The organism is Zobellia uliginosa (genome assembly GCF_900156625.1).
In the GTDB taxonomy this organism is placed as follows: domain Bacteria; phylum Bacteroidota; class Bacteroidia; order Flavobacteriales; family Flavobacteriaceae; genus Zobellia; species Zobellia uliginosa.
Window position 1 is genome coordinate 57,672 of the sequence record NZ_FTOB01000008.1, and the last position, 57,671, is coordinate 115,342.

A 57,671-nucleotide genomic window follows, 5' to 3' on the forward strand; every position below is an offset into this window, starting at 1 on the left:
GGGAATGTTGTGCTGGGTAGAGTTCGGTATCAAGGCCTTTTCGTGCTTGCTCGGTACAATTTCGGTAAAGGTGATGAATTGCTCCGTCTCAAATATTTTTTCCGAGGGGTCGTCGGTCAACTGCTCTTGAAAAGCCTTGTAGATGGTCTCGGTCTCTATTTTTGAAATCATCTTGTCAATATTGCTACGAACCGAGCTCTTGAACGATTGCTGCGTAGCCGGATCAAAGTAAAGTTTTACTTCCCTGGGCTTGACTATCGATTTAGGCTCGGGAATGCTTTCTTCGTTATCACTGAATTTTGAAAGAATGCCGTCTACGTTCTCGTTGATTTTGATCTCGAGTTCCGATGATAGGTTTTTGGGTATGACAATGGCCAGTTGATAGTCGCCTTTAAGCACTTGCGCTTTGGCTTCCTCGTCGGTAGCTGCCATATCTACTTGAAATAATTTGGAGTCGGCTAAACTTTTTAAGATGTCTTCCGATACTTTCCCCTTGTCAAGATCGACCAATAGGATAGGCAGTTTGGTCTCTTTTACAGATTTGAATGAATTGTCTTGAATGGTGGTAATAACGATTACCAACAGCAAGGGCATCAGAAATAGTACGGCCAAGCCCCCGATGTCGCGTGTTACGAGTAAAAACTCCTTGTATGTAGAGGCCCAAAGTTTATGCATGGTCACGTAGAGCTTTACCGGTTTTCGCCAAGAATACATCCTCTAGGTGTTCGGCATTTTCTTCTTGGGCGATAAGTTCCTTGGGCTTGCCCAAACCAACCAATGTACCGTGATCGATAATGCCAACGCGGGTACAAAATTGCTCTGCCTCGTTCAAATGGTGGGAGGTGTAAATAATCGTCGTGCCCAAGGTATTCAGTTCTTTTAGATAGGCCATGATTACGTTCTTTGACTGTACATCTACGCCTACGGTAGGTTCGTCTAAAAACAGTACTTTGGGTTTGTGCAGAATGCTCGATATAAGGTTGATACGGCGTTTCATACCCCCCGAAAAGGCCTTTATTTTCTTATGGGCGAATTTTGATAGCCCCATGGTTTCAAGGTGTGAATTGATATCGTTCTTTAACGATTGGCCCTTAAGTCCGTACATACTTCCGAAATATACGAGGTTTTCGTAGGCGGTCAGGGAAGGGTAGAGGGCATATTCCTGAGGAACGATTCCTATCAACTGCTTCAGCTGGTTCTTGTGCTCTTTGTAGTTCAATCCGTCAATCGTAAAACTTCCGGAAGTGGGTTTCAATAAAGAGCTCAACATGGAAATAAGAGTGGTCTTTCCGGCTCCGTTGGGACCTAAAAGTCCGAAAATCTCCCCTTCCGCTATGGTCAAATCCAAATTCCGGACTGAAAAATCGTCGGCACCCTTATACTTTTTTGAAAGATCGTTGATTTGGATCATGATGTCAAAACTAATCGAAAATTCTAAGATAAAGTCTTGTTTTTCCTTTTTAGTGAATCGGACTTGGATCGATGCTAGATCGCTTTTTTCAATTTCTTAAAAAAGGCCGCTTCGCTATCGGCAATGGCGTCTAGTTCATCTGCCACTTTGTTATAGGCATCGTTTTGGGCGCTGCGGTTTTTGTAGATACGGGATGCATTTACGGCAAAATCGCGCCAGTCGTCACCGATTTTGGTCATTTCCTTCGAAAGTTCCTTGAGTTTTTCGTTGCCGAGTACTTGGCTGGCCTCTTGTAGAAATGCGGCGTAGATATAACGAAACCCGCCACCTCCGGTTCCTATCTCTTCTTGCATGCGAACGATTTGGCCCAAGTAGTGGTTGGCCGTCTTGGCCCCTTTTTTCTTCGGCCATTTGCGGATCAGTTTCGAGATCGTCTTAATGCCTTTGTAGCCCACTATGGGTACGGGTGCTGTCATTTCACGGCAGGTCTGTTTGATGCCTTTGATAATGGCACTCTTCAATTCCAACGTTTTAGGAAAGGAGGTCGGATAGTAAATATGCCCTTTAGGGGCGAAAGCGCCTTTGGCAAAACGCACTTTTTCCAATTGCTTTTCGGTCAGGGTGGTGACCTGTTCCATAACGGGGTCACTGATCAGGTAGTTTTCATTTTCCTTACCGTAGACCACCAAATTGTGGGCGTTAAAGTGAAAGCGGTATTCGTCGGGAAAGTACAAGAGGTTGTAGACCCCTACCTGAAGTCCGACGGGATTGTTTTTTTGTAAATTTTCATCGAGCCGTGCCTTTGCCGTTTCGGGACTGTTGAATTTTTCGCGCTTTATTTTTATGCCTACCCTCTTGGCAAATCGATTGAAGATAAGGCCTGGCATGGCCCGGTAGGTTACAACCGGCGCATGGTTAACCTTTAAAAAGGGGATGTAGCAGAACAATAGTCCTGATCCAATGCCGAAAACCATGGGTTCACTCACCTCAAAACCATTGTGGCGCATTAAGTTACTTACCACACCATTTTCGCAGTGCGCAGATTGTTTATGGGTAAATTCTATTTGCATGGGGATGTTTAAGAAATATGTTTCAGTTCTTCAATGCTGATTTCGAAGACATCGGCATACCTTTGAAGGGTTTTTTGGCTCAGTTTTTTAAAAATGTTAGGCTTAAAATGTCGCTTTACACGCCATTGCCAAAGTCCCACATAGCTCGATAAGATAGGGAGGTCCATTTTGTGCAGCTCCATATAGTATTCAATGGGGCTGGTCTCATTGTTCTGAACGCGTTCTTTGGCCTTGGCCACACGCTCCTCGATCTCTTTTATGGCGTTGTTGAGTGCAATGGTCTTGGGGTCCCAGCCAGAACTAAGGGCTGTGGTGTATTCGCCATTCTCGTCTACGGCATAGGTAAGTTCTTTGGTATGGGCAGAATCTAACAGGCCTTTATCTTGTGGTACTTCTTCTTTTTTCACTGTTCGTTAATTTGGGGGGTTATTGATTTTTCCCTCTTAAACCTCATGGATCAAAAAGTTCAAAGTACAAGCTACGATTAATTCTCCATTTCTGAAAGTTTCAGAAGCAATGGTGCAGCTGCTAAAGGCTTCGTTGTCATACCTTGAAATCAGTTCCCCTTTGGTCGTTATGGTGTCACCTACTTTCGGTAGTGCAAAAACCTCGACTTTTTTCACGGCACTGATATAACCGACCACTTTGTTTTTATTCCCGTCTTTGTCTTTGTCGTCAAAAAAGCTTTGTCCTACTATGGTAGCACAGGTTTGGGCGGCATTTTCAATGAGTCCGGTTTCCGAAAGGTGTCCGTTTTTTACAAAAATACACGAGGCCTCTACCTTAAAACGGGTCTCTACGGAGGTTTCGTCAAGATACGGGGTTACGTTGGCCATGAGCATAGGCTCACGGTGCGGTAAAAAATTCTTGATATCTATGTTGGTCCGTGCTTCCAAATTAGTTTGCCAGTGCGGTTTTCATTTCACTTGATGCCAGTACTATACCTTCGCAGGTAACCGTGGCCGATACCATGGTAATACCCATCATGTCGTGCAAGATCTCTACGGTGGTTTCCAATTCTTGGCCTACAAAGGGGAGGGCGTTTACGGTGGCCTTTTTTATGGCCCCGATATATCCGGTAGGTGCAGGTTGTTGGGCCAGATAAAATTTATAGCCCGTATGCAGGGCTACGGTCTGTGCCATGTTCTCTATAAGGCCGGGGGCCATAAAGCGTTTTTCAAAAACAAATAGATTGTCTACGGGAACGACAAAACCCGATATAATTTTTTTCTCTGAATAGTGAAGTAATTTGCCCACCATGATAAAGGGTGGTTTCTGTGGGATTAAATTCTGTAGAAACTCACTATCGATAAGGGGCGTTTTCAATAAGTTCATTAGCACACTGTTAAATAGGCATAGGTGTATGAAAAACGTGCGCTTTCGGGCACATGTAATAAAATTCTATCGCCCTTCTTCAATTTGCCCGATGCAACAAGTTCTTCAAGCATTAGGTATATGGAAGCAGCGCCTACGTTGCCCACATGTTCAAGGTTTAAGAACCATTTTTCCCAAGGCATTTCCACGCCTCGGTCTTTCATTTCGTCATAGAGTCCTTGTTTGAAGAAATACGAGGAAATATGGGGAAGGTAGTAGTCGACGTCATCAGGTCCGATACCGTGTTTTTCGTATACTTCTTTTAGGCAGTCGACCCCTTTTTTCAAGATGTTCTCCCCAAGTAGCTTTACGTCTTGCTTAATGGCGAAAACCGATTGCTTTGCCCAATCTTCAGGGGCAAATTCACTCCAAGGTTTTAGTTCGCCGTTTTCAAGTTTTTCACCGCCGGCATACATGCAGGTTTCCATTTCAAAGGCATATGAAAAGCCTTCCATCCATTCAATTTTTAATGGAGTGTCTCCCTTGGGCTCGTTTTCTACCAACATGGCCCCAGATCCGTCGGAAAGCATCCATCGTAAAAAATCTTTGTCGAAGGCAATCATAGGGTTTTCTTCCAAGGCCTTGAGATGCTCGATTTCTTCCTGATAGAAATCGGCCTTGGTCCAAGTCGAAACTTTTTCCGAACCCGTACAGACCGCATTGTTTACTTGGCCGACTTTTATGGCCATATAACCATATTTTAGGGCATTCATTCCTGAGCAGCAAACTCCTGATGCGGAATTGATTTCCATGTTCCCGTTTTTCAATTCACCATGTACCATGGCGGCATGGGACGGCAAAAGTTGATCGGGTGTAGAGGTGCCGCACGATAAAAGCTCTATTTGGTCTTTGCTGAAATTCGCATCGCAAAGTCCTTTTATCGCCGCTGCAGTGAGCTGGGCATTATTATGGGTTACATTGCCGTTTTCATCAATGGCGTAGTACCTCTTTTTAATTTTGTTATTGCGTAGGATGATGCTTTTGGCCCTGGATTTTTGTCCGTCTATAAACCCTAATTTATCTTCAATTTGGTCATTTTCGACAGGGGAATTGGGCAGAAACTTGGATATTTTGGTAATGTAGGCGTTTTTCATGTGTCGGTCTTACTCCTTATAATCAACAGAGGCGTAATATTTGTTTTCCCTTTGGATTTTTCTGTACATAGGGATATAAGTGAGCAAAAATACAATAAAAACTATAGGTGCGATTATCCAAATTGCAAATATCAGGTAATAGTTGAACAAACGTAGCCATTTTTTTCGGGCAGGATCGCCTTGATTTCCCTTCTTTCTGATGAGATTGGCCCATTTTGAAAACAATAGGTTGCCGCGTTTGTCCATCTGAACCAGTAGGTTACTGATTTTTGATGCGTTTAAATCGTTCAGTTTTTCTTGTAGGTAAGAAAAATCGGAGGCCATGAGGGCTTCTTTTATCGGATGTCCAAATTTATCCGCCGAGGCTATGGTGTTTTCCGATACGCCGGGTTTGGGAAAAATTCCCCACATACGGTCTTTTTTGCCTTGGAGCATCCAGTATACGATGGTGATTACACTAACGTGGTTGGGACTTTTGTCGACCAAGGCTATGTTTCCGACGAGTTTGGCGTTAAGGCCTATAAGAATCTTTTTTACTTTTTCTTGCGACATGGCCCACATGTTACGTACGCCTATGACCGTAATTACCGAGGTATCGTTCAATAGTGTTTTTGCGGCTTCCGAGGTTAAAAATGAATTTAAGGGAATGGAAGGCGAAAGGTACCATACTTGATGTCCTAAGATGACCAAATCGTATTTGCGCGACAAGACCGATGTATCAGGGGTGTTGATTTCTGTGGGAATTTGAAGGAAGGCTTCCGGGAAGACATCGAAAAACCTTTCCTTTTTCCATGGAAACCCATAAGGGGTTTTAGGAAGGATCTGATGGTAGGTAATATTGATCGATTCTTGTTGTAAGGGGGATATTACGGAGTCTATAATGGACCGTAGTTGGCCGGTCTGGGAGTAATATACAACGAGTACTTCTTTCATTTGCTTTCGGTTATAGGATGGTCACTGAACAATAAATGATCCACGGGTACTTTAGGGATAGTTCAAATATCTTATTTATTTGTCTTATCTCCCCAAAAATCAAAATAATTAAACCATTGTAATGGATATTTGGCAATGATCCATTCGAGGTTGTCGGTGTATTTTTCAAGTAAGCCTTGGGCGTCGCCGCGTTTTACTTCGGCGGTTCTAGCATATAGGTGATAGTGTTTTCGCGATTCTTTCATTACGTAAACGAACAAGACGGGGACCTTTAACCGTGAAGCCAGTAGGTAGGGGCCTAGTGGAAATTTGGCGGTGGCCCCTAAGAGCTGTTGCTCTAAGAATTTGGATCCTTCAATATATCGGTCGCCCGTAAAACAAACGAGTTCCCCATTGGTCAGGGCGGTGTGTATTTCAAAGATATGCGACATATCTTCTTTTATCAAGATAAGCTTGATGTTCGATTTAGAAGTAACACTTTCCATGTAAGCCTTGATCTCTTCGTGCTCTTGGTCCCAAGTAACCAGGTTGATCGAAGAAAAAGCATTTACATCTTGTAGAAAAAATTCGGCGACTTCGAAATTTCCGATATGGGCGCTTAGTAGAATGCCTCCTTTTTTTTCGGAAAGCAGTTGCTCGATCTTTTCTATTCCGTCAAACTCGTACGTGAACCGATCTCGAAGACCTGCCGATATAGCGGCCTTGTCAATAATGGTCTGGCCAAAAATATAGTAGCTTCTATAGATGTTGAAAAGACTTTTTAGGGTCGAGTGCCCCAGTCTTTTATGGAAGTAATAAAAAATAGACCTGGTGCTGTCAACGGAAAAGATGTAGTAGTACAAGACCACAAAATGCAGAAGCAGGTACGAAGCTCCCAGCCCCAGTTTTTTGATAAAGAAAATATAGATTCTATACCCTAAAACGGTGCCTTTGGACTTTCCTTTCCATTCTGTTGCCATTTTAGGATTTTCTCAGGGGAATATCAGTGAAGTTTGCGCTCTATCAGGTCGTAAAAGTTTTGTAGGGTGGTGACATTTACGAAGTCTTCACCTACTAATTTTACGCCAAAATTACTCTCAACGGCTACTACAAGGTCAACAAAGTCTAAACTGTCTAGACCTAGGGTATCTTTAAGGTTGGCATCGGCAGCGATTTCATCTTCCTCGACTTCAAACTCGTCGATTAGGAAATCATCTATTTTTTGTATTATAAGTTCTTTGGTCATCACCATCTTTCGCTAGCATTTTTTTAATATCAAAGCGGAGTTTGTACCACCAAACCCGAATGAATTTGACAAAAATACGTCAATTTTTTTATTTAACGTTTCTTTAACTATGTTTAATTTCGCCGCATCTTCATCAATGTTGTCAAGATTGATGTTGGGGGCGACAAAAGAATTTTGCATCATGATCATTCCGTAAATGACCTCGCTTGCACCTGCCATCCAACATTCATGCCCGGTCATTGATTTTGTTGAGCTTATGGGCGGATTGTGTTCGCCGAAGACTTCATATATGGCTTTGGCCTCGTTTGCGTCACCTACCGGTGTTGATGTGGCATGGGCGTTTACGTAATCTATGGCAGAGGCGTCAAGGCCTGCATCTTGCAAAGCATTGCGCATGGCCCGCGAGGGTCCGTCAACGTTTGGTGTCGATATATGCCCTCCGTTCGATGAAAAACCGTAGCCAATGATTTCGCCTAAAATGGGTGCTCCCCTTTTAACGGCCGACTCGTAACTTTCCAAGATTAGGGTCGCTCCACCACCACTGGGTACCAATCCGTTCCTGGCCTGGTCGAAAGGTCTTGAGGCTTTTGTTGGGTCGCCTTCGCGTGTGGCAAAAACTCCGAGTCCGTCAAAACTGCCCATGGCCAATTTGTTTATTTCTTGGGCCCCGCCCGTAATGATACAGTCTTGTAAACCACTTTTGATAAGGTGGTAGCCCATGCCGATGGCATGAGATCCACTGGCACAGGCGGCGCTAATGGTAAAGTTGACGCCCCTTAGCCTGAATATGGTAGACAGGTTCATGGTTATGGTAGAGTTCATGGCCTTGAAAATGGCCCCAGAACCTACCAAGGTGGTATCTTTCTTTTCGCGTAAAATATCGGTAGATTCTACTACCGATCTTGCAGTGCTATCATTACCGTAAATGACACCAACTTCATTTTCGTCAAAAAAATGATCTTCTATTTGGGCATTTTTTAGGGCTTCAATGGTCGCCATGTATGCGTATTGGCCTTCTTCCCCGAGACTAAGGCGCTGTCTTCTAGACAGTAGTTTCCTCAGGTTGGGTTCTTCTACCTTGCCGGTAAGAGGGGAACGGTATCCGAAGCTAAGGCGCTCTTCATCTATAGAGATGCCCGACTTTCCCTCGAACAGGGAGGTCTTTACCTCGTCAAGATTCTTGCCGATACAAGAATAAATACCCATACCCGTTATTACGACTCTTTTCATTGCCCCTTACTGTAATTTTATGAATATATGCCGCCGTTGATGTTGATGACCTCACCTGTAATATAGCCCGATTTTTTTGAAGCGAGAAAAGAGACTACATGAGCTACTTCTTCGGCTTCTCCGAACCTGTTCGCGGGTATCATCCGTTTTAATTCCTTTTCGTCAAGGTCGTTCGTCATGTCGGTCTTTATGAAACCTGGCGCAACGGCATTTACAGTAACGTTTCTTTTTGCGATTTCTTGTGCCAATGCCTTGGTGGCCCCTATGACCGCGCCTTTGGCCGCGGAATAGTTGGTCTGTCCGGGGGTGCCCTTGAGGCCGGATACGGAAACCATGTTGATGATACGGCCGTATTTGTTGACCAAAAGCTTTTGAATGAGGTGGTTGGTTACATTAAAAAAACCGTTTAGGCTGGTGTCTATGACCTTGGCCCAGTCTTCCTGTTTCATCCACATGAACATACCGTCTTGGGTAATTCCGGCATTGTTCACGATGACTTCTATGATATCGTTCCCGTGGTTTTGGTGCCAATTGTCCAAAGCCGATCTGACCGCTTCTGCATCGGTTACGCTAAACGGCAGCAATTCGCCCTTTCCTCCGGCCTGTTCGACCAATTTGAGAGTTTCTTCTGCAGCGGCCCTATTGCTGTTGTAATTGATAAGAATTTGGTAATCGAGGTCTTTGGCCAGTTGAATGCAAACTGCCCGTCCTATTCCCCTAGAGCCACCGGTTACCAGTGCGTATTTTTGTTTTTCCGCTTTCTTTTCTTTCATTTAAGTTATATATGTTTTGAACACTTACTGAATGGTTGGGCATACCTTGGTCATTCGACTAGTTTTATTAAAGCTAGCGAAATTTAGTAGTTAAAAAAAGGAATGTTTTTATTTTACGGATACAAAGGGTTCGGCGTTCTGAAACCATTTGTCGCCCAATAATTGCCCTTGTTCGTTAAAATATCCCCAGCCTTTTTTTGATTTTACCCGGGCCAAGCCGTTGACAAAACCTTTTTCTTCAGATCCTTTTAGAAAGGCAAAATTCCCTGAAATACCGTATTCCATTGGAATGATGACCTTGCCAGAGGTGTTAATAAATCCCCAGGCCTTGTCCTTTACGGGGGCAAAACCGTTTGTTGAAAATACTTCGGCATCGCGGAATTGGGGCTCAATGACCATTTCGCCCTTTTCGTTGATGTATCCCCATTTTTTGCCGATGGCTACTGGGGCCAAACCGAGGGAGAAGGCCCTGGCCTTAGTGTATTTTGGTTCTAATACCCATTCTCCTTTACTGTTTACAAAACCCGTTTTTTTGGCGCGGGAGGCGTAAGTAAGTTTAGAATCTCCGTGAAAGTTGTACACCTTGTCGGCGTTGTCGATAGGGTTAAAGCTTCCGTTGTGAATGATGCCAAAGGTGCCATCTTTTTTCCCATAAACACCGGCTTCCTTATAGGTGTTTCCTATTTCTTCGTATTCTACGGGTATGACGACTTTTCCAGAAGTGTTTATCATGCCCCAAAGTTCGCCCTTGTTCACTTTGGCGTGGCCATTCCTGAATTTTTTTATGGCGTCGTAAGTAGGCTCTAGAATGAGTTTGCCGTCAGTACCTAAGAGGCCTATTTTTTCTCCTGAACGAAAAAGGGCAACCCCTTCTTCAAAGTCGTAATACTTTTCGCTGGCAGGGGTTTTTAATTCTTTGCCCGAGGTGTCGATGTAGCGCCATTGGTCGTCTTTCAGTACCAAGGCAAGTCCTGAATTGAACATTTTTACCCTGTCGTATTCGGGTTGGATCACAAATTTCCCCGAAATGTCTATGTAGCCCCATTTGTCGTCTTGAAGTGCTGCGGCACGTCCATCGGAAAAGCTATCCGCTTTATCAAATTGAGGTTCGATTACGTATGCTCCCGTTTTGTCGATGAAACCAAATTTTCCATTTTCCCTGACCAAGGCATACTCTTGAGCAAGAAGAGTCGATGAGTTGATAAGGAGTACCAATAAAAATGCTAATGTTTTCATTTTACTTCTTTGTTTTGATGGTTAATAATATAGTTCTTCACTTGATTTACATAAGGATACATTACAATGTCTTCCTTAAACGGGGGAACTATTTTACGAACTGCATCGTACATCATTCTTGTCTTGGACGAAACCTTGTCTTTAAGGTCAAGGTATTCTATGGCCTGTACGACCGTTATCATTTCTATGGCAAGTACCTCAAAGGCATTTTCGATAACCTTTTTGGTGGTATTGGCCGCATTGGTGCCCATGCTGACAATATCTTGGTTGTCGTTGTTGTTCGGTATACTATGAACGTACATGGGGTTTGACAGCATTTGGTTTTCGGCAGTGGTCGAGGTGGCGGTGAACTGTACCCCTTGCATACCGAAGTTGAGTCCCAAGGTGCCCAAATTTACGAAAGGAGGCAGAATATCATTGAGTTTTGAGTTTAAAAGATAGTTAAGTTGTCTTTCGGCCAACATGCTCATTTTGGTGACTACCAGTTTGAGCTTGTCCATTTCCAAGGAAATATAGTCGCCGTGAAAATTGCCGCCATGGTAGACGTGTTTTTTCTCTACATTGACGATGGGGTTGTCATTGGCAGAATTTACCTCTTCGATAAGTACGCTTTCAACATTGTTGAGTGTGTCTAGTACGGGGCCTAAAATTTGGGGAACGCAGCGTAGGGAGTAATATTCCTGTACTTTTTCCTCAAAAACGGAGACCCCATTGTTATCTACGTATAAGTGGTGTTCTCTTTTTCTCGTAAGGGTACTGTCTTTTAAGTGGCTTCGCATAGCGCGTGCAATCTCGCGCTGGCCTTTATGTCTTTTAGTGTGGTTGAGATCTTCCGACAGGTGGTCGTCATAGGCCTGAACGATTTCGTTGATGGCGGAAGAGCAGCATATGGCCCACTCCAGCAATCTTCGCGTATAAATGGTGTTGACAATCCCGATGCCCGTCATTACCGAGGTTCCGTTGATTAGGCCCAGACCTTCCCTTAGTTCCACTTTTATCGGGGTGATGTTGAGTTCTTTGAAAACTTCTTCGGTTGGTCTTTTGACCCCTTTGTAGAAAACTTCGCCCTCACCGATAAGAACCAGGGCCAAATGTGCCAACTGAACAAGGTCGCCACTGGCGCCAACGCCTCCATGTTCGTAAATGAGTGGGGTAATGTCTTGGTTGATCAAGGTGGTCATAACCTCTAATACCGAAGGGTGTACGCCCGAATTCCCTAAGCTTAAGGTGTTCAATCGGGCCAGCATTGCTGCTTTTACGTATTTAGGAGGTATCGGATTTCCGGTGCCCGAAGCGTGGCTGCGGATCAGGTTGTATTGGAGTTGAATGGTTTCAGAATCCTTTATTTTGTACTGGGCCATGGGCCCGAAACCGGTATTCACCCCATAGATTACTTTGTTCTTTGAAAACTCTTTTAGGAAATCAAAACTGTCTTTTACGGTCTTGATGACTTTTTCGTCTATTGATATTGGCTCGTTTTTAAAGATGGTGCTGTAGAATTCTTCAATTCCCAACGTTCCTTTTATTTTCGTCATCTATGGTTGATTCTATGAGGTATTTGTAATATTTTAGTGACGTCTTCAAATAAGACTCCGTAAGCTAAAATTAGCGATTTTGGATTGCAAATTTATAATAATTAGTGAATCAATGTCTTAATTTAGCAGACAATACGCTTCTTCGGGTCATGTATCTTCATTTTGTGGAGGCCATAAACCATAGGAGCCCCATATAAAAAGTGAACGATATGCAACAGGAAAAGGTTGATGTTTTGATAATTGGGGCAGGACCGTCGGGTTCGGTAGCCGCCGCTTACCTCCATAAACAGGGGTTGAATATTAAGGTCGTGGAGAAGGGTAAGTTTCCTCGATTTGTCATAGGGGAGAGCTTGATTCCACGTTGTATGGATCATTTTGAGGCCGTGGGTCTGTTGGATTGTCTAAAGGCCATGGATTTTGAGGTTAAGGACGGTGCCCGATTTATTAACAATAAAGGGGTGGTCTGTAATTTTGACTTTAGTAAAAAACACGGGGACGGCTGGGATTGGACATGGCAGGTGCCCCGGGCCGATTTCGATAAGGCCTTGACCGATGAGTTGCAATCTTGGGGCGTTGATATTGCCTTTGAGCATGAGGTGACAACCGTTACTTTCGCTGAAGATGGATCATCAGTGACCAGGATCAAGGATATCGATGGAAACGAATTTAACGTTGAGGCCAAGTTTGTTGTCGATTCCAGTGGTTTCGGTAGGGTCTTGCCGCGCTTGTTAGATTTGGAGAAGCCTTCCAAAATACCGGAGCATTCTTCCATATTTACACATGTAAAAGATGTAAACCGTCCTGAAGGTAGGGAAGGAACGATGATTACTTTTGATGTCATCGATACGCATACCTGGTTGTGGGTCATTCCGTTTTCCAACGGATATACGAGTATCGGTTTTGTCGGGAAATCGGAGCATCTCGAGTCACTCGAAGGAAGCAATACCGAAAAACTTCGGCAAATGATGAGGCTGTCGAGCTATTATTTTGATCGGTTCGATGGAGTGGACTACACGTTTGAGCCCCGAATGATAAAGAATATAGCGAAGTCGGTAAAACAACTTTATGGAAATGGATACGTGCTTACCGGTAACAGTGCCGAATTCTTGGATCCCGTATTTTCTTCCGGGGTGACCTTTGCGGTTGAGTCGGCCCATTTGGCGGCACAGTTGATAACGAAGTCGCTTAAAGGGGAAGAAGTGGATTGGCAAACGGAATACACCGATTATATGCTGGAAGGGGTGGATGTCTTTTCGACCTACGTGGCGGAATGGTATACCGGAAACCTCCAGACCATATTCTTTCACAATCAAGAGAATGAAACCATAAAAGAACAGATTTGTGCAGTACTGGCCGGGTATGTTTGGGATAAGAGCAATCCGTTCGTGAAAAACCATAACCGATTGGTCAAGACCGTGGCCCATATAGCCAAGATGGAGGAGCAGGGCAGCGAAGAGCCTAGTTAGATACTATTATGGCTTATGGCTTTCTTGTGTAATAATTCAAAAGTTTTGGAATGTCTTCAAAAATGTTCTAAAATAAGGGAGGACTGGTGCTATGGGTGGTAGTGGCTTGTTTTGGAAATGTTTGGTTTTAAGGAAGTCCCACTGTTAAGGTGTAGGAGTAATACGAGAAAGGTTTATCATGGCACTTATGTTTTTTAAGTTGGATTTTTTTTATAGTAATATTCCTAGGTCAATATTTTTGTTTTTGTGCATTATAAATTTTGTTTTACACGTATATTCGTGTAAAATTTGTATTATTAAACTTACAAATTAGTTTTAATTACTGAATCAGCTAAATGTCATTACTCCACATAATCCATCGACTAAAAGAAGTGAATACCCTCACCAAGCACGAACAGCTCGTGCAAGGTGTTTTAGAGGCTTTAAATACCGGCGAACTTTCGGTCGGTGATAAGCTGCCATCTATCAATAAGATGGTGGGTGACGTGGGCTACGCCAGAAAAACCATTGTAAAGGCTTATGAAGAGCTTAAGGAAAGAGGGCTTGTAGAATCGAAAAAGTTAAAGGGGTATTTTATTATTAGTGATGAGACCAAGGTAACGCTGAGAATTGCCCTCTTGTTGTTTTCGTTTCAACGTTTTCAAGAAGAATTCTATAATGCCTTCAGGAAGGAGTTGGGCAAGCGGTACCAAATCGATGTCTTTTTCCATCATAATAATGTATCGGTTTTTGAAACCATATTCAACAATATAAAGGGAAAGTACGGGATGTACGTCGTGGCGCCAATGCCCGATTTGAGCATACGGCCGCTACTTGAAAGTATAGAGCCCCAAAAGCTATTAATCGTTGATCGTTACTTTCCGATGCCCGATCCCTATTCGTATATTTCACAGGAGTTCGAGGAGAGTACCTTTGATAAGTTGGTAGAGTTGCTTCCTAAGATTAAGAAGTATGGACAATTCGTGCTCTTTTTTACCCATAGTAGGGATTATCCCGAAGGTATTTACAAAGCTTTTCAAAAATTTATTTCCGAATACGGAATCGATGGAAGGGTTGAGGAAGATTACGAAGCGGGCAGTCTCAAAAAAGGAACCTTGTATTTTTGTATAAGCGATACTTCCTTATGGGAGCTTCTTCGCGATTGTCACAACTCTAATATGGTTATCGGTGAAGACATCGGTATTTTATCACATAATGACCATGTGGTCAAGGAAATTGCATTTGGGGGGATTACCACGATATCTACAGATTTTAAGGATATGGCCACTATGGCGGCTCAGCACATTAAAAATAATGTGGTCTCGCAGGTTGTTGTCACTTCAAAACTCTTTAAGCGCAACTCCTTATAATTTCATTTGATCAAAAGTTTTGGTTCGACATAAGCGAGGTTGCCGTGTTTCCGATTTAATAATTTTTCCCCACTAAATTGAGTATTTCTCAATTAGACCTTATATTTTTTGTTTTTAGTATTTAAAAAATACTTATTTTTGCTCCTGTAGCACAAAGTAGCATAGATTATTTCTATTTTGTTAAACTTTTGGATATCAAATCCTATTAATTTCTGTTTTATTAAAAATAAAGGGATTATATTGGTATATATTATCATTTAAGGGTGATTATGTGATAATATGGTCGAAAGATTTTTTGTGTTTATTAACATATTTAAAGAAACAAAAAAGTAAAATTACTAACTCAATTAATTACTAACTTAAACTACTCATTATGAACCAGAACTTTAAGAGATTAAACAGGGTTCGATCGCATGGTTTCGTGCTCGTTGCCTTGTTTTTCTTCAGTGTGACATCTTTGTGCGCACAAACTACAATTTCAGGTACAACCTCCGACGAGCAGGGCGTATTGCCCGGTGTAAACGTCTTGGTAAAGGGAACCACTGTAGGAAGTGTCTCCGATTTTGATGGAAATTACAGTATAGAGGTGCCCGAGGGTAGCTCTACCTTGGTTTTTTCCTATGTGGGCTATTCCAAGCAAGAAGTGACTATTGCTGGTCAAACCACAATTAATGTTGTTATGTCTGAAGATGCACAAACCCTCAGTGAGGTGGTCGTTGTAGGATACGGTACGCAACGAAAGGCCGACCTTACCGGTGCCGTGGGGTCACTTAGCAGTGCGGAAATCGTATCTAAGCCGATTACCAGTCCGGATCAAGTGCTTGCAGGAACGCTCTCCGGGGTAAATATTACCAACAGGAGTGGGGATCCTGGTGCCCCTATCAATGTGCGTATTCGCGGTATAGGTACCCCAGGGGTAAACGATCCCTTATGGGTGATCGATGGTGTGCCCATCGTTCAGACCAGTAACATTACCGTTAACACCTCTTCTACTACAGACTCTAACCCGCTTGCAGGTATAAACCCAAGTGATATTGAGTCCATTGATGTTTTGAAAGATGCTGCCTCTGCGGCCATTTATGGTGCGAGGGCGGCAAATGGGGTTATTATAGTAACGACCAAAAGAGGTAAGGCCGGTGATGCCAAGGTTAGCTATGACGGCTATACTTCCTTTAGCCAGATAAGAGATCGTTACGATGTTTTAGATGTTGAACAATACATCGACATCCAAGGGCAATTGGGGCGTGATGTATCTGAGTTCAGTGGTTCTGAATTTGTCGATTGGCAAGATGCCATATTCCAAACGGGATTTGTTCAAAATCATAACGTTACGGTTAGTGGGGGTAGTGAAAATGCCAATTATTTGATATCGGGAGGTTATTTAGACCAAGAAGGTATTGAGTTGGCGCAAAGCTTTGAAAGATATTCGTTTAAAGCGAATTCCGATATTAAAGTGGGCAAAAGATTGCGTTTCGGGGAATCTTTGTTGATAAGCCAAACGGATCGTTTGGTGCAAAGTGAGGGAGCCTTCTTTTCAGGGTTCAATTCGGCCTTGAACGCTCCTTATTATAAAATTTACGGGGATGGCCCTTTTGGGTATAACCTAGAGAATCCAGAAACTAGTGGTGATGGTACCGGGGCTAACTATGTCATGCGAAATGATACTAGGCTTAACAGTACCACAATTCGAAACCGTAAGGTCCTAGGTAACTTCTATGGGGAACTTTCCATTCTTGAAGGCTTGAAATTACGCGCTTCATTAGGTTTGGATTATAACGTAGGACGCGGTGAATATTACCAGGCCGCAACCGATTACGCAGGGAATAATCCAAGACAATCACTATTGGTGTCATCGCGTCCTGTTGAGTTGACGCTTACGCCTTCTACAACCTTATCTTATGATAAGACTTTTGGTAGCAACCATAATATTTCGGCCCTTTTCGGGTTTGAGCAAACTGAGTTTCGATTTGACAAGGTGAGACTTCAGGGGCGTGACCTTTTTAACCAGAATTTTGCTGGTACGGGATCAACGGTTTCTGGTGCCAACGAAGCCGATAATTGGGTTTTGCAAGGATGGTTAGGTCGTTTGAGCTATAATTTTCAAGGAAAATACTTAGCGACCTTCAACGTTCGTAGGGATGCAACTTCAAGGTTTGCCCAAGGTAACAGAGATGATTATTTTCCATCGGTTTCCGCTGGTTGGAGAATCTCTCAAGAAGAATTCTTTCCGCAAGAAGGTTTTGTAGATGATTTAAAGGTTCGTGTAGGTTGGGGACAGTCAGGTAACCAATTTACAGGATTGAACTTTGCATACTTGCTAGCCTTGAACAACAATATTAGATATGTGGTAGGTGATAGTCAAGATACTAAGATTGCACCTGCACCGACGAATTTTGCGAATAGGGACCTTAAATGGGAAACGAGTACGCAATTGGATGTAGGTATCGACGGGGCGTTTATGGGCGGAAAGCTGAACATGACCGCTGATTACTACAGCAAGGTAACGAGTGATGTGTTATTGGGTCTTCCGGTACCGTACGTATCAGGCTTCTTTTTGCCTGTAGATGCGAATGTTGGTGAGATCAAGAACTCCGGTGTGGAATTCTCCGTGAATTACGGCGATGAAATAGGAGATTTTAGTTTTAACATCGGTGCCAATATTACTACGGTTAAGAACGAGGTTACGGATTTAGGGGAAATCGATCAGATAGTTACCGGTCTAGGAGGTCCTGATACCCACCGTACCATTGTAGGGGAGAGTCTAGGACATTTTTACGGGTATAAGACCGATGGTCTTTATCAAAATGATGCCGAGGTTGCTGCCGCACTGCCAGATGCCAACGGTACTCCGTCTCCAGGGGACATTCGTTTTGTAGATGTAACTGGTGATGGTAAAGTAGATGCAGAGGACAGAACTTATTTAGGCAGCCCTTTCCCAGGTTTTTTCTATGGGTTTAATTTTCAAGGCGAATATCAAGGCTTTGATTTTTCTGTAAACTTTAGAGGTGTCGGTGATCAGCAGGTGTACAATCAAGCACGTACAAGCTTGGAAAACTTGGATGGGGCAAATAACTTTAGTACGCAAGTGCTCGATCGATGGACAGGAGAAGGAACTACCAACTCAAGCTCTCATCCAAGGTTGGTAAGAAACGATCCTAATGGGAACAACCGTTTTTCTGACCGCTGGGTCGAAGACGCCGGTTACCTACGTATTCAGAACATACAGTTTGGGTATAGTCTTCCTTCGGAAAAGTTGAAAGGTTGGACGGGTGATTTCGTTTCTAGAATGCGATTTTATGTAGGGGTGCAAAATTTGGCCACTTTTACCAAGTACTCTGGTTTTGATCCCGAGGTGGGGCGTACCCAAAGTTTTCAAAAAGGAGATTTTACATTGGCTAGCGGTCAAGACGGAGGTGCTTCTCCATTGCCGAGAATTGTACAATTGGGTTGGTCCGTTACATTTAATTAGAATCATACTTTAGTTCACTTAATATAAAATATAGCTATCATGAAAAAATATATAATACTTGCCAGTGTGCTCTTCGCGCTTTCGTGTGGAGAGAAAGAACTGGATCTTTTGCCTTTGGACAGGGTTACCGCCGATACTTTTTATAAAACGCGGGGAGACTTTGATGGGGCTATTTTTGCTTCCTATTCCTCTATTCAGGATCTATGGGGTATTAGCGCGGAAACTTTGGGAGAGAACGGAGAGTATTGGAAAATTTCCGTAGTCATTAGCGATGATGCGGAGGCCGATACCGAAGTGGGTGACGCAGTGTCCCAAGACATCGATAAACTTCTGATTCGATCGAGTGATGTTCCTTATGGAGCTGCCTATACCCAAATCTACGAAGGGATCTATCGGGCCAACTTGGTTCTGGAGAACTTAGAGGGCGAGAACGAATTGTCGGAAGAAGACAAGACCATTATTGGGGCCGAGGCCAAATTCTTAAGGGGATGGTTTCACTTTCAGGCCTTGAAAATGTTCGGTACACCGCCATTGGCCATAGAAGTTAAGACCGATCTTAATGATTTGGCGCTTCCGAATGCGACCCAAGAAGAACTGTACGCATCTATATTGGGAGATTTTGCCGATGCTGCTGCCGGTCTTCCTGAGGAATGGGATGGTTCAAATACGGGAAGGGCTACCTCTTGGGCGGCCAAATCGTATATAGGTAAGGTCAATGTTTGGAAAGAAGACTGGCCTACGGCTATTACCGCTTTGGAAGATGTGGTTCTTAGAGGACCTTATATGTTGATGCCGGAGTATAGTAATAATTTCAGTCATTTGTTTGAAAACAACGCCGAATCTATTTTTGAGATTCAGTTCGGCGGACCGTTTTCCGATGATAATATTTGGGTATTCGATGATACCCACTCCGAAAATTTCAAGGCTTCGCAAGGTACGACCCGAAGCTATCATTGGGGAGCGGCCAATGGCGCACCTGGAGGGAAAAGAGGTTGGTTTATACCTTCTGAAGATCTTTTGAACGCTTATGAACCGGGAGACGCTAGACTGGAAACTACCATCTATCAAGAAGGTGAAGATTATTATGTTTGGTCGGCAAATTCAGTGGTTACCGAACCCTATGATCCCGAATGGTCTTCGAACGGTTTAAGTGCCAAAAAGTATTTAGGAAAGGAAAATGCAGTTGGGGCCAATAGGTCTCCGAACGGTGCGGCCGATTTTAACAATGAAAGATGGTTTAGGTTTGCCGAGTTAAAATTGCTCTATGCCGAAGCTTTGATACAGGGTGGTGGCGATGTTGGATTGGCCTTCGATGAAATCGATGATATCCGCGAGAGGGCAGGTTTAGGTCCTGTCGATCGTTCTTTGGATCCCATGGATGTATTGATGCAAGAAAAAAGGGTGGAGTTGGCATTGGAACCACACCGGTATTTCGATATCGCCAGATGGGGTATCGGAGCCGAAATTTTTGGTGGTGCATGGGATGATAAGTACAAGGTTCTTCCTTTTCCGCTAACGGAAATCGACCGTTCTAAAGGATTGTTACAACAGAATCCGGGATATTAATCCGGTTTCTAGGGACGTTCCTAAAAGTATTTATTGTATTGAAAGGAATCCAATTCTGAGAAATTCTTAGGTTGGATTCCTTTTTTATAGGCCTTTTTGAGTAATTTTTTAGGGCTCATAGAGCCATTGGGGCATAATTGGGCGAATTTTGTTTTGCAGTCATTGTGATACGCTGTATATTTGAATAGTAGCATAGAGTATCATAGATTGAATGATTTACTTAATAAGCTAATTTCTTACAGTTTTTATCTAACATTCCGTACGAGGGATTACTTTTTCCTGTTCAACTAAAAAGTATGAGAGTACGTATCATAAATTAACCTCTGGCATATAATTGAGATGATTGCAAACACTACCATTACAAGCTTCCCGGAAATAACCATTATCGGGGAAAAACAAAATTTCCGCACCACCCTGAATAAGGTATATGGGGATGAAGGGGTAACGCTATACGATTTTGAAGTAAACAGTGATGTTGAAGAGGTTCCCAAACCGATAACCTTGCAATGGAAGATTCCGGCCATCGACGTAAAGGGCGTTTGGAAACCCACAACTGATTTCAATAAGCGTATTCAGGCCGATTGGGAACTTGACAATATGGAGTCACGGATTTCCATCGATTCGCCCGTAATTTCCCTTTTTGGGAATAGCGATGGCAATGTCTTGACCTTCGCTTGTTCCAATGCTATCAATAAACTGGAAATGAATGCCCGTTTGCGGGAAGAAGATAATTGCTTCTATTGCCACATTACCTTTTTTACCGAGCAACACTATCCGCTTAAAAACTTTAAGGCCCAATTGCGTTTGGATCATCAAGACCGACATTTTTCCGATAGCCTTCGGGCAGTTGCTGCGTGGTGGGAAACCTTTGAGCAATTGAAGCCGGCCTATGTTCCCGACATCGCTAAAACGCCATTGTATTCTACCTGGTACCAGTTTCATCAGAACCTTGACGTACCCTTGCTTTTGAAAGAGTGTCGATTGGCCAAAAATCTGGGCTACCAAGCTATCATCATTGATGACGGTTGGCAGACCTTCGATTCGAACCGAGGCTATGATTTTACGGGAGATTGGCAGCCAGACCGTATTCCTGAAATGGCGGAATTCGTAAAAAGTGTGCATGAAACCGGTATGAAAGTCGCTCTTTGGTATTCCGTTCCCTTCTGTGGTGAAAAATCAAAGGCCTACAAACGTTTTAAAGGGAAATTCTTGACCGAAGACCATAGATGGGCACCTGTTTTTGATCCACGTTATCCCGATGTCAGGCAATACCTTATCGATATTTATACCGATGCCGCCCGAGATTGGAATCTTGATGGTTTCAAGCTTGACTTTATCGACGATTTCAGGTTTTATAAAGATACCCCTATTGAATTAGGGCCGGATGCCGATTATGCATCGATAAATGGAGCTGTTGATCGCTTGTTGACTGATGTAAAAGACGCTTTGACAAAAATTAACCCCGAAATCTTTATTGAGTTCAGACAGAAGTATACGGGACCCGCGATGCGAAAATACGGTAATATGTTCAGGGCTTTTGATTGCCCGGGCGATGCTACCATGAACCGATTGCGCATTGCGGATATTCGTATGCTCGCCGGAAATACCGCGGTACATTCCGATATGGTTACTTGGCATGCGGACGAGCCTTTGGAAATTGCCGCCCTTCAGGTCATTAATACGCTTTTTGGGGTTCCCCAACTTTCGGTTATGTTGAGTGAAGTACCTGAGGCATATGTGAAAATGATCGGCTTTTATACCAAGTACTGGAACGAAAATGCCGACCTGCTTATGAACGGATACTTCCTTCCTTCTAAACCACTTGCCAATTATCCTACCCAACGGGTGTCTAAGAACGGACACCTGATTATAGGGGTTTATGATGCTTGGGTCGTGGAGCTCGATGGGGCCTATACGCAAATTGATATCTTGAATGCCCAAATTGCTACCCAGGTGGTCATTCAAATTTTAAGTGACTTGGGGGCCTATGCCTGTAAAGTCTATGATTGCCAAGGGAATTTGATAAGGGAGGAGAATGTAGTATTTTCGAAAGGGGTAACAGAGGTCGAGGTTCCCGAATGCGGAATCATAAGGGCCGAGAAAATATAGCAGAGTTTACATGACCGAAAAAGAGAAAATGATCAGCGGGCAAGCCTATGATCCCAGTGATAAGGAGTTGGTAAGGGCAAGGCTGCGGGCCCGAAAGTTGATGCGGGAAATAGCGGCCATACCCATGGATAAAGAACGACAGCGCAAGCACTTTTTTAAGGAGTTATTTGCCGAGACAGGAAAGCATTTCTACATTGAAAACCGCTTTACCTGCGATTACGGTTTCAATATTTATTGGGGCGAGAACGCATACGCCAACTTTGATTGTATTATTTTGGATGCCGCACCGGTGTACATCGGTAAGAATGTAATGATGGCCCCAGGGGTAAAGCTGCTCACGGCAACGCACCCATTGGAATTCGAGGCCCGTAACTCTGGAATCGAATATGCAAAACCGATACGCATAGGGGATAACGTTTGGATCGGTGGAGGGGTAATTGTCAATCCTGGCGTTACCATAGGAAACAACAGTGTCATTGGTTCCGGAAGTGTGGTGGTAAAAGATATTCCCGAGAATGTGGTGGCCGTTGGCAACCCGTGTCGCGTATTAAAGAATATAGACAACCCATAGTTCCTGCCTACATGGCCCAATACCAACTAAAAGATCGAAGATATGCTTTCAATTATTTCTTTTGTAGGGTTTACGCTCTTAGTGGCCGTAATCGCCTGGTACGCTACTAGAAGTACCAATGAAAAATCCGCTGACGGTTATTTTCTGGCGGGAAGAAGCTTAGGGGCGGTGACCATTGCCGGTTCCTTGCTTTTGACCAACCTTTCGGCCGAACAGATCGTGGGGCTGAACGGACAGGCCTTTACCGAGGGGGTGTTGGTTATGGCTTGGGAGACACTGGCCGCGATTGCTATGATCATTACAGCGGTTTTCTTGCTTCCTAGGTATATGCGAGGCGGTATAACGACTATTCCCCAATTTGTGGAAGATAGGTTCGACCACGGTACAAAAGCCATTCTCACGGCCTTATTTTTATCAGGATACGTTATTGTGGTTATTCCTTCCGTACTGTATTCCGGATCCTTGGCCTTTAGCACCATGTTCGATTTACCGACCCTTTTAGGACTTTCGGATACGGCTACTTTGTGGCTCTGTGTTTGGAGTATTGGAATTATCGGTATCATTTATGCTATTTTTGGGGGATTGAAGGCTGTGGCGGTCTCTGACCTTATCAACTCGATCGGACTTTTGATCGGGGGACTCCTTATTCCGATTTTTGGATTGCTGGCCATTGGGGATGGAAGTATTTCCGATGGAATAAGCCTGCTTTGGAAAAGCCATCCGGAAAAGTTCAATGTAAAGGGCGATGTTGATGCATCCATACCTTTTGGCACCATCTTTACGGGAATGATGCTGGTTCAGATGTTCTACTGGGGTACCAACCAAGTGATTTTACAACGTGTCTTTGGGGCAAAAAATCTTAAGGAAGGCCAAAAAGGGGTGATACTTGCCGCCTTGGTCAAGTTTTTGATTCCCATTATCGTGGTATTGCCCGGTATCATCGCCTGGCATATTTTTGAGGGAAATCTTGATAACCCCGACCAAGCCTATCCGAAATTGGTGGCTACCGTACTTCCCGCAACGTTTACCGGCCTTTTTGCCGCCGTGCTTTTTGGGGCCATTCTTAGTTCCTTTAACAGTCTGTTGAACAGTAGTGCCACCTTGTTCGGATTCGATCTTTACCGGCAATATTTCAAGAAGGGCGCTACCGAGCTTGAAACCGTGAAAGCGGGAAAGATGTTCGGACTTGTTCTTGGTATTTTGGGAATGTTTGTGGCTCCTCTGATCGCCAATGCACCACAAGGGCTTTTCGCGTGGTTGCAAGAGGCCAATGGTTGTTATAGTATTCCTATTTTAACGGTTATCGTAATCGGCTTTTTTACCAAACGGGTGCCGGCCATTGCCGCTAAGATCGGGGTGATTTCAGGAGTGGTTCTCTATTCGATCAGCCAGTTTTTGATCAAGCCCTATTTTGTAGATAAGGCGCTGGCCGAAGCGGCACAAAACGGAATAAGCGACGCTAAGGCGTTGAGTGTGATCCAAGCCGAAGCCTATCCGCATTTTTTACACGTTATGGCTATTTTGTTCGTACTCAATATCGCGATTATGTTGCTGATTGGGAAATTCTATCCTAGAGATACGGATTATCAACCGATGACAACCGATGCGGTTAGTGTAGAGCCTTGGAAATATGCCTTTATAGCAGGGGCCGTTATTACGGCTTTAGTGTTGAGTACCTATCTGATATTTTAACGGGCTACCTTCTAAAACTGAAGGACTACACCCAAGGTTCCGGGGCCGAAGTTGAGGTTCCAGCTCATTTTTTTGGATCGGTCATTGTATTTCTCATCGTATTTTCGGTCGAGATAAAGGTCAATAGACTCTACCGTGGCCACACTGATGGCTACGGCAAATACAAAATCGCTCAACCAATGTTGGCCGTCCCAAATACGCGAAATACCGGGTATGGCGCCTAAGGTATATACCCCTGCCTTGACCCAGGGACTTTTGAATTGTTTCCCGATGGCATAGGCGTTGGTAAAGGCCAATAAGGCATGTCCCGATGGAAAAGAATGGTAGTTCCTATGCGGGTTGAAGGGGTCAAAAGTATCCTTGCCCCTTTCTGCCACCGGCCTTGCCCGACCTACGGCAGATTTTAAAACTTGCTGCAAAAATCCTGCAGAGGTAGCCGACGAAATCAATAGAACTCCCGTGCGACGCAGTTTTTCGTTCTTGGTGATCAAGCCTACCAAATACACTCCCGAAGTTGCCAAGTAATTGTTTTCGGGGCTTCCATAGAGTTCGCCGTATTCGCGGAAGACGTTAGGCACCCCTTCCCTTTGTCTTTGAAAAAACTCCGACGTTTCTTCGTCGGCAAGATATACTGCCCCGGTACCTGCGAGTACCCCGCCAAATTGCGCCCATTGTTGGCCCTTCCACCGAAATGGCCTTGAATAGGAGTAAGCTACACCTTTGAACATATTTCCGATATCGTACTTGAACATGTCCCAACGTTTTTCGGGAACCGATACAATCGAGTCTTGGGCATATACACCCATCGTAAAGATGGTGAACAGCAGGGCTATGGTTTTTTTCATAATACAGGCAAAACTAAATCTATTCTGTAAAGTGTCTATGTTTTACTTAAAAAAAATAGACACGGCCAGTTAGGCGGGGTGTGTTTATACGGGGTTTAATGGGGGGATTCGCGTTAAATTACAAAATTAATGAATAGTAAGCTTGAGATAGCCCGATGAAGAGGTGAAAGGAGGGGGGTTAAAAGTAGATTTGTTGGGCCAGCCTATAGGTGTTGGCATGTGCCTCTACAATAGTCTTTATGGCAGGGGAGTAGCCGCCTCCCATACTGCATTGAACGGGAATTTGCGATCTATGGCAGGTTTCAAGCACAAAGGCATCGCGCTCTTTGCAGCCCTCTATGCTAAGGGCTAGGGTGCCGAGTTTGTCAGAACCGATGATATCTACCCCTGCGAGATAAAAAATAAAATCGGGTTTTTCCTCACTGATCAATCGGGGCAAGGTTTGCTTGAGTAGGGATAGATAGGTAGTGTCGTCCGTGTTTTTAGCTAGGGGAATGTCTAGGTCGGAACGCTCTTTTTTAAAAGGATAGTTGCCGGACCCATGCATTGAAAACGTAAATACGGAAGCGTCGTTTCCGAAAATTTCTGCCGTACCATTACCTTGATGAACATCTAGGTCTACGATCAAGATTTTCTTTGCCAATTGATGCGCCTGTAGGTATCGGGCCCCGATAGCTTGATCATTTAGCATACAGAAGGCTTCACCATGGTCGGTATAGGCATGGTGGGTGCCGCCGGCAATATTCATTGCGATGCCGTTTTCAATGGCGAAGCGGCAGGCTTGAATGGTGCCATCGGCTATAATACGCTCCCGTTCAATAAGGTCTTCGGTTAAGGGGAAGCCTATTTTTCTTGCGTCACGGGAGGAAATCTTTAAGTTCAAGAGATCGTAGAAATACTCGGGCTCGTGAACGGCAACAATGTATTTGTCGTTCGGTATTTCGGGTTCAAAGAAGTTTTCGGCGGTACAGGTGCCCTCGTGCAAGAGTTGTTTGGGCAACAATTCATACTTAAGCATCGGAAATCGGTGCCTTTCGGGTAAGGAGTGCTTGTAAATGGGGTGATAGGCAATCTTGAGCATGCTGCAAATATAGGGCTATATGCAATCAATAAAGGGCAAACGGATGGGAAGGAGGTTAGGCCACTTTTTTCATAAGGTCGAAACAAGGGCAGCGTCCGCACCTTTTGTTTTCGCCCTTTTTATATTTTTTACAGCACTTGCTCTTGAGCTTGACATCACTGGCCAATGCCTTTTCAACCTTCTGCTGTAGCAAGACGGCTTTCTTTATTTTCTTATCCTTCTTTTTGGAGGATTTTTTCTTTTTTGACACAGTACTGATTCTAAATAGAAGTCCAAAAGTAGTTATTTTAAATAAATCTAAATAAGGCTAAGATGTTAATTTTTTGATGCGCTTGTATGGTAAGGGTATTTTATAAACAAAAAGGCAAGGTATAGGGCTTTGTTTCTTTTCTTGAAATACGGGGTATTCTTTGCTTTTTTGCCAATGGAAACCTAGAAGAAGCCTCCATCATCAAAAAAAGATAAAAAGTAACAGGGTCTATGATGTGCGATATATCGAGATAGCGTGGTGCCTACTTATTTGTGTAGCTTTAGCTGAATGCGTTTTCGGGGCACATCCACTTGCAGTACTTTTACTATAATCTGCTCGTGAAGGCTCACATGTGCATTTACGTCTTTAACAAAAGTATCCGATAGGTTCGATACGTGGATAAGACCGCTTTCCTTGATTCCTATGTCGACAAAACACCCGAAATTGGTAATGTTGTTGACAATGCCGGGCAACAGTTGGCCTTCCCTTAAATCGGAAATCGATTTTATATTTTGGTCAAAAGTAAAAACCTTGGCTTTTTCGCGACGGTCAAGGCCTGGTTTTTCGAGTTCTTCCACAATATCCTTTAGTGTAGGCAAGCCGATAGTTTCGGTACAATACGCTTGTAGGTCCACACTCTTTAGGGCCTTGCTGTTTCCTATCAATTCGGTGACGGGTATGCCTTGGTCCTTTGCGATTTTTTGGACAATGCTATAGCTCTCAGGGTGGACGGCCGAGTCGTCCAATGGGTTTTTTGCGTCTTTTATCCGCAGAAAGGCGGCTCCTTGTTCAAAAGCCTTTCCACCGAGCCGGGCTACTTTTTTGATATCGGTCCTACTTTTGAACGCTCCGTTTTCATTGCGATAGGCGACAATGTTTTCCGCGAGTTTCGGCGCGATACCGGATACGTAGCTCAATAAGGGAACACTGGCCGTATTGATGTTTACCCCAACCGAATTTACGCAGCTTTCCACTACGCTATCCAATGAGGTCTGAAGTTTTCCTTGGTCTACATCGTGTTGGTACTGCCCGACACCGATAGATTTGGGGTCTATTTTTACAAGTTCTGCCAAGGGGTCGGCGAGTCGCCTTCCTATGGAAATGGCACCCCTAACGGTAACATCGTAATTAGGGAATTCGTCACGGGCGATTTTTGAGGCGGAATAAATTGACGCTCCGGCCTCGCTCACTATAAATACCTCCATGGGGTTTTTGAAATGGATGCGCTTAACCAAGTGTTCGGTCTCCCTTGAAGCCGTTCCGTTACCAATGGCAATGGCCTCTATTTTGTAGGCATCGCAGAGCGAACTGATTTTTTTTATGGCTTCTGAACCCTTGTTCTGAGGGGGATGTGGATAGATGGTCTCGTTGTGTTCGAGCTCTCCTTGGGCGCTCAAACATACGATCTTACAGCCTGTTCGGAAGCCGGGGTCTATGGCCAGGATGCGTTTTTCCCCTAGGGGAGCGCCGAGCAATAATTGTTTTAGGTTCTTACTGAATACCTTGATGGCGTCATCGTCTGCCTTTTCCTTGGCGTTTTTGAGGATTTCATTCGATAAGGAAGGAAAAAGTAGGCGCTTGTACGCGTCGGCAATGGCCAGTTGTATTTGGGGGGTACACGAATTATTCGATTTTATGATACGATCTTCGATACGCCGAAGCATTTCATCGGAGTCGATTTCTATCTTAACGCGGATAAAACCCTCGTTTTCGGCACGTAAAATGGCCAATAACCGGTGTGAGGGACAACGTTTTAAAGCTTCGCTCCAATCAAAGTAATCACGGAATTTTTGTGCTTTTTCCTCGTCTTTTTTGGTAGCGATAACCTTTGTAACGATCAGGGCGCTGCGTTCCAGTTGATTACGCACTTGGTTTCTTACCGAAATACGTTCGTTGATCCACTCGGAAATGATATGTCGGGCTCCTTCGAGGGCTTCTTCCGCATCGACGACTTCGTTGTTGGTATATTGTAGGGCTACCGATTCAATATCGTTATGGTTTTGGGCCATAATGATTTTTGCCAGCGGTTCGAGTCCATTTTTCCGGGCGGTTTCCGCCTTGGTCTTTCGTTTTTTCTTGAACGGGAGGTATAGGTCTTCAAGGGTAACGAGCTCGTCGGTCTGTTCTATCTTGAGGCGAAGTTCGTCGGTCAGGGCATTTTGCTCTTCAATAGCCTTAATGACTGCGGTTTTTCGCTTTTCAAGTGCCTCGAAATGGGCCTTGAACTGTACTATGGATCCAATCTGTACTTCGTCGAGATTGCCCGTTCGCTCCTTTCGATAGCGAGAGATAAAGGGTACGGTACAATCTTCGTTTAGAAGTTCCACGGTATTCTCAATACTCTTTTGAGGGAGTTGGGTGTGTTTGAAGATAAAGGGAATGAGTTGCATAGGACTTTTTTAACGACCGTTATAAATAGCGGATACCAATATAAAACCTTGGGCGGGGTGTCGACGTCTTAGCTTATGCCTTCGCCGTTACCTACACCATCTTCGTCAGGGTTTACGAAGACCAGCTTTCCATCTGCATTTTCGGTCATTAAAATCATTCCTTCGCTTTCAACGCCACGCAATGCACGTGGGGCCAAGTTGATAAGAACCGTTACTTTTTTGCCCACGATTTCCTCAGGGGTAAAACTCTCTGCAATACCCGATACAATGGTTCGGGTGTCAAGTCCGGTATCAACCTTCAGAACCAACAATTTTTTGGTCTTGGGCATTTTTTCGGCTTCGACAATGGTCCCTACACGCATATCCAATTTGGTAAAATCGTCAAAGGTAATCGTGTCTTTTTGTGGCATAAGTTCTTTGTTCTCGTTTTCGTTGGCCTTTTTTGTGGCTTCCAGTTTGTCTAGCTGAGCTTGTATTTCGCTGTCTTCTATTTTTCTAAAAAGTAGCTCGGCCTTGTTGATTTTATGATCGGCAGGAAGTAATGTTTCCTTGGTTGAAACTTCTGCCCAAGAAGAAACGGCTTTTTCCGAATTAATGGCCAATATATTTTTAAGTTTTTCCGAAGTAAAAGGTAAAAAAGGTTCACTTAATACCGATAGACCCGTGGCAATCTGAAGCGCGACGAACATAATGGTCTTTACGCGCTCTTCATCTTGTTTGATGACTTTCCATGGTTCTTCGTCGGCTAGGTATTTGTTCCCTAAACGGGCCAAATTCATCAATTCTTGGCCGGCTTCCCTAAAACGGTAGCGCTCTATGGAACTTGAAATAATTTCCGGATACTTCCGAAGTTGTTCTAGGGTTTCCTTGTCAACTTGGGAGAACTCCGAAGGAGTGGGGACAATGCCCTCGTAGTATTTATTGGTCAAGACCACTACGCGGTTTATAAAGTTACCGAGTATGGCCACCAATTCGTTGTTGTTTCGCGCTTGAAAATCCTTCCAAGTAAAATCATTGTCCTTGGTTTCGGGTGCGTTGGCCGTTAAGGTGTACCGAAGTACATCTTGCATATCGGGAAATTCCTCTAAATATTCATGCAGCCATACCGCCCAATTCTTTGAAGTGGAGAGTTTGTTTCCTTCCAAGTTCAAGAATTCGTTGGCCGGTACGTTTTCCGGTAAAATATAATCGCCGTGTGCCTTTAAAATGGCTGGGAAGATGATACAGTGGAAAACTATGTTGTCCTTTCCTATAAAGTGGACCAATTTGGTGTTTTCATCTTTCCAGTAGGGCTGCCAGTCCTTGCCTTCACGTTCTGCCCATTCTTTGGTAGACGAAATATAGCCGATAGGCGCATCGAACCAGACGTAGAGCACCTTGCCTTCGCCTCCTTCTACAGGTACGGGAATGCCCCAATCTAAATCACGGGTTACCGCACGGGGTTTTAGTCCGTCATCGATCCAGCTTTTGCATTGACCGTAGACGTTGGGTTTCCAATCGGATTTGTGTCCGACCAGAATCCATTCCTTTAAAAAATCTTCGTATCGGTCTAAGGGCAAGAACCAATGTTTGGTTTCTTTGGTAGTCGGCACCGTACCGGTAATTGTAGATTTCGGATTGATAAGGTCGGTGGCATTCAGGGTAGAGCCGCAATTTTCACATTGATCACCATAGGCTTCTTCATACCCACATTTGGGACAGGTGCCCACTACAAAGCGGTCGGCCAAAAATTGTTTGGCCTCTTCGTCGTATAACTGTGCCGTGGTTTCTTCTATAAAATCACCCTGTTCGTAAAGCTTTACAAAAAAATCGGAAGCTGTTTTGTGGTGGATTTCCCTTGAAGTACGTGAGTAGTTGTCAAAGGTAATACCGAACTCTTGGAACGATTTACGAATGATACCGTCGTATTTATCAATGACCTCCTTAGGTGTAATCCCTTCTTTTTTCGCTTTCATGGAGATGGCCACGCCATGCTCGTCACTTCCGCATACAAAGGCAACGTCGTTACCGTTGAGGCGTAAATAGCGTGCATAAATATCTGCGGGTACATAAACGCCTGCCAAATGGCCAATATGTATGGGGCCGTTGGTGTAAGGTAATGCGGCGGTAATGGTATATCTCTCTGGATGTGTTAGCTTTTCGGCCATTGATTTCGAATTAGGGTGCAAAAGTACTGATTTTGCTTAGCATTACACAAGTTGATGTATTGAGGTTTTATGGAAAGTTGAAAAGAAGGGATTTTGGTGAAAGGGAGCGGGCCTTGAGGTTGGGGGGAGGGATATGGATTCGGGGCCGGAAGTAACCGTTGTGAAATGGGCTGTGGCCAGGCGTTGTTATTCGTCTGTAAAAAACAAACCTTCGTTATGGGAGGCCCATAACGAAGGTTTTATATATAGAGTGATTTGGGGGTAATTTATGCTACCATGACCGATTTGCTCATCTTGTGCTGTTGCACTTGGATGCGATAAATGTACTTACCGGCGGCCAAATTCCCGGGAATTCTTTCCTTAATATTGATTTCGTTCACACCTTCGGACATGATGGCATTGCTGATCGTGCCCACTTTTTGTCCTATAATGTTGAACAATTGAATATCTACATGGGCCGTAACGGGCATTTCCAAATAAATATGTGGTGAATTCGCCGTAGGATAAAACGGTTTGTGAACAATGGCATTCAATTGTTCGGCATTCGGTATCACCGGCTTATCGGCCGCACCATCGGGTGTGGTCGGTATGGTCGGTTCTCCGTCGCTATAGACAATATCGGGAAAGTCCGTTCCACTACAATTAAAACCAAGATTTACAGGGGCATAGGTGTGGCCCAATAAATGTTGTTCTACCAAGGGTATGGGTACACAGAGCCATTCGGCCAAGACCGTAGCGTATAAGTCCCTAAAGTCCATCGTATACTCAAGGTTCCCCCTGCCGTCAGGATTGTCGAGGGTCGGGTGTTCGCCTACAAAGGCGCTACCTTGCAAACCTGGTCCGAAGAACAGGCTAGGTGCTGCCTTACCGTGGTCGGTACCCTTGGATCCATTCTCGAAGATACGTCTTCCGAACTCGGAGAAGGTCATACTAAGAACGTTGTTGTCTTGTTCGGTATAGCCTAAATCTTCATAGAAATTGTCAACGGCTATAGAGAGATTGCTCATCAGGCGCTCGTGGGTCAGCGGTTGGTTTCCATGGGTGTCGAAACCGCTCATGGAAATCATATAGACCTTTGTTCCCAAATTCCCTTTTATCAATCGGGCCAAGAGGGCCAATTGTTTGGCAAAGCTGTTTTCTTGGTATTCTACATCGTTCTTGCCTCTTGACCAAGCCTCGTGGATGACTCCCGAATATTCGTATGTGGTATTGGCCACCCCTCTTAAGAATTTAAGTTGGTCACCATACATACAGTCGTTGTAGAGGCTATCTTCAAGCCCGTATCGTACGCCCGATTCGGCGATTTCTTCAAGCTGATTTACATTCGAGGTTACAAAGGCGTAATTGGTTTCTTCCCCTTGAAAAACCAAACTTCCGAACTGTCCGATTTGAATCGCGGCCGGTGCTGGTGGTGGGGAAATCAAATAATCGGGATAGGTATTTTCAAAATGTCGTCCCATCCAACCTGTGTTGAGTCCGCTAAAACCTGTAGTGGTCAAGTCGGTATTGGCAAAAATATCGGAACCCGTAAAATGCGAAAGGCTTTGGTTTTCATAGCCTACGCCGTGAACCGCCTTAAATTTACCGTCTCCCCACATGGGTTCCAACGATTTCATATAAGAGGGTACACCATATTCATCGGTAAGTTTTAAAACCTTACTCTCGGGGATGTATATATTGGGGCGGGCTTTGACATACGACTCGTACTGCTCCATGGGGATTACGGTACTAAGTCCGTCATTCCCTCCGGCCAGCCTTATGAGAATGAGAATTTTGTCTGTCTCGGCCGCAGCAATAGCCGCAGTCAGGGGTGAAGGTGCCGAAGCCGAAAGCATACTGCTTCCTAGCATCATTGAGCCCGAACCTGCAATGCCCAAGGCCTGTAAAAACGAGCGTCTGCTCCAAGCTTTATGTTCTTGATCGTGGCCATCGTGTTCTAGGCCTTTATAGGGATCGTTGTGATGAGTGTCGCACATAATCAGTAGGTTTACTTTAGTTGAAATTCGGGTTGTCTGGCTAGATATTGCAAGAGTAGGTATACTTGTTTCGGTCCTTCCAAAGAAGTTTGTAGCGTCCAGGTTTCAAAAGTTCCTCCCTCATAGTATTCGGGTTGGATGTCACTTCTGAAAATGTCATAAGCCTTTTGGTATTCCGATTCGTTGAGTAGGCCTTTAGGAAGAAAGAAATCTATAATAGGCTTGGCAACGACGTCTGGGTTACTGCTTGTTTGTCCGTCAGTACCGGATAAAGCCAGTCCAAGGGTTCTAAACTGTTCGCTGTCGGCTTTGAAAAACTCTTCGATGAGGGCTTCGGAGGTCAACCATCTACCGATCATAAAGTTGGTGTTGATCCATGTGCGGTTACGTTGCCAACCATTTACGTCAAACGGATTGAACATAACCTGGCTTAATAGTCCCGTATAATTGATCACACTAGAAATGACGGTATCGTCATAACTAAAACTACTTTCCTTTAATAGGTTGAAATAAAGGTCGTAAGGGCTTTTGATGATTACACCGATGGCCTCGTCATCAAAAAAGTGTTGGCTTTTGAACAATTGGGACAGTACGGGTACAATTTCAAAATCATTGGCTATAAAGGTGTCGGCCATACCCGAAATTATGGTTTGTGCGTTACCTGCCTCGTCATTTGAATCGGGGTGGACAAAGAACTCGTACAACTTCTTACAGATAAACCAAGCTAGTTCGTTGGGGCGTTGCTCGAATAGGATGTCGATAACGTCATCATAGCCCCAATTCCCTGTTTGACCGAATATGGTTTTGCTGCCGGAATCGTGTTTCTCGGGGTCGAAGGTAACATGTTCGCAACCTAGTTCACCACGTTCGACATAACCTGAAATGGCCCGGGCGGTTTCAATAATATCCTGTTCGGTATAATTGTTGCCTTCACCAAGGGTAAAGAGCTCATAAAGCTCTCTGGCGTAGTTTTCGTTGGGGTTGTTACCGTTGTTATAGGCGCCATCCAAATAATACAACATGGCGTCGGTAAGCCCGATTTCGCTAACGAAGGTTTTGAAATTGCCCAAGGCGTTTCGCTGTAGGCACTCTACATAGTGATAAAGAAACGGGTTACATCGGTAAACTTCGATTTGCGTAACGAAATGATTGCTCCAAAAGAAGCTCAAACGGTCGCGCAGGTTATTGTTCAGCATGTTTTTGGCATAGGCCACGCTAAACTCGTTTTTCTGCGTTCGCTTCATTTCATTGCTGAGATCGTCGTCTTCAGGGTAGTTGCTGTTGTTCCAGTTGGCCCATTCCGGCTCGGGTATAGTCGGTGCTCCCAAAGCTTGGGATATGAGCGTATCGACAAGGGTACTGGCATTTGCGCCGACGGCTTGGTCAATGGTTTCGACCGAAGCACTGAACCCTAGTCTTCTGTACAGATGAGCCGCCCTGTTTCTGTCTAAGGGAGTGGTATACGGAGCTAGGGACGCCGTATTACAGTTAATAAAATATTCCATAATAAATGTAGGCTTTAAAGAACCGTTTCATGTGTTTGGGGCAAGTTCTTAACGTACAAAGATTTTGGATAGTATGCCTTTTATGGTATTTTCGACATACGGTGCGTTTATTTACGGCCGAGTTCCAATTTTTGATGTTGCACTACTGTCTTTTTCGATGAACTGCACTTTTTGTTAAGATTTAAGGAGGATTCTATGGGAAAACACAACGAATTTGGCAAAGAAGGCGAACAGCTCGCCGTCGACTTTTTGGTCGATAGGGGGTATCGTATCCTTCATAGGAATTACCGCTACCTGAAAGCGGAAATCGATATTATTGCACAAAAGGACGAGGTCTTGGCCATTGTTGAAGTACGGGCGAGAAGCAATGATCAAATTATACCTATTGCCGAAACCATTACGCCCGGAAAAATTAAGTTACTGGTCAGTGCCGCAGATCACTACGCTACTGAAAATGACTTGGATGTAGAGGTGCGTTTCGATGTCATTACTATTCTAAAGAATCGAAAAATCTTTAAGATTGAGCATTTGGAAAGCGCATTTTATCACTTTTAAAGCTTTTTTTTTGGAAGGGGAATAGCCGAAAAGTCCCGTATTAAGGGTAAAAGAGACAATTCTAATTTTTTTTGGGGATAGAAGGTTACAACACAATTTGTTTTATTTGTAACAATATGTTATTTTTGCTCATCAATCAATCTTATGAACCCATGAAAACGATTTCTTCCGTAGTCGAACAGTACATTAAAAAGAAACCATTTTTACAAAGTGCCTTAGCCCAAGGGATTATTAATCTGACTTCACTTTCAAGAATTGTAAAACCCGAAATCGAGAACGAATTGGGCAAGGATATCCGTAATGGAGCCATAGTTATGGCCCTTAAGCGCTTATCCGATGACCTTGAGTTCAGGGCGACCCATAAAATTATCAAGGTCTTAAAAAATATTGGGGAAATAACGGTGCGTTCTTCACTCACCGATTTCACTTTTTTGGTTTCGGAATCAATTCTTGAGAACCAGACCTTATTGCTCGAGCACGTAAACAAAAACAAAGATGTCTTCTATACCTCTTCAAGGGGCGTTAATGAGCTTAATATTGTGGTGAGCAATACCTTGGATCAAACGGTAGAGGATCTTTTTAAGCATGAAAAATGCACGCAAAAAGCGGAAAACCTGTCATCGATTACCGTTAAGCTTCCTGCTGAGAATGTATCGGTACCGGGTATCTATTACTTTATTTTTCAACGATTGGCGTGGGAAGGTATCGTGCTTTACGAAGTCATCTCGACCACTAACGAGTTTACCATTTTGGTCGACGATACGCAAGTAGACGTAGCCTTTAAGACCATTAAAGACCTAAAAACCCTTTAGTGGTATTACTTGTTCAGTAATTCTACTACTTCTTTATCGCTCTCGGGTTTGGCCACTATACGCTTTTCCGAATCTAGTAAATAGTAGGTAGGGGTCTGGTGAATATCGTATAATTGTGCGTAATCGCTTTCCCATCTTCCCAATGCAATGGCGTGCTCGAAATCGGGCAGTTTGGCCGATTCGGGAGTCCATGTGGTCTTGTCATCTTCTAGACCTACGGCAATTACTTGGGTCGACTTATAGTTCTTCAGTTCCTTGTGAAGGGCAGGAAGTTCTTTTAGACAATGCGAACAGGTGCTGCTCCAAAATACCAAAAGGTAATTTTCGGCCCCACTTAAGGTGCTGAGTTTTTTGGTTGTCTGGCCTGACTTCCATTCGATTTCAGGGGCAATGGCCCCTATACGCAAACGGTGTTGTACGGTTATTTCATGCGCTTTGTTCGGGTCGTTCGAAGCTGAGGCAAGCGACTTTAAATAGGTGTTGTATATGAAGTCGGTGGTTTCGTTCAATCCACTGCTCGAACTCATTTTCCATAAACGATAAAAGACGTCGAATTTGTAAGCATCCGATATCGGTGCAAGTTTGGAACCGACCTTCCTAATGTTGTCTTGAATGATACTTTCGGTTTCGGCAGATGACCTAGGTTCCATTGGTAACGCCGTGAAAACGTAATTTCTTAACTTGTCGGATAAAAAATCGGAAGCTTGTAAAATTGTATTGTCGAGTTTCAAGTGGTCAAAATAATGTTTTTTCTTATGGGCGACGTATTCTTCTACCGATTCAAATTTGGTCGGGATATAAGGTCGGTTCGCTAAAACAAAATTTTCTACCATCAGGTTTTTCGACTGCGCTTCATAGGCTTCTTGGGTCGTTTTCAATTGGTAGGTGCATTCTTGAAATTCTTTTTTGTCGAATTTATTTTGCATGTAAACATCGACCAATTGGCCCATTAAGGAAGCCATGGTCTGAAAATAGGAAGTCATGATCTTGTTTTCCTTTGAGGAAATGAAGGAGACTCCTTTGTCGGCATCAAAGGCCAGTTCAATATCTTCTTTACCGTTGTATATAACGTCAAAATAGAACTCGTCTTGTGGAACGGCATAGACCAAACGATACATTCCCGGTTCGGCGTTTTCCGGTATTTGCAATGAAAATTTACCGTCTTTGATCGAGGTATTCGTTATAAAGGACTGCGAGCCCGTTTTTAATCGGTACGCCAATATATATTTGTATTCGTTGGCAGGTGTGAAGGTTCCTGAAATAGTATGCTGGGCCTCTACCCAAAAGGCAGTCAGCAAGGCAAATACGACAAGGTATCTTTTCATGGTTTTATGCTCTTAAATGATGGTACAAAAGTACCGGTTTTAGAGCGATCCCCTAGTCTTTTATTGCATTTTCATTCTTGGAACGGAAAGGTTCCGGTGGGCAACAGTCTTGTGTGCCCCCCACTTCTACCGAAGAAGAGCCGAATACTTTTATGGTCGATTTAATAAAATCCTCCTCATTGGCCTTGTAAATGTTATCAACGTATTTTTGCGGATTCCGGTCGATATAAGGAAACCAAGTGCTGTGTATTTGGATCATGATACGGTGCCCTTTTTTAAACGTATGCAGTATGTCCTGTAAGCGAAAATGAACATCACTAGGCTCGCCCGGAACAAAGGGTTCGGGTTTTTCAAAGCTATTTCTGAACCTTCCCCTAAATACTTCGGCACGTACGAGCTGTTGGTATCCGCCCATTACAATGTTGTCGGGGTTGTGCTCGTAGTTTTCATGGTCGTTGGGATAAACGTCTATAAGTTTTACGATAAAATCGGCATCGGTTCCGGTCATGGCCACTTTTAGCTTCGCCATGATTTCTCCGGCCAAAACCTTATTGTCTTGAAGTACATCGGTTTGAAAAGTCAGTACGTCGGGGCGCCTTGAAGCCTGCCTTTGGTCATCTGACATATACTTTCTAGGCGTAAAGGTCAGTCCTTCCGTCTGTGAGGTATAGGGCACAGGTTTTTGTGGGTCGCTGGTATATTCAAATACTGCTTTTTCGTCTATGGGCTTATTGATGCCCAATTTACCATTTTCACCAAAATAAAGACTTACGGGTTCTATTTCTTTGGGAGGCCAAGTATCAAAGGTTTCCCATTTTTTGGCTCCCGTGTCGAACATGTAAGCTTCGGGTAGCGTATCGGGGCCTTCATCCTTTAAGTGATGGGCAAAGAACTTTCGTTCAACATTCTTAAGAAAGAAGGAAGATATACTATCTCCAAAGTAAATATGGTTGTGAATGGCCTTTCCTTTTTCGCGCGCCCAAGCGCCATGGTCCCAGGGGCCCATTACAATGCTGTTCTTAGCCTTTGGGCTAGTGGCCTCTACGGTCTTGTAGATGTTCAAGGGGCCGTAGAGGTCTTCGGCATCGAACCAACCGCCAACGGTCATTACCGCATGGTCAATATCCTTTAAATGGGGAAGGATGTTCCTCTTCTGCCAAAATTCATCGTAGTTGGGGTGTTCCACGACCTGGTTCCAGAAGAAATTGTCGTGATGGTAGTTTTTGGTGATGTTCTTCAGGGGTCCCAATTTCAAGTAGAAATCATAGGCATCGGCTGCCGGGTTTTCGTAGAGGCGCATCAACTTGTCCATATACCAAGGGTCTCTCGTGAGGCTATCCTTTTGGTAGCCAAAAACGGCAAAAGCGGCGGTATAACTTTCGAGGTAGGCTCCTTGATGGTGGAAATCGTCAAAGAAAAAATCGGCGATAGGTGCCTGGGGCGACGATGCCTTGAGGGCGGGGTGGGCATCTATCATACCGGCAGCGGTGTAATGCCCTGGATATGAAATGCCGTACATGCCCACACGGCCATTATTCCCTTTGATGTGTTTTATCATCCAGTCGATGGTATCGTAAGTGTCCGAACTTTCGTCGATATCCTTTTTGTTCCTGCGGTTGTTTCCGGGAATGTTCGGGCGCATATTATCGAACTCGCCATCCGACATATACCTTCCGCGCACATCTTGAAAAGCTAAGATATAGCCGTCTTCGATCAAGTATTTTGAAGGGTAGTTGCTATAGTTGTAGTTGGAATATTTACTCGCATTGTAACAGGTGCGGTTCAATAAAATAGGATAGTCCTTTGACTTGTCCTTCGGAGTGTACACGGCCGTAAAGAGTTCTGCGCCATCGCGCATGGGAATACGGTATTCCTTTAGGTCATAATGCTGTCTAAAGTATAACGAATCGGCGTTTTGGGCTTGCAGGGGCAAGAAACCCAAGGTAGCAAGGAGGACGAGTACAAACCTGAATTTCATAGTAGTGTTTTTTTGATGGGATTAAAGATAACTATTTATGGCGATTGTTGCTACTCCCTCAATTTTGAAAAAAGCCATTTATTTTTAAGTTCATGCTGCTCGGGAAACGTCCAATGTTGGGTTTCCTGAAACACATGGAGCTCTTTTTTGGCGGGAATAAGATTGTATGCCGCATAGGTGGAAGCGGGGGGACAGACATTGTCGTTGTAGCCCCAGCTGTACCAGCCTTCCGCTTTTACGAAGCGTGAAAAGTTGGCCACGTCATAGTATTTTGAAACCTCGATCTTTTCAGGTTTATTGGTGAAATCGTCAAGAAATATCTGTGGCCATCCGCCGGCACGGCCCTTCAGAAATCCGGTAAGGTCGCTCAAGGCAGGGTAGAAGGCCGCCAAATAATCGATACGGTCATCAAGGGCAGCAGTCACTATAGATAGGGCACCACCTTGACTTCCTCCCGTAACTGCAATATCCTCGCCGTTAAAGTTCGAAACGCTCTCCAGAAAATCTACCGCCCGAATACACCCGAGGTATACCCTTCGGTAGTACATGTTTTCCTTGTTGTCTAAATTCATGGTGTTATAACCGGCCAAGGCTCCCGATCTTAGGTCGTCATAGATTTGTTGGTCGAGGTTTACGGGTATTCCGTGAATGCCTATGGTAAAGGAGACAAAGCCTTGTGCCGCTTCATCAATATCACCGTAATACGGGCGAATGCCAGCTCCGGGCACGTGTAGAATGGCGGGGTATTTCCCTTCTTTTTTAGGGGTACAAAGAATGCCGTAGATCTTCCCTTTTATATTGTTCAGTTGCACGTGGTATACATTGACCTTATCGGTACATCGCTCGGGCATTAGGGTCATAACCGCATCCATGGGGATGGCGGCAAGTTCTTCTTTTCCCTTCTTCCAAAAGGCTTCAAAGTCTGAAGGCAAGGAGGTCGTAGCTTTTATTTTTTCGGGGGAAAAGCCGGCCGTAGCGTATGAACTGTATTCTTTTCCGTCTACTGTTACCCTAGCCGTGCAACGAAGAAATCCCGGGTTCTTGAATTTAGGCGACTTCACTTTTACCCTTCCATTCTTTAAGGTCAGTTTTCCTTGGTCCCATATTTTTATGGAGCGGTAACCCGGGTCGGTTTCGACGGTGTAATCGATGGAGATGTTCTCTAGGGGCACGTTGTTTCTCAAAACTGTAATTGAGAATTCGGCGGGTTCGCCCAAGTCGTAGGTCCAATCGGCATGGTTGGGCGTTACGATTATATTGACAAGTTCTTTTCGGGGTTGGGCACTTAGATTAAAGCACAGAAGTAGCGCAGCCGCTAGGTTAAAGCAGATTTTAAGTTTCATAAAAGTGGGTTGTTTGGTCAACAATATGATTAAGGCGAGAAGTTTTTCCTCCTTAGCCGAAACTAATATAGCTGAATAAAAAGATTTTATGAAGCCGATTGTACTGTTTCCGTAAACGGAGCCATGGCCTTTAGTGCTTTGTCGACCGAGGTGATCCTTTCGAATACCAATAACAGCCTAAGGCCGTTTCGGGTCTGTTTTTCCTTGATCTTGCAATGTTGTGGATGGCTTTGTACAAATCGTAGGACCTTGGTAAAAACGGAACTTTGATAAAAGTCCGACTCTTGGTCCGAGATAAAGTAACCGATGAGTTTTCCTTTTTTCATGACGACTTTTTCGATACCGATACTGTTCGCTATCCATTTGATACGTACCGAATTGAGTAAGTCTTCGGCTTCGGTCGGAAGCTCTCCGAAACGGTCGACCAGTTGGGCTTCGAACTTTTGAAGGTTTTCCTCCTCGTTAATGTCGTTCAGGTCGGTGTACAGTGTAAGTCGCTCCGTTATGTTGTTGATATAGTCATCGGGAAAGAGCAGTTGAAAGTCTGAATCGAGCTGTGTTTCCTTTACAAATACTTTTTGCTGGTGGCCTTCGACCTCTTCGTAAAGGTCCTTGAACTCGTTCTCTTTTAGTTCGTCAATGGCTTCGGCCAATATCTTTTGATAGGTTTCAAAACCGATTTCATTGATAAAGCCACTCTGTTCACCTCCGAGTAAATCTCCGGCCCCTCTAATTTCAAGGTCTTTCATGGCGATATTAAAACCGCTGCCCAATTCGGTAAATTGGGCCAAGGCCTCAATCCGTTTTCTGGCTTCTGCCGTCATGGATTCATAAGGAGGGGTAATAAAGTAGCAAAAGGCCTTTTTATTGCTACGCCCGACCCGACCGCGCATTTGGTGCAGGTCGCTCAGTCCGAAATTGTTCGCGTTGTTGATAAAAATGGTGTTCGCATTGGTAACGTCAAGACCACTTTCAATGATCGTGGTGGAAACGAGTACGTCAAATTCGCCGTTCATAAAAGAAAGCATGAGGGCTTCAAGTTTCTTGCCGTCCATTTGGCCATGGCCGATACCTACTTTGGCGTCGGGGACAAGCCGTTGGATCATACCGGCGACTTCTTTTATGTTTTCGATACGGTTATGGATAAAGAAAACCTGTCCGCCGCGGTCTATTTCATATCTGATGGCATCGCGTATGACTTCTTCGCCAAAACGAATGACCCTACTTTCAATGGGGTAGCGGTTGGGCGGGGCCGTTTTTATGACCGAAAGGTCACGTGCCGCCATTAAGCTGAACTGCAAGGTTCTTGGTATAGGCGTCGCCGTTAGGGTAAGGACGTCTACATTTTCCTTGATAGATTTCAATTTGTCTTTTACTGCAACCCCGAATTTCTGTTCTTCATCGACAATGAGTAGGCCCAGGTCTTTGAATTTTACGTTTTTGTTTACCAGTTGGTGGGTACCGATAATGATGTCTACTTGCCCCGATTCAAGTTTGGCCAAAGTCTCCTTACGTTCCTTTGCGGTTCTAAAACGGTTCAGGTAATCTACGGTTACGGGCATTTCTTTTAAACGCTCGCTAAATGTGCGGTGATGCTGAAAGGCGAGGATGGTGGTAGGAACGAGTACGGCAACCTGTTTTCCGTTATCTACGGCCTTGAAAGCGGCGCGAATGGCCACTTCGGTCTTTCCGAAGCCTACATCGCCACAGATAAGGCGGTCCATGGGGCGTTCGCTTTCCATGTCTTTTTTGAACTCTTCGGTAGCCTTGCTCTGGTCTGGGGTGTCCTCATAAATAAAGGAGGCTTCGAGTTCGTTTTGTAAGTAGCTGTCGGGGGCGTACTGAAATCCTTTTTCCAAACGTCGTTTGGCATAGATTTTAATAAGGTCGAAAGCAATTTTCTTGACCCTGCTCTTGGTTTTTTGCTTGAGTTTTTTCCAAGCGGCAGAACCCAATTTGTATATTTTGGGAACCGTTCCGTCCTTTCCGTTGAATTTTGATATTTTGTGGAGGGAATGAATGCTGACATAGAGGATGTCGCGTTCACCGTACATTAATTTGATGGCCTCTTGTTTTTTACCTTCTACATCTATTTTTTGAAGTCCCCCAAATTTCCCGATACCGTGGTCGATATGGGTTACGTAGTCGCCGATTTCAAGCTTGTTGAGCTCTTTGAGGGTAATGGCCTGCTTTTTGGCGTATCCGTTCTTGAGGTTAAACTTATGGTAGCGCTCAAAAATTTGATGGTCGGTATAACAGACCAGTTTTTGGTCGTCATCGATGAAACCTTGGTAAATGGGGGTTACTATGGTCTGGTAGTGCACGTGTTCGTTGACCTCTTCAAAAATAGCCTGAAAACGCTTGGCCTGTTGATCGCTGGCACAGAAAATATAATTCGTATAGCCTTGGTCTTTATAGGTGTTGAGGTTTTCGATCAGTAAGTCGAACTTTTTATTGAACGAAGGCTGGGGTTTGGTGTTGAACTGTACCGTAACGGCCCCATTGATCAGCTCGGAAGTCGTAGAGGCCTCTGAGGTCATGAGGGCGAAGGCACCCAGTTGTTTCCTAAAACTATCCGAATTCATAAAAAGCGCTTCGGGTTCTAGGTGCTTGATGTCTTGCGATAACTTTGAAAAGGCTTCGATGGCCTTTCCAAAGAAATCATCCAAACGGTCAAAAATATAATCGGTGTTTTTGGCGAAAACAATGGTGTCGGAAGCGACGTATTCTAAAAAGTTCTGTCGTTTCTCCTCCAAAAACTTATTGGCAACGTTGGGAATGACGTTTATCTTGTTCACCTTGTTCGTAGACAGCTGGGTGTCGACATCGAAGGTGCGGATACTGTCTACTTCGTCGCCAAAGAACTCTATCCGATAGGGTTCGTCGTTAGAAAACGAGAAGACATCGACGATACCACCGCGAACCGAGAATTCACCAGGTTCGGTAACAAAGTCTACTCTTTTGAACTTGTATTCGAAAAGCACCTCGTTAAGAAAATCGAGGGAAATAGTGTCGTTCAACTTGATTTTAAGCGTATTCTTTTCCAGTTCACGTCGGGTGACCACTTTTTCAAAAAGCGCATCGGGGTAGGTGACGATTATAGCCGGTTTCTTACGGGAATTGATACGATTCAGTACTTCGGCACGCAGCAAAACATTGGCGTTGTCGGTCTCTTCAATTTGGTAGGGCCTGCGATAACTGCCCGGGTAGAACAGTACATCTTTTTCGCCTACGATCTGTTCGAGGTCGTTCAGGTAATAGGCGGCTTCTTCCTTATCGTTAAAAACTAGGAGGAAAGGTCTTTTTGAATCTTGAAATACACTGGCAAAGGCAAATGATAAGGCGGAACCCGAAAGCCCTTTTAATACAATGGCCTGAGCTGTATTTTGATTTTTTTCTGTGTTTGCCGGAAAATTTTGGGCAATAACGTCCTGCAGTTTTCGCGTTTGCGAAGACTGGGAAAACAGTTGTTGAATTGAAGACTGCGTCAACCGTTAATTTTTTAATGAACCCGGGCTTTCGTCCTTTGATGCAATTGCCCGAGATGATACTACCAAAAGCCCAAAGCGAATCGGGTCTTTTATTTATGAGAATGCAAAGGTAGCGAACTCATCTTATGTTTTTGTGTCCGATGAATCGGTTTTTTAGACATTATCACCTTAAAAAATGTAGAAATCGGGTATAGGGTTCATAATCGTGTCGGTTGGGTTAATGGATTTTACCTAAAAGTGACACCTTGTAGATGCTAAATGTGCACTTAGGACATTTTTTGAAAAAGAATGGGAATATGAAGGTGAAAAAATATGATGTTTTTGTAATCGGAAGTGGTGCGGCGGGACAAACCGTGGCCAAAGCTTGTGTGAAAAACGGACTCACGGTAGGAATGGCCGATAAACGGGAGTATGGGGGTACTTGTGCCAATAGGGGGTGCGATCCGAAAAAAGTGCTTCTTGGAGCGACCGAAGTAATAGAGCTGAGTGCCAGTCTTATGGGAAAGGGCATCAAAGCGGTTCCGGGGCTCAGTTGGAAAAAACTGATGCAATACAAGAATCAATTTACCCTTTCTGTACCAAGAACCACTGAAGAAGATTTAAAAACGCTCGGTATTGGCTTATACCATCAATCCCCTAAATTTTTAGATGAGCAGACCCTCTCGGTGGAAGGAAAGACCGTAAGGGCCGATAAGATTATAATCGCTACGGGATATGAACCCCGAAAACTCCGTTTCAAGGGGGGCAAACATTTGAAAAGCAGTGACGATTTTTTAAGCCAAAAGAAACTACCGAAAAAAATCACGTTTATAGGTGCTGGCTATGTAGGAATGGAATTTGCCCATATCGCGGCAAGGGCGGGGGCCAAAGTTACGGTAATAGATTCAGGGAAAAGGCCCCTTAAAGCTTTTGATGCCGATTTGGTAGATGGGTTAAGGTCGTATTCAAAGGAACTCGGTATCGATTTTGTATTTAATGCCAAAGTCACCAAAGTCGAAAAGGCTAGAAAGAAGGTAAAAGTGTTTTATAGGAAAAAGGGAAAGCTTAGGTCGGTAGGAAGCAATGTTGTTTTCAATACCGCAGGACGTGTACCCGCAATCTCGGCATTGCAGCTTGAAAAAGGAAAAGTGGCCTTCAGTGAAAACGGAATTGAGACAAATGACTATCTGCAGAGCACAAGTAATACGGGTGTCTATGCCTGTGGCGATGTTTCCGATAAGGGATTGCCGCTTACCCCGCTTTCAGGGATAGAGGGCAGGGTGGTAGCTGTAAATGTCTTAAATGGAAACAAGGAAAAAATACAAGTGCCGCTTACCCCATCAGTGGTATACACCTTGCCGAACCTTGCTTCGGTAGGGTACTCGGAGGAGGAAGCCACAAGTCGGTACAAGAATGTGGAAGTCAAATTCGAATCGGTCCCTTCTTGGTTCAATGCCCGAAGGGTGAATGCCGGGGTGTACGCCTATAAGATTATCTTGAACCAGCGTACCCAGAAAATTGTGGGAGCCCATTTATTAGGGCCTAATTCCGGTGAGACCATAAATTTATTCGCCATGGCCATAGGCCAAGGTATGACTGCCGAGCAAATTAAACAGACGGTTTTTACTTACCCATCGTGGTCGAACGATATTAAATCTATGGTGTAGTAGAAATCTTGGTTGCTCAATGCTTCCGTAACCGCTCCTTTAATTTTTGGGCGGGACTTGTTTTTCGATTTTTCATCGCATGTGCCATTGAAGAGGTAAATAGGAGAATGGCGGCAACAAGGGCGGAATAGGCAATTGGTTCGTAACTGTCTTTGTGTCGAACGAAAATGGCGATAAAGGCCCATACGGCAACAAGGGCGAACTCGCGCATGTTCCGTTTCCAGGTTATGGCAAGATTTATGACCGTGGCAATTCCGATAAGAATGATGGTCCATGTTACCTCGGAAAGCGGAGCGCCTTCCCATCCTAATTTGGTAAGGTAGGCCGATATATTGGCTATGGTCGCTACGGTGATCCATCCGCTGTACAGGCAAATGGGCCACCAAACAAAGGCAATGACTTCAATGGGAGCATCCCATCGTTCCATGTTCGTGTTTAAAATGATTTTGATGAGCGAAAAAAGAATACCGAGCATAATTAAAACGGAAAGTGCGGTATAATCAAATACAAAGGCCAATACCCATGCGGCATTAAGCATGTTGGCGATATAGAACCAATATTCGGTCTGTGTGATAAAGGGACTCTTTTTTTTGCTGAAAAAGGCCCTTCGCACCTGAAAAATAGCGTAGCCTAAAAGGCTTAAGAAGATGACGCCCCAAATGGCAAAGGCATAGGGGGCAGGAGTGAAGAGGTTGTCGTATCTGCCACTTATTTCGCCAATAGTAGTGTTGTTTAGCCTGTACATTTGTGAAATGTAGTTAACGCCGATTACGAACAGTACCGAAAACAGGTTGAGTATGGCCAGTTTCTTTTTCATGGAGTGGGTTTTTGCAAAGGTAGGGGACGTGCAAATGGGGCATTGACCCGAATTGAAATAAAATGGACTGATTAAGGGCGTTTTCGTCGTCGCGATGCTTTAAACTGTACTTGAAAGACCTCTTCTTCGGTCAGGGCGTAAACTTCGTGGTCTGCCAGAGGTTCCAATATGTGGGTGCCGGTAAAGGTCCCGAAAGCGGGCAAGACCATCTGGTGGGCAGATTTAAAAAAACAGGCTAAACGTATCGATTGTCGCCCCATACCCTGAAGGCGAACCGCAGGATGTATATGGCCGCAAAAATTAAAACAAGCCTCCCGTTCTTCTGGGTGGTGCGTCAATAAAAAACCATCTAGTTGTATTTCCGAAACAACCCGTATTCCCAAATCTTCATATTTGAGAGGGGAAATGATATCGTGATTGCCGGCTACCAAGATAATTTCAGGAATAACGGTACTAACCCATCCTTCAAATAACTGCCATTCTTTGTTCAAGGCGGAATGAAAGAGGTCGCCCATAAAGACAATCACCTGGGGTTGAAACAGGTCGATGGCCTTGTCCATTTTTTTAAAATTGGTTTGTACTGCCGCTTGTGGTACGGCCGCCCCAAATTTCCTGAAATGCGAAATCTTCCCGAGATGCACGTCGCTAATGAGCAGCATTGATTTTTCCTTCCAGAAAAGAACTCCGGACGGATGCATGGTAAAATGTTGATTATTGATGTTGATAGACAGGCTGCTCACGGGTGACAAAGGTATCTACTTTTTCATCAATAAAGCGGACATACGCTTGATTCGGTCAGCTAACTTTTCACTGGATAATTTCTCACGGCTTAAACGGTCGGTTATCAAGGGAAAGGCAAAGGGCGTAGCTTTTTTACAGGCTTTCCATACGATTTCCTGTTCGGCAATACGTTCCAAAGACAGTCGCAAACGACCTTCTTCCAGCTGGTGCTGAAAGGTTTCCGTAAAGGCTTGTTGAAAGAGTAGGTTTTCGGGTTCGTAATCCCTGAAAACTTCAAAAAGCAATTGGGAGTTACTTTGCAGGTGTTTCATCTTAATGCCCTTGTTCGGGTAACCGGTAAACACCATACCGCTGATAATAGCAATGTCACGAAATTTACGACGTGCCATTTCTGTGGCATTCAGGCTTTTTTGTAAATCGTCCAGTAAATATTCAGAAGTAAATAAATCATTGTCTATAACCTGTTGTATGTCTATCTCTTGGTCGGAAAGCAATTCAAAGCCATAGTCGTTAAATGCTAGTGAAAAGGTAATGGGGGATAATAAGCTGATGCGATAGCCCAAAAGACTGCCCATGGCCTCATGTACAAATCGTCCTTCAAAAGGATAGAAAACATGGTGGTAACCTTCCCGTGTTTTAAAGGTTTCGATTAAAAATTCATTGGGTTTGGGAACAATACTTTCACGCCGTTGACGCTCGAATATATGGGTTAAAGAACGTATTTCTACCGATTGGTATTTTTTATCTTCACTGGAAGTATACAGCTCCTCCCTTAGTAATTTAGACATCTGGGCCGATAGGGTCATACGGCTTCCGGACCAGCTAGAAATTTTATTGGTTTTTTTGGTCGAGTTCCGTACGTGCACTTGCATGTCCTTTATTCTGATAAATTCAAGGTTTCTTCCCGCAAACGTAAAAACATCGCCTCTATTCAATTTCGAAATAAAGAACTCTTCTATGGAGCCGATATATCCTCCCTTTTGATAACGAACGGTAAGGTTGACATCACCCACAATGGTACCAATTTGAAAACGGTGCCGCATGGCCACGCCACGGTTATTCACTTTAAATTTTCCATCTTCTTCAACCGCTACCTTTTTGTATTCATCGTAGGACTCTAAACTCTGGCTTCCCATTACCAAAAAGTTGAGCAACCATTGCCATTGGTCCAAGGTCAAAGTTTGATAACAGAACGTTTGACGGACTTCCTTATAAATTTCATCGGGATAAAACCCGTCAGAAATAGCCAGCGTAGTCAAATATTGCAGGAGTACATCGTAGCAGTTGAGGTAGGGCATACGGTCTTCTACTGCATTTTTCTTTACAGCTTGCTGCAGGGCTGAAGCTTCAATAAGCTCAATGGCATGGGTGGGTAAAAAGTAAATCACACTTTCCTCCCCAGGGCGATGTCCGCTACGGCCCGCACGCTGTAGAAAACGGGCGACCCCTTTGGGTCCTCCTATCTGGATAACGGTCTCTACGGGGGCAAAATCTACCCCTAAATCCAAACTAGAGGTGCAGACCACGGCTCTTAACTCTTCGTTTCTTATGGCATTCTCCACCCAATTGCGGGTATCTTTATTAATACTGCCATGATGCATGGCCATATCACCTGCATATTCAGGATGTTTTTCCAGAATTTTCTGGAACCATATTTCACATTGGCTACGCGTATTTGTGAAAAGAAGGGTAGTTCTGCTGTTGTTGATTATAGGAACAACATCTTCAAGCAAATGCAACCCTAAATGCCCACGCCACGGGAAGGTTTCCATTTTTTTTGGGATGATGCTCTTAACGGTGATTTTCTTTTTAATATTCGCCTTAATCATCACCGAGTTTTCCAAGGCTTCCGTTTCGGGGCCGAGCAGTACATCCCGTGCCTGTTCCAGATTGCCTATGGTTGCCGAAATTCCCCAAATACGAAGGTCTTTTGAAATGGTTTTTAATCGGGATAAGGCCAATTCCATCTGAACGCCACGTTTGGTGCCCAGCAGTTCGTGCCACTCGTCAACTACAATAGCGGAACAGTCTTTGAAAATTTTATCGTAGCCTTTTGTGGCCAATAAGAGTTGTAGGCTTTCGGGCGTGGTAATCAACAAATCGGGCATTTGCTTTTTTTGACTCGCCCGTTCTTTAGTAGTTGTATCCCCAGTGCGGATGCCAACGGTCATTTGCGTTTCCAAATCGGCAGTGACACGTTCTGCGGATTGTCTAATTTCTTGGGAAAGGGCACGTAATGGGGTAATCCATATCGCTTTTAATCCTTTTTTGTGCTTGGTCTTGTACTGTGGATTGTTTTTAATGTAGTTTAGAACAATAGGAAACCAAAGGGCATAGGTTTTACCACTGCCTGTTGGCGCGTTCAATAGTCCGTTTTTACCCTGAAGGAAGGCTTTCCAAGTATCTTTTTGAAACTTGAAAGGCTTCCAGTTCTGTTGGTCGAACCAATTTTGGGCAATATGGTAGAGTTCTTTTCTCTTCATGTATAGCTTAGGGAATCATCAACTTTAAATCCTCTAAGGAATTGGCATCGTGAATGCTTTTGTCTTTACGCCATCTCAATATCCTTGGAAACCTGGTGGCCACACCGCTTTTGTGCCGCTTGGATAAGGCTATGCCCTCAAACGCAATTTCAAAAACATGGTGGGGCGTAACCGAGCGTACCGGTCCAAAGCGTTCCAGCGTATTTTTCTTGATCCAGGCATCTACCTTTCTAAACTCGGCATCGGTTAAACCTGAATAGGCCTTTGCAAAGGTTACCAGTTCTTTTTCACCCTTGTCATTCTCGTTCCAGAGGGCAAAGGTGTAATCCGTAAATAAATTGCTACGCCTACCATGTCCTCGCATGGCATAGGTAAGCACGGCATCAATGGTCAAGGGGTCTACTTTCCATTTCCACCAATCGCCTTTTTTTCGACCGACTAAATAAGGGGAATCTTTTCGTTTCAACATGAGTCCTTCACTGAACATTTCACGGGAACCTTCCCTTTCCTTGGTGGCCTCTTCCCATGAATTAAAATGTATGGTTTCCGAAAGGTGAAAAGGTAAGTCAGTATGGTTTATTTCCTTGAATAATTTTTCCAAGATAGCCCTACGTTCGGTAAAAGGTTTGTTTCTAATATCTTTTCCTTCCCATTCTAAAATATCATAGGCCTTTAAAATTACGGGGACTTTCTTGAGTAAAGCCTTGGAAACCGTTTTGCGACCTATGCGTGTCTGTAAATCATTAAAGGTGCCTATTTGCCCATCTATATAGGGCAATATTTCTCCGTCAATGACAGTACCGTTTGGTATTTTTTGAAGGAATAGGTTGAATTCCGGGTACTTATCGGTTACTAATTCTTCACCACGGCTCCAGACATACAATTCATCATTTCTAAGAATGACCTGTGAACGGATGCCGTCCCACTTATGTTCTGCCGACCAATGGCTGACATCGCCTAAATCCTGTGGTTCATTTTCAATGGCGTAGGCCAGATAAAAGGGATAGGGTTTGGATAGATAGTCGCTTTCATTTTCTTCTAAAATAAGCTCTTGAAAGGTGATTTGGTTTGGGTCCCAATTCCCCATGAGTTTATAGGCCAAGATATCCTCATCTATTTCCGTTGCCTTGGCCAAGGCTCGGGTCATTAATTTTTGGCTGACACCAATACGGAACCCTCCGGTAATCAGCTTGGTAAAAACAAAGCGTTCGTAGTAGTCGAGTACTTTCCAGTTCTCAAAGAGGTAGGTTTTTTTGTCGACGTCGGATTTCTTCTTCAAAGCAATCATCTCCTCTAGAAATTGGGTCAGTGTTTTTTCTGTGGATGTTTTGCTGGAAGGAACAATTAGGGCAATGGTTTCCGCCAAATCGCCCACAATGTGATAGCTTTCTTCGAACAGCCAAAGGGGAATGTTCGCCAGTTCGGAAGCCCATTCGCGCAGCAGTGTGGTGTTAACGGGTCTAGGAGGTCTACGGTGCGATAGGATGGCTATGGTCCATACTTTGTCCTTGTCGTTCGTAACTCGAAAATAATCTGCTAAAGCCTGGACCTTTACATTGGTTTTGTTGGTGCTGTCCAGTGTTTTAATGAGCGAGGCAAAACCTCTCATGCCAAGTCCATTTGAAGCAATGGTTGCTGGGCCGTCAATCTCCGAAGTATGTTGTGATGGCTTCATGATGCTTGCTTTTCTAAAGTTGCTGTTTCATCAGTAGTCGCATTATCCTCTTCGTCTCCATATTGGGTCTCTTCGGTACGCGCGTCATACCCCTGTTCACGCAGGTATCTGGAAAAGATTTCGGTATACCCGTGGGTACAGATTATTTTTTCCGCTCCGGTGGCTTCAATGCTCGATAAGAGTCCCTGCCAATCGCAATGGTCGCTCAAAACGAAACCTTTATCAATGGCCCGGCGACGGCGTGCTCCCCGAAAGGTCATCCAGCCACTTGCTGAGGCCGTAACGTAGGGCACCATTTTACGGATCCACGTACTTCCATGGGCACTGGGTGGGGCCAGAACGATGTTTCCCAGTAGTTCTTCTTTTTTGGTTTCCTTGGTAATCAGGGTCGTTTCAGGGAAGTTTACTAAAGGGCGCAATACCTGGGTCATGTTTTCAATGGCGCCGTGGGTGTATATTTTTCCAATATCGGTGTCAAGATATTTCAGAAGCCGTTGTGCCTTGCCCAGACTGTACCCGAATAAAATTGAAGTTTTGCCTTCAGATTTGTTCTCTGCCCACCATTGGTTGATATTCTCGAAAACCTCTTGCTGGGGTGTCCACTTAAAAGCAGGCAGGCCAAAAGTACATTCGGTAATGAATGTATCGCATTTAATGGGGTCATAGGGCGTTGATATACCGTCGTTTTCGGTTTTGTAATCGCCCGTAAATACCCATACTTCACCCTTGTGTTCTACGCGAATTTGGGAAGAGCCGATGATATGGCCAGCTGGATGTAAGCTGAATTTCACATTGTTTATGCTAAAAGTTTCTCCCCATTCTTTTCCTGCAACATTAATTTCCCCTAGGCGATGGCTGATAATAGGTACATTTCTATGATGGGTAATGTATTGCTTATGTCCCCATTTACTATGATCTGCATGACCGTGGGATATTATGGCCTTATCTACAGCTTTCCATGGGTCTAGATAGACCTTGGCGGCACTGCAATAAATGCCTTTATCGGTGAATTCGAGAAGTGGATTTTTCATGTTCATTGAAAGTTACGTAATATTCCGAAACGGTGTCGGTATGTGGTGATATCGAATGGTCGCAAATAACCGGCTCAAAATAATCATTCAGTAAGAGGGGAATGACCTCTAAAAAATTTATATTTGCTGCCAATAAAATTGATATATATATGGCGATTGCAGATTTATATACAAGCAGTGAACATAGAAGAAATCTCGCACATTTTGCAGCTTTGGCCACTTTGGCCAATGTAGATGGTGAAATTAGTTCCGAGGAAAAAAGTATGTTAGACCGTTTTGCGTCTAAACTTGACATTACCGAAGCCGAATACAAAGAGGTAATGAAGAGCGAAAATAAATATCCTATAGACCCTCCTCATAATTCAGAAAGAAGATTGGAGCGTTTGTACGACCTATTCCGTATTATTTTTTCAGACCATCATATAGATGAAGAAGAAATGTTCTTACTGAAGAAGTATGCTATTGGTTTAGGATTTTCAGGGGAACAAGCCGATAAGATTATCGAAAGATCGGTGGCCATTTTCAGCGGTAAAATCGAATTTGACGATTACCTCTACCTGGTTAAACATTAAAAGAAGTCAATAAGAAAAAGGCCGGAAGAACACTTTTGTTTTTCCGGCCTTTTTTATTCGTTATGGGCGGCCATGAACTCTTCCGCCTTTTCTACCATTTTACGGCTTCCGCAAAAGAAGGGTACCCGCTCGTGGAGTTCGGTCGGCTTAAGGTCTAGTATTCTATCCTTTCCGTTGCTGGCTTTTCCGTTTGCCTGTTCGGCCAAAAAGGCCATAGGGTTGCATTCGTACAGTAAGCGTAATTTACCATTAGTAGATACACTGCTTTTAGGGTACATGTAAATGCCGCCCTTGATCATGTTCCTGTGAAAATCAGATACGAGCGAACCGATGTACCTTGAGGTGTATGGTCGGTCGTCCTCTTCTTTTTGGCAGTATTTGATATAGTCTTTTACACCTTGTGGAAAGTGCACGTAGTTTCCTTCGTTTACCGAATAAATGTTTCCGGTTTCCGGAAATTCCATATTGGGGTGGGATAGGTAGAAGGTGCCCAAGGCCGGGTTAAGGGTGAATCCTTGAACCCCATCGCCGGTAGTGTATACCAACATGGTAGAGGTGCCGTAAATGATATATCCTGCTGCGACCTGGTCTCTGCCCGGTTGTAAAAAATCTTCCAAGGTTACAGGGGTGCCAACGGGGGTCACCCTTCTGTAAATAGAGAAAATGGTTCCGACAGATACGTTGACATCAATATTCGATGAGCCATCTAGGGGGTCGATAAGTACGATATACTTGTTCTGGTGCTTTTCGTCATAACTGTTGATACTGATAAAATCTTCTTCTTCCTCCGAAGCGATTCCACAGACGATTTCCCTTTTCGAGAGGGTCTGTATGAATTTTTCGTTGGCCAAGACGTCCAGTTTCTTTTGGTCCTCACCCTGTACGTTGACATCTCCTGCTTCACCGATGATATCTACCAGGCCGGCCTTGTTGACCTCATGGTTGACCACCTTGGCAGCTAGCCTTAGTCCGTTTAAAAGCCGAGATAGCTCGCCGGATGAATATTGGAATGATGCTTGGTTTTTTATTATGAATTCGCCAAGAGTAATGTTCTTTTTGACCATATTTCAATAGAAGGTTGTTGTTAGAGGAACAAATATCGGCTATTTTGTGAAACTATGAGCGTTTCATTTATATTTGACTGTTTAAATTTATAACTTCGTGTTTTATTTGTAACAATATGGAATTTTCGATTCGTGAGGCGCAACCGGGTGATATGCAACAGGTATTGGCTTTGATCAATGAACTTGCTGTGTTTGAAAAGGAACCGGATGCCGTAGAGGTAACCGTAAACGATTTGATCGAAGACGGTTTTGGGGAGAAAAAGCAATTTCATTGCTTCGTAGGTGAGGCCGAAGGCAGAGTTGTCGGTATGGCCTTGGTATACCAGAGGTATTCTACTTGGAAGGGGAGGGTCATTCATTTGGAAGACCTTATCGTAACCGAGCGTATGCGGGGTAGCGGACTGGGAAAGGCCTTATTGACCGAAGTGGTAAAGTACGGTCACGACCAAGGCGTTCGCAGGATCTGTTGGGAAGTGCTTGATTGGAACGAAGCGGCCATTGCATTTTACGAAAAAAACCATGCCAAGGTCATGCGGGATTGGGATGTGGTTCAGATGGACGAAAACGGAATCAAGGAATTTTTGGCAAAGGTTTAATCCGCTGAAATGAATTACAACGGAAAAAAATTCAGGCCCATTTCGGGATCTGACAATTCGGAAACTACACAGGAAACCATTTTTGAGTATCATCAGACCGATCAAATTTTGTCCGCCGATTACAGCGGTGGAAATATTGTAAAAGGACAATTGATCGGATTGGTGGCCGATAACGGTACCATAGAAATGCGTTATCAGCAAATCAATGTCAATAACGAATTGATGACGGGTAAATGCACTTCAGTTCCAGAAACTATGGGGAACGGAAAATTGAGATTACACGAAACTTGGGTGTGGACCTCAGGTGACCGTTCAAAAGGACAATCAATTTTAGAAGAAATATAGGGCCATCATAGGCTTTTGTACAATATAGAATAATCGAGAAATTTATGCGCGTATTCAAATTTGGAGGAGCATCGGTTAAAGATGCCAACGGAGTGAAAAATGTGGTCAATGTTTTAAAACAAACGGGGCATAGCAATACTATTGTGGTGGTCTCGGCCATGGGGAAGACCACAAATGCCATGGAGGCTACGGTCAATGCCTATTTTAGCGATAAGTCTGCCTTGGTGGCGGCATTTCAAGAAACCATAGCCTATCACGATGCTATTCTTAAGGATCTTTTTGACAATGATAAGCATGTGGTTTTTTCCCAAGTAAAAGGCCTTTTTGATGAGGTGCAGGGATTTCTGGCATGGAATAAATCGCCTAACTATAATTTTGTATATGACCAAGTGGTAGGTTATGGCGAGTTGATATCTACGACCATACTTAATGCTTACCTCAATGAGGTGGGGATCAAGAGCAATTGGGTCGATATACGTGACTTTATTAAAACCAATGACAGTTATCGCGATGTATCGGTCAACTGGGAAAAAACCCAAGAACGGGTTACCAAGGACATCGATAAGTCCAAACTCAACATTACCCAGGGCTTTTTGGGTAGTGACGATAATAACTTTACAACGACCTTGGGTAGGGAAGGGTCCGATTATACGGCGGCCATATTGGCCTACTGCCTGAATGCGGATTCGGTTACCATATGGAAAGACGTACCTGGCGTACTCAATGCCGATCCGCGATATTTTTCGGAAACCCAATTGTTGAATAACATATCGTATCGTGAGGCGATTGAATTGGCGTTTTACGGGGCTTCGGTAATCCACCCGAAAACGCTTCAGCCTTTGCAGAAAAAAGAAATTCCGCTCCACGTGAAGTCTTTCTTGAATCCTTCCGATCCGGGTACTACGGTGGGTAAGGGTGTAGGGATAGAGCCAAAAGTGCCCTGTTTTATCGTTAAGAAAAACCAGGTGTTGATGAAATTGTCTTCTTTGGATTTTTCTTTTATCGTAGAAGATAGCATTAGTGAGCTTTTTAAATTGTTCCATGACCATAAAATGAAAGTAGACCTGATCCAGAATTCTGCGATTAGTTTTTCAGTCTGTGTCGATAATCGTTTCGGTCGGTTGGAAGATCTTTTGAACCTTTTGAAAAGTAGGTTTAAGGTCGTACACCATGAAGGCGTATCCCTTTATACCATTAGACATTTTGACGAAAATGCAATCGAATCTTTGCAAAACGGACATGAAGTGCTCCTAGAGCAGAGAGGTAAGGAGACTTTACAATTAGTAGTGAAGTAATCTTTATGCTGTAAGTCTAAATTTGTTAAAATGAGGTTCGCCTCTCGTGTTTTTCCTATCTTAGCGGTTACCTAATCGATGATATAACTATGGGTTTAGTGACCGCGAAGGAAGTGGCCAATGCTACCAATCTTGATAAATACGGGTTTTTTGGTACATTCGTGGCTTGGATATTGCTGAGGGTCACGAAAATTTCAAACATGAACCGACGGTACGATAAGATGAGCCATCTTAATGGTACCGATTTCTTGGATGCCGTTTTAGAAGAGTACGAAATCGATTATGAAATTCCCATAAACGATTTGAAACGGCTTCCTAAAGAAGGGGCGTTTATCACAGTGAGCAATCACCCTCTTGGGGGAATGGACGGTATTATATTGCTGAAGTTGATGCTTCAACATCGGCCGCAGTATAAGGTGATGGCAAATTTTCTGTTGCAAAGGTTTAAGCCTTTGGCTTCCTATATTTTTCCGGTGAATCCGTTTGAAGACCATAAAGAGGCCAAGAGCAGTATGGCTGGTTTTAAAAACGCCATGTTGCATTTAAAGGAAGGCCATCCGGTCGGAATTTTTCCTGCAGGCGAGGTGTCTACTTTTAAGGAAGGAAAATTGGTGGTCGATAGGCCATGGGAACCTACTGCCATGAAACTGATACGCAAGGCCCAAGTGCCCGTAGTACCTATTTATTTTCACGCAAGAAACAGCAAGCTCTTTTATCGCTTGGCGAAGATCAGCGGTGTCTTTCGAACGGCAAAACTGCCTTCGGAGGTGTATTCGCAAAGGAACCGGCCCATTAAGGTGCGTATCGGCCAGCCTATTTCGGTAGCTACCCAGAATGAACAAGAATCATTGGAGGAGTTTACCGAACTATTACGAAGAAAAACATACATCCTCTCTAATATTTATGAGAAGGAACGGTTGATCGACCAGATTCCTACCACATTGAAATTGCCGAAACAGCCCCGAAAAATCGTTCAGCCCGTTCAGGCCGAGCTTATAGAGGCGGAAATCGCAAAGCTTATCGAAAACGATAGGCGTATGGTACAGAGCAAGAATTACGAGGTGTTCTTGGCCCCGGCCGATGAGATGCCCTATGCCCTTCAGGAAATCGGACGTCAAAGGGAGATTACCTTTCGTGAGATTGGGGAAGGAACCAACAACTCTATCGACATTGACGAGTTCGACTCGTATTACCATCATATGTTTTTGTGGGACAATGAAGCAAGAGTGATTGCAGGGGCCTACCGAATGGGACTTGGGTCTGAAATTTTTGCCAAATACGGGATAGATGGATTCTACCTTCAAGACCTGTTTCGCTTTGAGCCCGAACTCTTCGGGATGATGAGCCAGTCCATTGAAATGGGAAGGGCCTATATCGTCAAGGAATACCAGCAGAAGCCCATGCCCCTTTTCCTTTTATGGAAGGGAATTGTTCACACTACGTTGCGTTACCCCGAGCATAAATATTTAATAGGAGGGGTGAGCATTAGTAACCAGTTCTCGAACTTTTCAAAATCGCTGATGATCGAGTTTATGAAGAGTAATTATTGGGATCCTTATGTGGCCCAGTATGTAAGGCCTAAAAAAGAGTTCAAGGTAAAATTGA

46 protein-coding genes (2 of these 46 cut by a window edge) are annotated in these 57,671 nt (G+C 44.0%); 15 read left to right on the forward strand and 31 right to left on the reverse strand.

Features of this window, described 5'->3' with window-relative positions:
- The 14 genes from BW980_RS19625 to BW980_RS19690 all read right to left on the reverse strand — a co-directional run.
- Positions 1-714, reverse strand: partial view of an ABC transporter permease gene (locus BW980_RS19625; protein WP_394333507.1) — the 5' portion only. 594 nt of this gene lie to the left of the window's left edge; 714 of the gene's 1,308 nt are visible here — the first part of the coding sequence; its start codon is at positions 712-714; its stop codon lies off the left edge, out of view.
- Entirely contained in the window at positions 668-1,411 is a 744-nt protein-coding gene (locus BW980_RS19630; protein ID WP_076456865.1) for an ABC transporter ATP-binding protein, read from the reverse strand. Before BW980_RS19630 ends, BW980_RS19625 begins: the two co-directional genes overlap by 47 nt.
- Before the next feature lie 74 nt (positions 1,412-1,485).
- Entirely contained in the window at positions 1,486-2,481 is a 996-nt protein-coding gene (locus BW980_RS19635; RefSeq protein ID WP_076456866.1) for a BtrH-related acyltransferase DarH, read from the reverse strand.
- A gap of 8 nt (positions 2,482-2,489) precedes the next feature.
- Positions 2,490-2,888, reverse strand: a complete 399-nt coding sequence (locus tag BW980_RS19640; protein WP_076456867.1) for a flexirubin biosynthesis protein DarG — start codon at positions 2,886-2,888, stop codon at positions 2,490-2,492.
- Positions 2,889-2,924: 36 nt separating this feature from the next.
- Positions 2,925-3,377: a hotdog family protein gene (locus BW980_RS19645; RefSeq protein WP_245800113.1), complete on the reverse strand. Its 453-nt coding sequence runs from the start codon at positions 3,375-3,377 to the stop codon at positions 2,925-2,927.
- 1 nt (position 3,378) lies between these two features.
- Positions 3,379-3,816 (reverse strand): hotdog family protein, encoded by a 438-nt coding sequence (locus BW980_RS19650; protein WP_076456869.1) that lies wholly within the window; start codon positions 3,814-3,816, stop codon positions 3,379-3,381.
- The gene (locus tag BW980_RS19655) at positions 3,816-4,949 is read right to left on the reverse strand and encodes a dialkylresorcinol biosynthesis protein DarB (protein WP_076456870.1); all 1,134 of its coding nucleotides are present in this window, start codon (positions 4,947-4,949) and stop codon (positions 3,816-3,818) included. Before BW980_RS19655 ends, BW980_RS19650 begins: the two co-directional genes overlap by 1 nt.
- A gap of 9 nt (positions 4,950-4,958) precedes the next feature.
- Positions 4,959-5,882 (reverse strand): hypothetical protein, encoded by a 924-nt coding sequence (locus BW980_RS19660; protein ID WP_076456871.1) that lies wholly within the window; start codon positions 5,880-5,882, stop codon positions 4,959-4,961.
- Positions 5,883-5,953: 71 nt separating this feature from the next.
- The gene (locus BW980_RS19665; RefSeq protein WP_076456872.1) at positions 5,954-6,841 is read right to left on the reverse strand and encodes an LpxL/LpxP family acyltransferase; all 888 of its coding nucleotides are present in this window, start codon (positions 6,839-6,841) and stop codon (positions 5,954-5,956) included.
- Between the two features lie 23 nt (positions 6,842-6,864).
- Positions 6,865-7,107: an acyl carrier protein gene (locus tag BW980_RS19670; protein ID WP_076456873.1), complete on the reverse strand. Its 243-nt coding sequence runs from the start codon at positions 7,105-7,107 to the stop codon at positions 6,865-6,867.
- A 12-nt stretch (positions 7,108-7,119) separates the two neighbouring features.
- On the reverse strand, positions 7,120-8,337 hold the full coding sequence (locus tag BW980_RS19675; protein ID WP_076456874.1) for a beta-ketoacyl-[acyl-carrier-protein] synthase family protein: 1,218 nt from the start codon (positions 8,335-8,337) through the stop codon (positions 7,120-7,122).
- A gap of 17 nt (positions 8,338-8,354) precedes the next feature.
- Positions 8,355-9,110 (reverse strand): flexirubin biosynthesis SDR family reductase FlxB, encoded by a 756-nt coding sequence (gene fabG, locus BW980_RS19680; protein WP_076456875.1) that lies wholly within the window; start codon positions 9,108-9,110, stop codon positions 8,355-8,357.
- A 108-nt stretch (positions 9,111-9,218) separates the two neighbouring features.
- Positions 9,219-10,346 carry a WG repeat-containing protein gene (locus tag BW980_RS19685; protein WP_076456876.1) on the reverse strand — a complete coding sequence of 376 codons (1,128 nt, stop codon included), beginning with the start codon at positions 10,344-10,346 and terminating at the stop codon, positions 9,219-9,221.
- On the reverse strand, positions 10,343-11,881 hold the full coding sequence (locus tag BW980_RS19690; RefSeq protein ID WP_076456877.1) for a flexirubin biosynthesis tyrosine ammonia-lyase FlxA: 1,539 nt from the start codon (positions 11,879-11,881) through the stop codon (positions 10,343-10,345). Before BW980_RS19690 ends, BW980_RS19685 begins: the two co-directional genes overlap by 4 nt.
- 209 nt (positions 11,882-12,090) lie before the next feature.
- On the opposite strand from BW980_RS19690, the gene BW980_RS19695 reads away from it, so the two are divergent.
- The 7 genes from BW980_RS19695 to BW980_RS19725 all read left to right on the forward strand — a co-directional run bounded on the left by BW980_RS19695 (position 12,091) and on the right by BW980_RS19725 (position 24,103).
- The gene (locus BW980_RS19695; protein ID WP_076456922.1) at positions 12,091-13,347 is read left to right on the forward strand and encodes an NAD(P)/FAD-dependent oxidoreductase; all 1,257 of its coding nucleotides are present in this window, start codon (positions 12,091-12,093) and stop codon (positions 13,345-13,347) included.
- A gap of 335 nt (positions 13,348-13,682) precedes the next feature.
- Positions 13,683-14,696 carry a GntR family transcriptional regulator gene (locus tag BW980_RS19700; RefSeq protein WP_076456878.1) on the forward strand — a complete coding sequence of 338 codons (1,014 nt, stop codon included), beginning with the start codon at positions 13,683-13,685 and terminating at the stop codon, positions 14,694-14,696.
- Between the two features lie 373 nt (positions 14,697-15,069).
- On the forward strand, positions 15,070-18,165 hold the full coding sequence (locus BW980_RS19705) for a SusC/RagA family TonB-linked outer membrane protein (protein ID WP_076456879.1): 3,096 nt from the start codon (positions 15,070-15,072) through the stop codon (positions 18,163-18,165).
- A 39-nt stretch (positions 18,166-18,204) separates the two neighbouring features.
- Positions 18,205-19,731 carry a RagB/SusD family nutrient uptake outer membrane protein gene (locus BW980_RS19710; RefSeq protein ID WP_076456880.1) on the forward strand — a complete coding sequence of 509 codons (1,527 nt, stop codon included), beginning with the start codon at positions 18,205-18,207 and terminating at the stop codon, positions 19,729-19,731.
- Between the two features lie 339 nt (positions 19,732-20,070).
- Entirely contained in the window at positions 20,071-21,840 is a 1,770-nt protein-coding gene (locus BW980_RS19715; RefSeq protein WP_076456881.1) for a glycoside hydrolase family 36 protein, read from the forward strand.
- Between the two features lie 10 nt (positions 21,841-21,850).
- Entirely contained in the window at positions 21,851-22,411 is a 561-nt protein-coding gene (locus BW980_RS19720; RefSeq protein ID WP_076456882.1) for a sugar O-acetyltransferase, read from the forward strand.
- A gap of 42 nt (positions 22,412-22,453) precedes the next feature.
- The gene (locus BW980_RS19725; RefSeq protein WP_076456883.1) at positions 22,454-24,103 is read left to right on the forward strand and encodes a solute:sodium symporter family transporter; all 1,650 of its coding nucleotides are present in this window, start codon (positions 22,454-22,456) and stop codon (positions 24,101-24,103) included.
- 11 nt (positions 24,104-24,114) lie between these two features.
- Here the strand turns inward: BW980_RS19725 and BW980_RS19730 are convergent, their stop codons facing one another.
- From BW980_RS19730 to BW980_RS19760, 7 genes are all read right to left on the reverse strand, one after another.
- The gene (locus tag BW980_RS19730) at positions 24,115-24,948 is read right to left on the reverse strand and encodes a phosphatase PAP2 family protein (protein ID WP_076456884.1); all 834 of its coding nucleotides are present in this window, start codon (positions 24,946-24,948) and stop codon (positions 24,115-24,117) included.
- 178 nt (positions 24,949-25,126) lie between these two features.
- Positions 25,127-26,029 carry a histone deacetylase family protein gene (locus tag BW980_RS19735; protein ID WP_076456885.1) on the reverse strand — a complete coding sequence of 301 codons (903 nt, stop codon included), beginning with the start codon at positions 26,027-26,029 and terminating at the stop codon, positions 25,127-25,129.
- Positions 26,030-26,084: 55 nt separating this feature from the next.
- Entirely contained in the window at positions 26,085-26,279 is a 195-nt protein-coding gene (locus BW980_RS19740) for a hypothetical protein (protein ID WP_076456886.1), read from the reverse strand.
- Between the two features lie 266 nt (positions 26,280-26,545).
- Positions 26,546-28,669: a Tex family protein gene (locus tag BW980_RS19745; RefSeq protein ID WP_076456887.1), complete on the reverse strand. Its 2,124-nt coding sequence runs from the start codon at positions 28,667-28,669 to the stop codon at positions 26,546-26,548.
- A 68-nt stretch (positions 28,670-28,737) separates the two neighbouring features.
- A complete protein-coding gene (gene metG, locus BW980_RS19750) occupies positions 28,738-30,816 on the reverse strand; it encodes a methionine--tRNA ligase (RefSeq protein WP_076456888.1) in 2,079 nt (692 codons plus the stop codon).
- A 266-nt stretch (positions 30,817-31,082) separates the two neighbouring features.
- The gene (locus BW980_RS19755; RefSeq protein WP_076456889.1) at positions 31,083-32,792 is read right to left on the reverse strand and encodes a DUF1501 domain-containing protein; all 1,710 of its coding nucleotides are present in this window, start codon (positions 32,790-32,792) and stop codon (positions 31,083-31,085) included.
- Between the two features lie 11 nt (positions 32,793-32,803).
- Positions 32,804-34,297 (reverse strand): DUF1800 domain-containing protein, encoded by a 1,494-nt coding sequence (locus BW980_RS19760; RefSeq protein ID WP_076456890.1) that lies wholly within the window; start codon positions 34,295-34,297, stop codon positions 32,804-32,806.
- Between the two features lie 195 nt (positions 34,298-34,492).
- Between BW980_RS19760 and BW980_RS19765 the strand changes: the two genes are divergently transcribed.
- Both BW980_RS19765 and BW980_RS19770 read left to right on the forward strand, forming a co-directional pair.
- A complete protein-coding gene (locus BW980_RS19765; RefSeq protein ID WP_076456891.1) occupies positions 34,493-34,852 on the forward strand; it encodes a YraN family protein in 360 nt (119 codons plus the stop codon).
- 152 nt (positions 34,853-35,004) lie between these two features.
- The gene (locus BW980_RS19770) at positions 35,005-35,664 is read left to right on the forward strand and encodes an aspartate kinase (protein ID WP_076456923.1); all 660 of its coding nucleotides are present in this window, start codon (positions 35,005-35,007) and stop codon (positions 35,662-35,664) included.
- A gap of 5 nt (positions 35,665-35,669) precedes the next feature.
- On the opposite strand, the gene BW980_RS19775 is transcribed toward BW980_RS19770, so the two are convergent.
- The 4 genes from BW980_RS19775 to mfd form a co-directional block, all read right to left on the reverse strand.
- Complete coding sequence (locus BW980_RS19775; protein WP_076456892.1) at positions 35,670-36,989, reverse strand: redoxin domain-containing protein; 1,320 nt, start codon at positions 36,987-36,989, stop codon at positions 35,670-35,672.
- Between the two features lie 52 nt (positions 36,990-37,041).
- On the reverse strand, positions 37,042-38,967 hold the full coding sequence (locus BW980_RS19780) for a CocE/NonD family hydrolase (RefSeq protein WP_076456893.1): 1,926 nt from the start codon (positions 38,965-38,967) through the stop codon (positions 37,042-37,044).
- 50 nt (positions 38,968-39,017) lie between these two features.
- Entirely contained in the window at positions 39,018-40,310 is a 1,293-nt protein-coding gene (locus tag BW980_RS19785; RefSeq protein ID WP_076456894.1) for an acetylxylan esterase, read from the reverse strand.
- Positions 40,311-40,396: 86 nt separating this feature from the next.
- Positions 40,397-43,801 (reverse strand): transcription-repair coupling factor, encoded by a 3,405-nt coding sequence (mfd, locus tag BW980_RS19790; RefSeq protein ID WP_076456895.1) that lies wholly within the window; start codon positions 43,799-43,801, stop codon positions 40,397-40,399.
- A 296-nt stretch (positions 43,802-44,097) separates the two neighbouring features.
- Here mfd and BW980_RS19795 point away from each other — a divergent pair, with 296 nt between their 5' ends.
- Entirely contained in the window at positions 44,098-45,447 is a 1,350-nt protein-coding gene (locus BW980_RS19795) for a dihydrolipoyl dehydrogenase family protein (protein ID WP_076456924.1), read from the forward strand.
- A gap of 16 nt (positions 45,448-45,463) precedes the next feature.
- On the opposite strand, the gene BW980_RS19800 is transcribed toward BW980_RS19795, so the two are convergent.
- The 5 genes from BW980_RS19800 to BW980_RS19820 all read right to left on the reverse strand — a co-directional run bounded on the left by BW980_RS19800 (position 45,464) and on the right by BW980_RS19820 (position 52,194).
- Entirely contained in the window at positions 45,464-46,264 is an 801-nt protein-coding gene (locus tag BW980_RS19800; protein WP_076456896.1) for a hypothetical protein, read from the reverse strand.
- 71 nt (positions 46,265-46,335) lie between these two features.
- Positions 46,336-47,004, reverse strand: a complete 669-nt coding sequence (gene pdeM / locus BW980_RS19805) for a ligase-associated DNA damage response endonuclease PdeM (RefSeq protein ID WP_317042205.1) — start codon at positions 47,002-47,004, stop codon at positions 46,336-46,338.
- A gap of 15 nt (positions 47,005-47,019) precedes the next feature.
- Entirely contained in the window at positions 47,020-49,488 is a 2,469-nt protein-coding gene (locus BW980_RS19810) for a ligase-associated DNA damage response DEXH box helicase (protein ID WP_076456897.1), read from the reverse strand.
- Positions 49,489-49,495: 7 nt separating this feature from the next.
- Complete coding sequence (locus BW980_RS19815) at positions 49,496-51,097, reverse strand: ATP-dependent DNA ligase (protein ID WP_076456926.1); 1,602 nt, start codon at positions 51,095-51,097, stop codon at positions 49,496-49,498.
- A 62-nt stretch (positions 51,098-51,159) separates the two neighbouring features.
- Entirely contained in the window at positions 51,160-52,194 is a 1,035-nt protein-coding gene (locus BW980_RS19820; RefSeq protein WP_076456927.1) for a ligase-associated DNA damage response exonuclease, read from the reverse strand.
- Between the two features lie 149 nt (positions 52,195-52,343).
- On the opposite strand from BW980_RS19820, the gene BW980_RS19825 reads away from it, so the two are divergent.
- On the forward strand, positions 52,344-52,766 hold the full coding sequence (locus BW980_RS19825; protein ID WP_076456928.1) for a tellurite resistance TerB family protein: 423 nt from the start codon (positions 52,344-52,346) through the stop codon (positions 52,764-52,766).
- A 53-nt stretch (positions 52,767-52,819) separates the two neighbouring features.
- On the opposite strand, the gene fbp is transcribed toward BW980_RS19825, so the two are convergent.
- A complete protein-coding gene (fbp, locus tag BW980_RS19830; protein WP_013993474.1) occupies positions 52,820-53,830 on the reverse strand; it encodes a class 1 fructose-bisphosphatase in 1,011 nt (336 codons plus the stop codon).
- 116 nt (positions 53,831-53,946) lie between these two features.
- Between fbp and BW980_RS19835 the strand changes: the two genes are divergently transcribed.
- From BW980_RS19835 to BW980_RS19850, 4 genes are all read left to right on the forward strand, one after another.
- Complete coding sequence (locus tag BW980_RS19835; RefSeq protein ID WP_076456898.1) at positions 53,947-54,426, forward strand: GNAT family N-acetyltransferase; 480 nt, start codon at positions 53,947-53,949, stop codon at positions 54,424-54,426.
- Between the two features lie 9 nt (positions 54,427-54,435).
- Positions 54,436-54,771, forward strand: a complete 336-nt coding sequence (locus BW980_RS19840) for an avidin-fold protein (protein WP_076456899.1) — start codon at positions 54,436-54,438, stop codon at positions 54,769-54,771.
- Between the two features lie 44 nt (positions 54,772-54,815).
- Complete coding sequence (locus BW980_RS19845; protein ID WP_076456900.1) at positions 54,816-56,066, forward strand: aspartate kinase; 1,251 nt, start codon at positions 54,816-54,818, stop codon at positions 56,064-56,066.
- Positions 56,067-56,155: 89 nt separating this feature from the next.
- Positions 56,156-57,671: the 5' portion of a GNAT family N-acyltransferase gene (locus BW980_RS19850; protein WP_076456901.1), read on the forward strand. Its footprint extends 296 nt past the window's final position; only the first 1,516 of its 1,812 coding nucleotides appear in the window; the start codon lies at positions 56,156-56,158; its stop codon lies off the right edge, out of view.

Excerpts from the sequence above, each read along its gene's own strand:
- BW980_RS19760 (WP_076456890.1), bottom strand. The coding sequence starts at position 34,297 with ATGGAATATTTTATTAACTGTAATACGGCGTCCCTAGCTCCGTATACC.
- BW980_RS19690 (WP_076456877.1), bottom strand. The coding sequence starts at position 11,881 with ATGACGAAAATAAAAGGAACGTTGGGAATTGAAGAATTCTACAGCACC.
- BW980_RS19815 (WP_076456926.1), bottom strand. The coding sequence starts at position 51,097 with ATGAGAGGTTTTGCCTCGCTCATTAAAACACTGGACAGCACCAACAAA.
- BW980_RS19780 (WP_076456893.1), bottom strand. The coding sequence starts at position 38,967 with ATGAAATTCAGGTTTGTACTCGTCCTCCTTGCTACCTTGGGTTTCTTG.
- BW980_RS19670 (WP_076456873.1), bottom strand. The coding sequence starts at position 7,107 with ATGACCAAAGAACTTATAATACAAAAAATAGATGATTTCCTAATCGAC.
- BW980_RS19660 (WP_076456871.1), bottom strand. The coding sequence starts at position 5,882 with ATGAAAGAAGTACTCGTTGTATATTACTCCCAGACCGGCCAACTACGG.
- BW980_RS19675 (WP_076456874.1), bottom strand. The coding sequence starts at position 8,337 with ATGAAAAGAGTCGTAATAACGGGTATGGGTATTTATTCTTGTATCGGC.
- BW980_RS19785 (WP_076456894.1), bottom strand. The coding sequence starts at position 40,310 with ATGAAACTTAAAATCTGCTTTAACCTAGCGGCTGCGCTACTTCTGTGC.
- BW980_RS19795 (WP_076456924.1), top strand. The coding sequence starts at position 44,098 with ATGAAGGTGAAAAAATATGATGTTTTTGTAATCGGAAGTGGTGCGGCG.
- BW980_RS19845 (WP_076456900.1), top strand. The coding sequence starts at position 54,816 with ATGCGCGTATTCAAATTTGGAGGAGCATCGGTTAAAGATGCCAACGGA.
- BW980_RS19735 (WP_076456885.1), bottom strand. The coding sequence starts at position 26,029 with ATGCTCAAGATTGCCTATCACCCCATTTACAAGCACTCCTTACCCGAA.
- BW980_RS19685 (WP_076456876.1), bottom strand. The coding sequence starts at position 10,346 with ATGAAAACATTAGCATTTTTATTGGTACTCCTTATCAACTCATCGACT.
- BW980_RS19715 (WP_076456881.1), top strand. The coding sequence starts at position 20,071 with ATGATTGCAAACACTACCATTACAAGCTTCCCGGAAATAACCATTATC.
- BW980_RS19770 (WP_076456923.1), top strand. The coding sequence starts at position 35,005 with ATGAAAACGATTTCTTCCGTAGTCGAACAGTACATTAAAAAGAAACCA.
- fbp (WP_013993474.1), bottom strand. The coding sequence starts at position 53,830 with ATGGTCAAAAAGAACATTACTCTTGGCGAATTCATAATAAAAAACCAA.
- BW980_RS19720 (WP_076456882.1), top strand. The coding sequence starts at position 21,851 with ATGACCGAAAAAGAGAAAATGATCAGCGGGCAAGCCTATGATCCCAGT.
- BW980_RS19810 (WP_076456897.1), bottom strand. The coding sequence starts at position 49,488 with ATGAAGAGAAAAGAACTCTACCATATTGCCCAAAATTGGTTCGACCAA.
- BW980_RS19835 (WP_076456898.1), top strand. The coding sequence starts at position 53,947 with ATGGAATTTTCGATTCGTGAGGCGCAACCGGGTGATATGCAACAGGTA.
- BW980_RS19635 (WP_076456866.1), bottom strand. The coding sequence starts at position 2,481 with ATGCAAATAGAATTTACCCATAAACAATCTGCGCACTGCGAAAATGGT.
- BW980_RS19650 (WP_076456869.1), bottom strand. The coding sequence starts at position 3,816 with ATGAACTTATTGAAAACGCCCCTTATCGATAGTGAGTTTCTACAGAAT.
- BW980_RS19655 (WP_076456870.1), bottom strand. The coding sequence starts at position 4,949 with ATGAAAAACGCCTACATTACCAAAATATCCAAGTTTCTGCCCAATTCC.
- BW980_RS19725 (WP_076456883.1), top strand. The coding sequence starts at position 22,454 with ATGCTTTCAATTATTTCTTTTGTAGGGTTTACGCTCTTAGTGGCCGTA.
- BW980_RS19840 (WP_076456899.1), top strand. The coding sequence starts at position 54,436 with ATGAATTACAACGGAAAAAAATTCAGGCCCATTTCGGGATCTGACAAT.
- BW980_RS19700 (WP_076456878.1), top strand. The coding sequence starts at position 13,683 with ATGTCATTACTCCACATAATCCATCGACTAAAAGAAGTGAATACCCTC.
- BW980_RS19665 (WP_076456872.1), bottom strand. The coding sequence starts at position 6,841 with ATGGCAACAGAATGGAAAGGAAAGTCCAAAGGCACCGTTTTAGGGTAT.
- BW980_RS19695 (WP_076456922.1), top strand. The coding sequence starts at position 12,091 with ATGCAACAGGAAAAGGTTGATGTTTTGATAATTGGGGCAGGACCGTCG.
- BW980_RS19630 (WP_076456865.1), bottom strand. The coding sequence starts at position 1,411 with ATGATCCAAATCAACGATCTTTCAAAAAAGTATAAGGGTGCCGACGAT.
- BW980_RS19800 (WP_076456896.1), bottom strand. The coding sequence starts at position 46,264 with ATGAAAAAGAAACTGGCCATACTCAACCTGTTTTCGGTACTGTTCGTA.
- BW980_RS19755 (WP_076456889.1), bottom strand. The coding sequence starts at position 32,792 with ATGTGCGACACTCATCACAACGATCCCTATAAAGGCCTAGAACACGAT.
- fabG (WP_076456875.1), bottom strand. The coding sequence starts at position 9,110 with ATGAAAGAAAAGAAAGCGGAAAAACAAAAATACGCACTGGTAACCGGT.
- BW980_RS19775 (WP_076456892.1), bottom strand. The coding sequence starts at position 36,989 with ATGAAAAGATACCTTGTCGTATTTGCCTTGCTGACTGCCTTTTGGGTA.
- BW980_RS19820 (WP_076456927.1), bottom strand. The coding sequence starts at position 52,194 with ATGAAAAATCCACTTCTCGAATTCACCGATAAAGGCATTTATTGCAGT.
- BW980_RS19705 (WP_076456879.1), top strand. The coding sequence starts at position 15,070 with ATGAACCAGAACTTTAAGAGATTAAACAGGGTTCGATCGCATGGTTTC.
- BW980_RS19745 (WP_076456887.1), bottom strand. The coding sequence starts at position 28,669 with ATGCAACTCATTCCCTTTATCTTCAAACACACCCAACTCCCTCAAAAG.
- BW980_RS19730 (WP_076456884.1), bottom strand. The coding sequence starts at position 24,948 with ATGAAAAAAACCATAGCCCTGCTGTTCACCATCTTTACGATGGGTGTA.
- BW980_RS19710 (WP_076456880.1), top strand. The coding sequence starts at position 18,205 with ATGAAAAAATATATAATACTTGCCAGTGTGCTCTTCGCGCTTTCGTGT.
- BW980_RS19765 (WP_076456891.1), top strand. The coding sequence starts at position 34,493 with ATGGGAAAACACAACGAATTTGGCAAAGAAGGCGAACAGCTCGCCGTC.
- BW980_RS19825 (WP_076456928.1), top strand. The coding sequence starts at position 52,344 with ATGGCGATTGCAGATTTATATACAAGCAGTGAACATAGAAGAAATCTC.
- metG (WP_076456888.1), bottom strand. The coding sequence starts at position 30,816 with ATGGCCGAAAAGCTAACACATCCAGAGAGATATACCATTACCGCCGCA.